Annotated in this window: 41 protein-coding genes and 3 tRNA genes; 17 read left to right on the forward strand and 27 right to left on the reverse strand. The window is 42.1% G+C overall.

Annotation, left to right across the window (positions count from 1 at the left end; all coding sequences use genetic code 11):
* Window positions 1-160: 160 nt before the first annotated feature.
* From HQK88_13535 to HQK88_13605, 15 genes are all read right to left on the reverse strand, one after another.
* Window positions 161-1,249 (reverse strand): aminopeptidase P family protein, encoded by a 1,089-nt coding sequence (locus HQK88_13535; GenBank protein MBF0617825.1) that lies wholly within the window; start codon window positions 1,247-1,249, stop codon window positions 161-163.
* Window positions 1,227-2,960, reverse strand: coding sequence for a hypothetical protein (locus HQK88_13540; GenBank protein MBF0617826.1), 1,734 nt, complete (start codon window positions 2,958-2,960; stop codon window positions 1,227-1,229). The genes HQK88_13535 and HQK88_13540 overlap by 23 nt, the downstream gene beginning before the upstream one ends.
* A complete protein-coding gene (gene coaBC, locus HQK88_13545; protein MBF0617827.1) occupies window positions 2,932-4,197 on the reverse strand; it encodes a bifunctional phosphopantothenoylcysteine decarboxylase/phosphopantothenate--cysteine ligase CoaBC in 1,266 nt (421 codons plus the stop codon). The genes HQK88_13540 and coaBC overlap by 29 nt, the downstream gene beginning before the upstream one ends.
* A complete protein-coding gene (locus HQK88_13550) occupies window positions 4,166-4,576 on the reverse strand; it encodes a DNA-directed RNA polymerase subunit omega (protein MBF0617828.1) in 411 nt (136 codons plus the stop codon). The genes coaBC and HQK88_13550 overlap by 32 nt, the downstream gene beginning before the upstream one ends.
* 23 nt (window positions 4,577-4,599) lie before the next feature.
* Window positions 4,600-5,223 carry a guanylate kinase gene (gmk, locus tag HQK88_13555; GenBank protein MBF0617829.1) on the reverse strand — a complete coding sequence of 208 codons (624 nt, stop codon included), beginning with the start codon at window positions 5,221-5,223 and terminating at the stop codon, window positions 4,600-4,602.
* Window positions 5,224-5,230: 7 nt separating this feature from the next.
* Entirely contained in the window at window positions 5,231-6,082 is an 852-nt protein-coding gene (locus tag HQK88_13560; protein ID MBF0617830.1) for a YicC family protein, read from the reverse strand.
* Window positions 6,079-7,347, reverse strand: a complete 1,269-nt coding sequence (locus HQK88_13565) for a histidine--tRNA ligase (GenBank protein MBF0617831.1) — start codon at window positions 7,345-7,347, stop codon at window positions 6,079-6,081. The genes HQK88_13560 and HQK88_13565 overlap by 4 nt, the downstream gene beginning before the upstream one ends.
* Window positions 7,334-7,849: a DivIVA domain-containing protein gene (locus HQK88_13570; GenBank protein MBF0617832.1), complete on the reverse strand. Its 516-nt coding sequence runs from the start codon at window positions 7,847-7,849 to the stop codon at window positions 7,334-7,336. The genes HQK88_13565 and HQK88_13570 overlap by 14 nt, the downstream gene beginning before the upstream one ends.
* Before the next feature lie 227 nt (window positions 7,850-8,076).
* Window positions 8,077-9,408: a sigma-54-dependent Fis family transcriptional regulator gene (locus tag HQK88_13575; GenBank protein ID MBF0617833.1), complete on the reverse strand. Its 1,332-nt coding sequence runs from the start codon at window positions 9,406-9,408 to the stop codon at window positions 8,077-8,079.
* Window positions 9,398-10,987 carry a hypothetical protein gene (locus tag HQK88_13580; GenBank protein ID MBF0617834.1) on the reverse strand — a complete coding sequence of 530 codons (1,590 nt, stop codon included), beginning with the start codon at window positions 10,985-10,987 and terminating at the stop codon, window positions 9,398-9,400. Before HQK88_13580 ends, HQK88_13575 begins: the two co-directional genes overlap by 11 nt.
* Window positions 10,988-11,045: 58 nt before the next feature.
* On the reverse strand, window positions 11,046-11,456 hold the full coding sequence (locus HQK88_13585; GenBank protein MBF0617835.1) for a DUF5618 family protein: 411 nt from the start codon (window positions 11,454-11,456) through the stop codon (window positions 11,046-11,048).
* Window positions 11,457-11,607: 151 nt separating this feature from the next.
* Window positions 11,608-12,480: a universal stress protein gene (locus HQK88_13590; protein MBF0617836.1), complete on the reverse strand. Its 873-nt coding sequence runs from the start codon at window positions 12,478-12,480 to the stop codon at window positions 11,608-11,610.
* A gap of 23 nt (window positions 12,481-12,503) precedes the next feature.
* Window positions 12,504-13,604, reverse strand: coding sequence for a sulfite exporter TauE/SafE family protein (locus tag HQK88_13595; protein MBF0617837.1), 1,101 nt, complete (start codon window positions 13,602-13,604; stop codon window positions 12,504-12,506).
* A gap of 7 nt (window positions 13,605-13,611) precedes the next feature.
* Window positions 13,612-13,857, reverse strand: coding sequence for a hypothetical protein (locus tag HQK88_13600; GenBank protein ID MBF0617838.1), 246 nt, complete (start codon window positions 13,855-13,857; stop codon window positions 13,612-13,614).
* Between the two features lie 75 nt (window positions 13,858-13,932).
* Complete coding sequence (locus HQK88_13605; GenBank protein ID MBF0617839.1) at window positions 13,933-14,397, reverse strand: hypothetical protein; 465 nt, start codon at window positions 14,395-14,397, stop codon at window positions 13,933-13,935.
* Window positions 14,398-14,801: 404 nt separating this feature from the next.
* On the opposite strand from HQK88_13605, the gene HQK88_13610 reads away from it, so the two are divergent.
* From HQK88_13610 to HQK88_13625, 4 genes are all read left to right on the forward strand, one after another.
* The gene (locus HQK88_13610) at window positions 14,802-16,730 is read left to right on the forward strand and encodes a CZB domain-containing protein (protein MBF0617840.1); all 1,929 of its coding nucleotides are present in this window, start codon (window positions 14,802-14,804) and stop codon (window positions 16,728-16,730) included.
* A gap of 190 nt (window positions 16,731-16,920) precedes the next feature.
* Window positions 16,921-18,678 (forward strand): type IV-A pilus assembly ATPase PilB, encoded by a 1,758-nt coding sequence (gene pilB / locus HQK88_13615; protein ID MBF0617841.1) that lies wholly within the window; start codon window positions 16,921-16,923, stop codon window positions 18,676-18,678.
* A 26-nt stretch (window positions 18,679-18,704) separates the two neighbouring features.
* On the forward strand, window positions 18,705-19,160 hold the full coding sequence (locus HQK88_13620) for a cyclic nucleotide-binding domain-containing protein (GenBank protein ID MBF0617842.1): 456 nt from the start codon (window positions 18,705-18,707) through the stop codon (window positions 19,158-19,160).
* A 10-nt stretch (window positions 19,161-19,170) separates the two neighbouring features.
* A complete protein-coding gene (locus HQK88_13625; GenBank protein ID MBF0617843.1) occupies window positions 19,171-19,758 on the forward strand; it encodes a UbiX family flavin prenyltransferase in 588 nt (195 codons plus the stop codon).
* Window positions 19,759-19,771: 13 nt separating this feature from the next.
* On the opposite strand, the gene HQK88_13630 is transcribed toward HQK88_13625, so the two are convergent.
* The 4 genes from HQK88_13630 to HQK88_13645 all read right to left on the reverse strand — a co-directional run bounded on the left by HQK88_13630 (window position 19,772) and on the right by HQK88_13645 (window position 26,134).
* Complete coding sequence (locus HQK88_13630) at window positions 19,772-21,988, reverse strand: PBP1A family penicillin-binding protein (GenBank protein ID MBF0617844.1); 2,217 nt, start codon at window positions 21,986-21,988, stop codon at window positions 19,772-19,774.
* 6 nt (window positions 21,989-21,994) lie between these two features.
* Window positions 21,995-23,071 carry a hypothetical protein gene (locus HQK88_13635; GenBank protein ID MBF0617845.1) on the reverse strand — a complete coding sequence of 359 codons (1,077 nt, stop codon included), beginning with the start codon at window positions 23,069-23,071 and terminating at the stop codon, window positions 21,995-21,997.
* A 194-nt stretch (window positions 23,072-23,265) separates the two neighbouring features.
* Window positions 23,266-25,050: an aspartate--tRNA ligase gene (aspS, locus tag HQK88_13640; protein MBF0617846.1), complete on the reverse strand. Its 1,785-nt coding sequence runs from the start codon at window positions 25,048-25,050 to the stop codon at window positions 23,266-23,268.
* Window positions 25,043-26,134 carry a pseudouridine synthase gene (locus tag HQK88_13645; protein MBF0617847.1) on the reverse strand — a complete coding sequence of 364 codons (1,092 nt, stop codon included), beginning with the start codon at window positions 26,132-26,134 and terminating at the stop codon, window positions 25,043-25,045. Before HQK88_13645 ends, aspS begins: the two co-directional genes overlap by 8 nt.
* 105 nt (window positions 26,135-26,239) lie before the next feature.
* Here HQK88_13645 and HQK88_13650 point away from each other — a divergent pair, with 105 nt between their 5' ends.
* The 5 genes from HQK88_13650 (at window position 26,240) to HQK88_13670 (ending at window position 29,157) form a co-directional block, all read left to right on the forward strand.
* The gene (locus tag HQK88_13650) at window positions 26,240-26,452 is read left to right on the forward strand and encodes a 2-oxoisovalerate dehydrogenase (GenBank protein MBF0617848.1); all 213 of its coding nucleotides are present in this window, start codon (window positions 26,240-26,242) and stop codon (window positions 26,450-26,452) included.
* Window positions 26,445-26,699, forward strand: a complete 255-nt coding sequence (locus HQK88_13655; GenBank protein ID MBF0617849.1) for a type II toxin-antitoxin system HicA family toxin — start codon at window positions 26,445-26,447, stop codon at window positions 26,697-26,699. The genes HQK88_13650 and HQK88_13655 overlap by 8 nt, the downstream gene beginning before the upstream one ends.
* Window positions 26,699-27,394 (forward strand): DUF1566 domain-containing protein, encoded by a 696-nt coding sequence (locus tag HQK88_13660; protein ID MBF0617850.1) that lies wholly within the window; start codon window positions 26,699-26,701, stop codon window positions 27,392-27,394. Before HQK88_13655 ends, HQK88_13660 begins: the two co-directional genes overlap by 1 nt.
* 119 nt (window positions 27,395-27,513) lie before the next feature.
* The gene (locus HQK88_13665) at window positions 27,514-28,248 is read left to right on the forward strand and encodes an RNA methyltransferase (GenBank protein MBF0617851.1); all 735 of its coding nucleotides are present in this window, start codon (window positions 27,514-27,516) and stop codon (window positions 28,246-28,248) included.
* A 6-nt stretch (window positions 28,249-28,254) separates the two neighbouring features.
* Window positions 28,255-29,157 carry a L,D-transpeptidase family protein gene (locus HQK88_13670; GenBank protein MBF0617852.1) on the forward strand — a complete coding sequence of 301 codons (903 nt, stop codon included), beginning with the start codon at window positions 28,255-28,257 and terminating at the stop codon, window positions 29,155-29,157.
* A 9-nt stretch (window positions 29,158-29,166) separates the two neighbouring features.
* On the opposite strand, the gene HQK88_13675 is transcribed toward HQK88_13670, so the two are convergent.
* From HQK88_13675 to HQK88_13685, 3 genes are all read right to left on the reverse strand, one after another.
* Entirely contained in the window at window positions 29,167-29,442 is a 276-nt protein-coding gene (locus HQK88_13675) for a hypothetical protein (protein MBF0617853.1), read from the reverse strand.
* Between the two features lie 324 nt (window positions 29,443-29,766).
* The gene (locus HQK88_13680) at window positions 29,767-30,891 is read right to left on the reverse strand and encodes a glycosyltransferase family 4 protein (GenBank protein MBF0617854.1); all 1,125 of its coding nucleotides are present in this window, start codon (window positions 30,889-30,891) and stop codon (window positions 29,767-29,769) included.
* Window positions 30,892-30,909: 18 nt separating this feature from the next.
* A complete protein-coding gene (locus HQK88_13685; protein MBF0617855.1) occupies window positions 30,910-31,611 on the reverse strand; it encodes a polysaccharide deacetylase family protein in 702 nt (233 codons plus the stop codon).
* A gap of 153 nt (window positions 31,612-31,764) precedes the next feature.
* Here HQK88_13685 and HQK88_13690 point away from each other — a divergent pair.
* The 4 genes from HQK88_13690 to HQK88_13705 all read left to right on the forward strand — a co-directional run bounded on the left by HQK88_13690 (window position 31,765) and on the right by HQK88_13705 (window position 35,620).
* A tRNA-Asn gene (locus HQK88_13690) sits at window positions 31,765-31,841 on the forward strand.
* 53 nt (window positions 31,842-31,894) lie between these two features.
* Complete coding sequence (locus HQK88_13695; protein MBF0617856.1) at window positions 31,895-32,386, forward strand: hypothetical protein; 492 nt, start codon at window positions 31,895-31,897, stop codon at window positions 32,384-32,386.
* Between the two features lie 9 nt (window positions 32,387-32,395).
* Entirely contained in the window at window positions 32,396-33,226 is an 831-nt protein-coding gene (locus tag HQK88_13700) for a phosphodiester glycosidase family protein (GenBank protein MBF0617857.1), read from the forward strand.
* A gap of 174 nt (window positions 33,227-33,400) precedes the next feature.
* The gene (locus tag HQK88_13705; GenBank protein MBF0617858.1) at window positions 33,401-35,620 is read left to right on the forward strand and encodes a PAS domain-containing protein; all 2,220 of its coding nucleotides are present in this window, start codon (window positions 33,401-33,403) and stop codon (window positions 35,618-35,620) included.
* A gap of 43 nt (window positions 35,621-35,663) precedes the next feature.
* On the opposite strand, the gene HQK88_13710 is transcribed toward HQK88_13705, so the two are convergent.
* The 3 genes from HQK88_13710 to HQK88_13720 all read right to left on the reverse strand — a co-directional run bounded on the left by HQK88_13710 (window position 35,664) and on the right by HQK88_13720 (window position 38,172).
* The gene (locus HQK88_13710) at window positions 35,664-36,071 is read right to left on the reverse strand and encodes an Hpt domain-containing protein (protein MBF0617859.1); all 408 of its coding nucleotides are present in this window, start codon (window positions 36,069-36,071) and stop codon (window positions 35,664-35,666) included.
* A gap of 8 nt (window positions 36,072-36,079) precedes the next feature.
* Window positions 36,080-37,048, reverse strand: a complete 969-nt coding sequence (locus HQK88_13715) for a chemotaxis protein CheV (protein MBF0617860.1) — start codon at window positions 37,046-37,048, stop codon at window positions 36,080-36,082.
* Window positions 37,049-37,116: 68 nt separating this feature from the next.
* Window positions 37,117-38,172 carry a 3-methyl-2-oxobutanoate dehydrogenase subunit VorB gene (locus HQK88_13720; GenBank protein ID MBF0617861.1) on the reverse strand — a complete coding sequence of 352 codons (1,056 nt, stop codon included), beginning with the start codon at window positions 38,170-38,172 and terminating at the stop codon, window positions 37,117-37,119.
* Window positions 38,173-38,393: 221 nt separating this feature from the next.
* Between HQK88_13720 and HQK88_13725 the strand changes: the two genes are divergently transcribed.
* Together HQK88_13725 and HQK88_13730 are read left to right on the forward strand one after the other, a co-directional pair.
* Window positions 38,394-39,263: a glycine--tRNA ligase subunit alpha gene (locus HQK88_13725; protein ID MBF0617862.1), complete on the forward strand. Its 870-nt coding sequence runs from the start codon at window positions 38,394-38,396 to the stop codon at window positions 39,261-39,263.
* A 3-nt stretch (window positions 39,264-39,266) separates the two neighbouring features.
* Window positions 39,267-41,363: a glycine--tRNA ligase subunit beta gene (locus HQK88_13730; protein MBF0617863.1), complete on the forward strand. Its 2,097-nt coding sequence runs from the start codon at window positions 39,267-39,269 to the stop codon at window positions 41,361-41,363.
* A gap of 83 nt (window positions 41,364-41,446) precedes the next feature.
* Here HQK88_13730 and HQK88_13735 read toward each other — a convergent pair.
* Window positions 41,447-41,524 (reverse strand) — tRNA-Glu (locus tag HQK88_13735).
* 9 nt (window positions 41,525-41,533) lie between these two features.
* A tRNA-Lys gene (locus HQK88_13740) sits at window positions 41,534-41,606 on the reverse strand.
* A gap of 219 nt (window positions 41,607-41,825) precedes the next feature.
* Here HQK88_13740 and HQK88_13745 point away from each other — a divergent pair.
* On the forward strand, window positions 41,826-42,917 hold the full coding sequence (locus tag HQK88_13745) for an NADH:flavin oxidoreductase (protein ID MBF0617864.1): 1,092 nt from the start codon (window positions 41,826-41,828) through the stop codon (window positions 42,915-42,917).
* Between the two features lie 572 nt (window positions 42,918-43,489).
* On the forward strand, window positions 43,490-44,001 hold a 512-nt coding region (locus tag HQK88_13750; GenBank protein ID MBF0617865.1), incomplete at its 3' end, for a hypothetical protein.

Here is a 44,001-nt window from a genome sequence, read left to right on the forward strand (position 1 = left end):
GTATAGTGTACTAATTTATCCATTATATATTCCGTTATCTACTCATATTTTATTATTTTTCACTGTAATGCTATATTATACCTTACTCTATCCGCTTTGTCAAGTCTTTTTTCGGGTAATGTCCGCCTTGCTACTCCCCCTTATTATATTCACTAATATATTACAATATTTCCAGATTTCTTGGTAGTGATGTTAGTGTTTTACAGTTATTTTTATTTTCAACCACGACCATATCTTCAATTCTGACGCCGCCAAGGCCGCTTATATAAATGCCTGGCTCTATTGTAAAGACCATTCCCTGCTGAATTGTTGTCTGCGTATTGTAGCTTCTGATATATGGGAGCTCATGGACATCAAGCCCAACGCCATGTCCGGTTGAATGCCCAAAATATTGGCCATATCCAGCCTTTGTTATTATATCTCTGGTGACAGTGTCAATTTCGGCGGCACTTTTGCCGGCAGTGACGGAGGTACGTCCAAGCTCGTTTGCTATCTGAACAAACTCGTAGATTTCACGTTTTTTTGCCAAATTATCGCCTTTTAATAAAAAAGTCCTTGTCATGTCAGAAAAATAACCCTCACACTCTCCGCCCCAGTCTATCAGCACGAAATCACCGGGCTCTAATAGTTTCTCTGTAGGCTTTGCGTGAACTATGGCCGTGTTGACCCCTGAGGCTATAATTGTGTCAAAGGGGAGTTTTCGCACGCCGGTGGTTTTCAAACTCTCATCAAGTCGAAGCGCTATTTCACGCTCTGTGACTCCCGGACGTATGTATGGCTTCACCTCAATTAATGCCCGCTCGGCACGTTCCACAGCTTTGCTTATCATCTGTAGCTCATAGGCATCCTTCAGTTCCCGCAACACTTCTACCACATCTTGTGTGGCGCTCACTTTGAGCTTTTTACCAAATTCCTGAAACTGCCTCAAGGGAATGGTGTCTTCAATGTAAAATTCCTCAAACCCAAGTTTTTCTATCATAAAGTTGGTGATGAAACTAACACTGTCGTTTTCTGTTATTACAATCTCTGCACCAGAGACCTCTGTCTCGCTTTGTTCTTTGTATCTGAAGTCGGTAAAAAAGAAATCCCCATGTTCGCTTATCAGCAAAAACCCGCTTGAGCCGCTAAACCCAGTAAGATACCGGATGTTTGCAAGATTTATAACCAAAAGAGCGCCAACTGTCCGCTCTCTCAGGATTTCCTTTAGCCTTTCGATACGTCCGGCATTAATTGTACGCTGGTCCTGCATAAAGCTCCTGACTTTTTTCCTTAAGGCGATTTTTTAAAAAATCCAGTTTTCTGATTAAAGCGTTTTCATCCTTATCCATGAGTCTTGCCGATTGCCGCAAGTTATCGAGGTTTATCTTAATTACCTGATTTGCCGGAAACCGTTCCTGAAGCCGGGTGTATGCCTTTATCGCCGATAGAAATCTCTCAGTAAGAATATAGTTTTCTATCATTTCAATTTCCTCTTTAACCACAAGCTCCTCATCCTGAAACTTATCATCTGTTGTGGAACTACCCTCAGAGCTGACCTCTTCAATCCCGTTTTCCTCATCAGTATCAGAGATGGTTTCTATAGTATCCGAAATGATTTCTATCTCATCGGTAATAGAGATGCTTTCCATAAGTTCATTCACTTCCAGGTCTAAATTAGCAGCGCCAACTACCTCCTCATCTCCCTCATCATCAATATCAGATGTTTCTAACACAAGAGCATTCATCTCCGAATCCGTGATGATGTCTATGTCTGAAATTTCCTCGGATGGTAGTTTAGTCCCTGTGTCAAGCTCAGTGCCATAAGTTATTAACTCGTTGTCTGGAGTTGAAGCATAATCTTCAAGGGTTAACTCTATAATTTCATCGTTTTCATCGTCAGAATGCAGGAGTGATTTCAAATCGTACCCATTAACGCTACCGGAAAGAGGTGCCGGCGGCTCTGCAAACGGATCCCATGATACATTTTCCCCATCATTCTGTAACTGAAGAGAGTCCAGCCCTGCTTTGGTAATTATAGTTTCAGTGTCCTCATCATCCTCTAAGGTTACTGGCTCATTTGGGCTTATAATAAAACCACCATCGTCTGTATGAGGCGACTGTTCTAAATCCCCTGCATTAAACACTATCGTATCGTCTATGTAGAAAAGATTTTCTGTTTTTCCACCTTCACTACCAGACTCACTTAAAACCTCTGCCATAATATCATCTAAAAAAGTATCCGGCTCCGTTTCAATGGTGTCTGTGTAGTCATCATCGGCAAGGGATGCTGCTATTATGTCCTCTATATCATCGGTTTTTTTTATTTCCGCTCCGGAATCACTTAAAATCTCCTCAGTAATATCATCTGAGATGATAATCTCCTCTGGTGATATATCCGGTTCTGTTGCAATAGTGTCTGCGTAGTCATTATCGGCAAGAGATGCTGCTATTAAGTCTTCTATATCATTGGTTTTTTCTGTCTTTTCTATTTCATCTGTTAAATCAAACTGGTTTTCTTCAGCAGGGACAGGAGGCATTTCATCATTGCCAAATAACGGCTCAAGCTCGGTCTCCGTAGTATTTTCAGAGAGTGACCTTATAGCCTCAAGAGCTTCTCTGTCTCCTGTGTTAAGGGCAAGAATCCTGTTATTAGCCATGATGGCCTTTTCCGCCTGTCCGGTTTGAGCATACAGAACGGCAAGTTTACGATGCGACAGAATATTGCCTGGTATAACTCCGACAACTTGTTCAAACTCCTCAATGGCACTTTCCACGTATCCACTTTCCATGTATATTTTACCAAGGCTTACATGAGCACTCATATAGTTGGGATGCTTCTTTAAACAGTACTTTAAAATCGTTACCGCTTCAGCCATATCGTATTGTTTGAATTCCTCGGCCAGGGGGACAAGGAGTTTGTAATCATCCCCCATGAAGATTTTTTCCTTCTTTTTAAGGAGTTTTTTGTCTATCTTGCCCATTTTCTATGCGTCCGGTTGTAAGTTTATTTAAAACGGCATCGAGGATTTTTTCGGCACAGAGGCTTTTTTTCATCTCAGGATAGTCTATAATCTGATCCTCTGTCACTATGGAGATAATGTTGGTATCAACGTCAAATCCGGCACCATCTGCTGTAACATCGTTAAATACGATTAGGTCTGCACCTTTTTTAATAAGTTTCTCACGTGCCCTTTGCACATTTGCTCCGGTCTCTGCAGCAAAACCAGCTATAAACGGAGTTTTTGTGCCATTATCAGAGACTTTACGCTCTTTAGCAATCTTTGCCAGTATGTCGTCAGTTTTAGAAAGGTTTAAACTAAAACCGTCTTGTCTTGTGATTTTTACAGAGGCATATTTCTCAGGCTTAAAATCAGAAACAGCGGCGGCTTTAACTACAATGTGCGCATCCTTATATTCACTGAGCACGGCTTGTTCCATCTCAGAGGATGTTTCAACATTAATGACTCTGCCAGCGTTAAAAGCAGGCAGTGATACGGGGCCACTTATTAAAGTGACAAGAGCGCCGCGCCTTGCCGCTTCATACGCTATTGCATAGCCCATTTTGCCCGATGACCGGTTAGTCAGAAACCTTACCGGATCAATGTACTCTCGTGTGGGGCCAGCCGTAACAAGCACCCTCATCCCCACCATGTCTTTTTTACCGTTTATATGACTCATAACGGTTGAGACTATCGTTTCAACAGCTGCCATTTTGCCAACACCAACGTCTCCGCAGGCAAGTGAGCCGCACTCCGGAGGTATCTCTATAACTCCCATGCTCTTTAGAAAATCGAGCCGCCGTTTAAATATTGGGTTTTCATACATCTTTGAATTCATAGCCGGAGCTATGGCAGAAGCTCCGCTATAAGCCGTAAACATGGTTGTCAGGAGATTATCGGCAAGCGGCAGAGCGTACTTTGTGATGGTGTTTAAAGAGGCCGGAGCTGTCAAAAAAAAAGCGGCATCCCGAGCTAACTCAATGTGTGATAATGGGTCAGAAAATGAGTCCGTTACAACCGGATTTTCTGAGACAACCTCAAGACTGAGCGGAGATACAAAACGCGTTGCCGCATCGGTCATCACAACACGCACTCCGCAAGAGGCAGCTTTAAAGGCACGCACAAGCTCCGGCGCCTTATATGCCGCAATGCTGCCCGTTACCCCTAAGATAATGTAGAGGCTGTTGCTACACCTCTTCGTCGTATGACTTATCCCCATCTGAAAACAGGCTCTCTATGTCTATAGTGGGAGTCTTGTCTATCTCCTCTTTTTCCGTAAGGTAGAATTTGAGATCTTTTTCCAGTTCCGACAGATCCTCTTGCTCGGTTTCCCTGCGCTTTTCCTCAAGGAACCGTTTGTAATCAAGACGCTTTGCCTCCTCGTTTGCTTGTTTAGCCTCATCTCCGGTTATAAACTCAAGTATGTACTGGAGGGTTTCCTCAAGAGCAATGGTAGTCACGCGCTTAGCCTTAGTTGCTATCTTTGGCTTCCCTCTGTGGGATAATTCTTTTGCCCTTTGAGCCACAATATTAACAAGTCTGAAGCGGCCGTCTATCTTCTCTTCATCAAGCTCAATCGGCAGCGATATTAAATCCATATAAATGTTTCCTCCTCAAAATTTTAATGTATATCAAAATGATTTTCAAGCCATTGATAATCAATGCCATCAGTTCTCAGGCGGTTTGATACGATTATCGACTGTAACTGATTAAGAGCATGGTCTAAGACATCGTTTACGATAATATAATCATAAAAGACACACTCCATCATCTCCTTTTTTGCAACAAGGAGTCTTTTTATAATATCCTCCTCAGAGTCCTTACCTCGTCCCCTTAGGCGCTGCTCAAGGGTTTCCATAGAAGGCGGAAGGATAAATATAAAGACGGCATCAGTGTGTTTGGCCTTAATCTGTCTTACCCCCTGAATGTCTATATCAAGCAGCACATCACCTCCGGATGAAAGTATCTCTTCTATCCTTTTTAAAGATGTGCCGTAGTAGTTACCAAAAACCTCTGCCCACTCTATAAACTGTCCGCCGTTAAGCATGAGTTTAAATTCCTCAACGCTTATAAACGTGTAATCCACGTCCTGTATTTCGCCGACTCTTGGCTTACGTGTTGTGAAAGAGACGGATTCCTTTAAGTTTGGCACCAGATCAAGCAAAGATGTGCACAGTGTGGTTTTGCCGGTTCCTGACGGTGCTGACAATATATAAAGCCTGCCTTTATTATTTCTCTGTAACATGCAACTTTCATTCAATGTTTTGTACCTGCTCACGAAGTTTCTCTATTTCAAGCTTCAGGTTAACCGCCTCAGCCCCTATGTCGTAATGCCCTGCTTTTGAGGAAATCGTGTTAGCCTCCCGATTTAATTCCTGCAATAAGAAATCAAGTCCCTTACCTATATTATCATTATTTTGAAGGATTTTGTTAAATTGTTTGAGATGGCTTCCAACCCGTTCGATTTCCTCTGATATGTCCATCTTATCTGAAAGAATTGCCGCCTCCTGAATCAGACGGTTTTCATCTATTACAAAGTCTTTGAAAAGCTCATTCAGTCTCTCTCGTAATTTTTCAGAGACCACAGACATAGCCGCCTTTTGCCGATGTTCAATTTCTGTGATTATCTCTGAAAGTGTGCGAAGACGGTTTTGCACTATGTCATAGAGATTTTTGCCCTCTTGTTGCCTCATATCTATAAGGCCTCGGAGCGCATCCCTAAAAATCCCCTCAAGAATTTCCTCTGCCGGATTCTCATCCTCCTTTATTACTGCCTCTTTAAAGGACAACACAGTGGCGATGTCCACACTGCCGCTGAGTTTAAACTCCTCCTTAAGAGCATTTAAAGAGTCAACCATAGGGCCCACAAAATCCCTGTTTATCATCACCCGTGTGCCCGGCACCTCTGATGTAGTGCTGATATAAACGTCAACACGCCCGCGGTTTAAGTGTTCCTTAATGATTGCTCTTAACATCGGTTCATGTTTAAGCATAAACACAGGAGCTTTTATAGAAATATCAAGGTATCTGTGGTTAACCGAGCGGATCTCTACTTTCAGAGCATCCTTCTGAGCACAGCCGTAACCTGTCATACTGAAAATCAAGCTGTGCCTCCGGGTTTTTCGGCGGTAAAGGCAATGAGAGCATCTATATCATTGATTCCAATTTCCTTTTGAAACGCATCCGAGAGCCTTTTACATAGAGCACGGGATGTTTTTAGTTCATTTTCTCCAATTATAACAACAAAAGATGCGTTTAATTTATCAGCACTCTTAAGATGGCTTTTAAGTGAATGTCTGCCGTCTCCAAGCTCTGTGACAAAACCCCTTTGGCGCAAGGATTGGCTTAACACAAATGCTTTGTTTTCAGCGGCACTGCCTAGTGGCGCAAGATAAAACACAGGGATGCTCTGATTTTTCGTTTCTCCAACAAGAGCGACAAGCCTCTCCATGCCGATAGCAAACCCAACGGCAGGAGTTGCGGGGCCGTTAAAATCAGAAACAAGATTATCATACCGCCCGCCTGCGGCCACAGCTTTTTGAGCTCCCAGGTGTTCAGTAGTAATCTCAAAAGCCGTCCGGTTGTAGTAATCCAGCCCACGCACAATATAGGGGTTTTCTTTATAATCTATTTCTAAAGCTGTGAGCAGCTCTTTAAGTCTTTCGTGGTGAGTTTTACAATCGTCACAGATGTAATCAAGAATGACCGGTGCGCCTGCTCTTTGCTCAACACAGCGCTCTACTTTACAGTCGAGCATCCGAAGAGGGTTTTTAGCAATACGTACCTGGCAATCGTTACAGAGCACTCCTTTTTTAGAAAAGAACCCAACAATAGCGTCCCTGTAGCTACCCCTGCACTTATTGCACCCAATTGAGTTCAGCTCTATAGTAAGGTTGGTTAAATCTAACCTCTGAAAAAGCGTGTGAGCCATAGTAATTACCTCGGCATCTACAAGCGGACTGGCACTGCCCAAAGCCTCAACGCCAATTTGGTAAAACTGCCTGAGCCGTCCCTTTTGGGGCCGCTCGTACCGGAACATCGGGCCGTAGTAGTAGAATTTCTGAGGAGATGGCAGAAGGTGCAGGTTGTTTTCAACATAGCAGCGCACCATGCCTGCTGTACCCTCAGGACGAAGGGTTATGCTCCTGTCACCTTTGTCCGTAAAGGTGTACATTTCCTTTCCGACAATATCCGTAGTCTCTCCGATGGAGCGGATAAAAAGCTCGCTGTGCTCAATGACGGGAATCTTTATCTCATTGAAACCAAATGAGCTGAAAACCTCCTTTGAGGTTTCCTCTATCCGGTTCCATGTATAAATCTCTGGCGGCAGGACATCACATACGCCCTTAAGGGTACTAAGTTTCGTCACTGTCGTTTCCAAAACTTTGCCGACGGTTTTCGTCCCACTCCTCGCCCTCTCCCTCACGCTCTTTATCAAACTCGATTTCTCTTGTTATTTTTTCCGTCAGCCTGCGGATTTCCTCTTTAAAATGTCTTCTGATTCCTTTTAAGTCAACTATGTCCTCGTGTATTTTAACGACACGCTCCTGGGCGCGTTTTATTATTTCATCGGCTTTAAGCTCAGCCTCACGGGTTATCAACTCTGCCTCTTTCCGTGCATTGCTCTTGTAGGCTTCTATCATCTGTTGAGCCGTTATGAGAGTTTCCCTGAGCGTTGACTCCATATTTTTATGCTCTTTCAGTTGGCTCTCTATTATGTGGAGCTGCTCTTTTAAAGATGTGTTTTCCCTTAACAGCTCCTCCATCTCCTCACGTAGCACCTCTAAAAAAGCATACACCTCCTCCACGTCAAAACCCCTGAATTTGACCGGAAACTGCTTCTGCTGAATATCAAGCGGTGTTATTCTCATCCGTTTCTCCTTATATTTAAGGCTTTACTTTTAAACAATTCTTCTTAATTGCAATAAACAACTATTAAGGCATTGACATTATAGCATTTTATCGGAATGTTTCACCAATTATGTAAAGTATTGCAAAAAATTTTTATCTACATATACGCACAGACAAATTAAATGACCCTAAAACGTGGGGATACAGATGGACGGATGTACTTCAATATCATACCAGGTTGCAGTAGTTATTCCTTAACAATTTTCCATAGACTCGTGCGTGATATGCCAAGCACTTCGGCTGCCTTAGTTTTGTTTCCGCCAAGGCGGTTTAACACGTCAATAGCATAGTCTTTTGTAAAATCATCTATGGATTTTATGGCCTCATCGTGTTTGGTTTCCTCTTTAGCTACACTTAGTGCCTTCCACGGCATATAATCAAGGGTTATCAGGCTGGTCTTTTCAAGAATAATAGCCCGCTCTATGATGTTTTCAAGCTCGCGGACATTGCCAGGATAATCGTATTTAAGAAGTATTGCATCTGCTTTTTCTGTAAAACCTTCAACTGTTTTCCCGTATTTAGGCAGGTTTTTATACAAAAAATAATTTGCAAGCGGCAGGATATCGTCTGCACGTACTCTAAGAGGCGGTATCTGAATTTCCATTACGTTAAGCCTGTAGTAGAGGTCTTTTCGGAATTTGCCGGCCTCGACAAATGCTGTTATATCACGGTTTGTGGCCGCTATAAACCGGACGTCAACCCGTATTGGTTTTAACCCGCCAACTCTATAAAATTCCCCATCCTCGATCACCTTTAATATTTTAGCTTGCACCCCGGGTGAGAGCTCTCCAATCTCATCTAAAAACAAGGTGCCTGTGTCTGCTATTTCCACAAGTCCCTTTTTAACCTTCGTTGCTCCCGTAAAGGCCCCTGCCTCATGGCCAAACAGCTCGCTGTTTAACAGCTCATCCGTAAGGGTCGCACAATTTAGCGAAATAAACGGCATGTTTTGGCGTTTGCTTGAAAAATGCGCTAACCGTGCCACCAAACTCTTTCCCACGCCGCTTTCTCCGGTAATCAGAAACCGGCAGTCAGAGTCCTTAATGCTTTCTACCAAGTCCAGAACATCTTTCATTTTCTGGCTCTCCGCAAGTATAAAAACATCCTTGCCATGGTCAACGATAGCTTTAAGGGCTGTGTTTTCTTTTTTAAGAGATTTTATATGTTCAATTTTTTTAAGCTTTAGAGTCAACTCATCCAAATCAAACGGCTTTACGATGTAATCGTAGGCGCCGTTTCTCATAGCGCTCACTGCCGAGTCGACGCTCCCAAAGGCGGTTATTATTATAACTTCTATATCAATACTATTTTCTTTAATTTTGTGCAAAAGCTCAATACCTGTCATACCCGGCATTTTAATGTCTGTTATCAAAACGTCAAAGTCATGCTCAGCAAGTTTTGCCCATGCCTCAGTGCCGTTTGACACACCGGTAGCCGTATAACCCTCTTTGCCCAGTATGTACAGAAGATGCTCAAGAGTAATCTGTTCATCCTCGGCCACCAAAACTCTAAGCGGCATGATAATCTCCCCGGCTTTCCACAGGCAGCACAATCTTAAAACATGTCCCCCGCCCGGCCTTTGATTCTAATTTAATGTCCCCTCCGTGTTTCTTTATTATGCCATATACTATTGAAAGGCCAAGCCCGGTTCCCCGGTCCTTTGTAGTGAAAAAGGGCTCAAAAATCTTTTCAGCGTTTTCGGCACTTATCCCAGGCCCTGTATCTGATAATTCTATATTTACCATTTCCCCGACTAATTTTACCATAATCTTCAATTGTCCGCCACCTTTAATTACATCAAAGGCATTATTGAAGAGATTTATAAACACACGCTCCATCTGTTCCATATCTAATCTCATGAAAATCTCCTCAGGAACACTCTCGTGAATAAACTCTATTTCCTGAGGAGGCCGGATGTGTACAGTGTGTTGGTAGGCTGAGGTGATAAGGCGGTTGATTTCCACCTCAGCAAGTTGTTTATCTTTACCGCGGGCAAACTCAAGCAAATCGGACACTATCCCCCTCACACGCTTGGTCTGTCCTGATATATCACCGATTATTTTTGTTATAAATTTATTCTCATTGTCTTTCATCTCCCGCAAAAGCACCTGTGCAGACAGATAGATATTATTGAGAGGATTATTTAACTCATGTGCCACACCTGAGGCTAAAGTCCCGATAGCTGCTAATTTCCGGCTCTGAAGAAGTTCTGCGTTTTTTTCCTTTATTTCGATATCACGCTCAAAAAGCTGCTTTTGCATCTCATTAAATTTACTCTTTATAATCCCTAACTCATCCCCGGCTTTAACATCTGTGGTTTCGTTGTAAACAATTCTGAAATTGCCTTTTGCCATGTTTTCCACCTGAGATTTGAAATCATTAAGTTGTCTTACTATGTTTGTGCTTAAAAGAAGCAGGCTGCCTATTCCGATTATCAAAGAAAGAGGAAGAAACAGGGCTATAGCAGTCTGTGACTTATTTATTTCACGGTCAACCTTTTCCCTTCCTTTTTTGTCCAGCTCGTTAGATAAACTTAAAATACTCTCCCCCTCTTTTCTCAAACTGAGAATTTCAGAGTCCAGTCTGTTTAGACGCACCATTAGCTCTGAGTCTGCGGCGAGTTTGTGTCTTTCCAACAGATATGTCTTTACCTTATCAGGGTGGTCTGTGTAAATCAGTTTTAAAAGTTCATAATCGTTCTCGTTCTGATTTTTTATCTTTTCCATACTTACCTTTACAGCATCCACTGTGCTTACTATTGCTTCAAATCTTTTCCCATAAACACCGAGAAGTTTGTCAAGGTCACTGAGTTTCTCTGTTTTAGAAAATTCCGGTGTGTTTTTGATAATATTTCTGAGTTCATTAAAAATTTTAAACAGGAGTTCGGATTCTTTTTGGGTAGCAACAGTTTCGTAGAGGAAATAGTTCTTTTCGTGGCGCCTGAGATCGAAGCACTTGCTCCTGATAGTGTTAGCAACTTCTAAAAATGCGATTTCCTTTTTCATACTAAAGAAATTAGCAAAAATCAACCCGCACATGGCAATCACTAAAAAAGCCGTCACGGAAAAACTCATCATCATTTTCTTTCTGAGTGACATTATCTTGCTGTCGCAAACACGATTAGAATTTAGTTGTTACGGGAGCGCTTTTAAAACTTTAGTTACCGATTAGTTTTTTAATAAACCGCTCTGTGACCTTTAAATAATCCTTAACGGAGTTTGTTTCAGTGATTAACCCTCTGTAGTAGCCAGCAATATGGAGGGCTCCGTAAAGACGCTCAAAGTCTTTTAACAGTTTGCCGTTGTGAACGGATATGTGTTTTTGTAAGGCGGCTCTGTAGCTATCCACAGATTGTGGCAGCTCCTTTACCGACAGGCCATTTTCATGTATCAACACCTCATCTATGGCCTCAAGTATAGCCAGATAAGCAGTACCAAAGGCCTCACGCACAGGTTTAACATCGGCATAAAAGTCACCGTCTATCTCAATTGTTTCCAATATCTCCCGTGCATTGGCTAAATACCTGAGGGCCTCACCTTGCGGGTGTTTTTTAGAACGGCGTATCATTTTTTTGTCCTCGTCATACCTTTATACTAACGGTAAGTGAACACTTCAGTCAATAATAGTTTTTATAAATAAAATTTAAAAGCGGCAAGGCACGCCCACCGAAATGGGCAGTGCCTCTCCCTTAAATTTATAAACATGTGTATCAGATTAGCTACATATAACCGTTTTTAACCACAAGAACAGAACACGGGGCCAGTGCCACAACGCGTTCAGCGACACTTCCCATTAGAAGTTTCTCAATCCCAGTTCTTCCGTGAGAACCCATTATTACCAAATCGGCGCCTGACTCCATCGAGGCGTTAACCACTGCCTTATACGGCTCACCGACAAGAGAAAGTGTTTCAACAGCCACTCCGCGCTTTGCAGCTTTCGTTTTAACTCTTTCCAGATTTCTCAGAGCCTCCGGTGTCTTCTCTTTAGTGGATGCAACGGAAACAGCATGAAAACTCCTGACGAAAGGACATCTGGCAGCCATATTGACGGCTTCATTTTCTGCCGCCTCGCTGTACTTTGAGCCGTCAGTAGCAAGCATGATATGTTCACCCCGTATCTCTGTCTCTTTTGGCACAACCAATACCTTGCACGGAGAATAGGCTAACACTTTTGCTGTAACACTTCCCATAATCATACGCTTAAGGCCTGTCATTCCGCGCCGCCCCATGATTATTATATCACTTGACTTTTCCAAAGCCTCATCCACAATTCCCCTGTATGCGTCCGATGTGCGACGGATGATTATTTCCAACTCTACGTTTTCCTCGGCTGCCCTTTCTCTGACAGTATCAAAGTAATCATCCAAACGTCTGTCCATAGTTTCGACAAATGTCATGCCGCCAGTTTCAAATCCATCGTTCAGCCCCTGGACAAAAAGCATGGTCAATTTTATACTACAGGATTTGGCTAAGAGAATCGCCTCCTCCACCGCTCCCTTACTGTAGTCTGAGCCGTCAACCGCAAGAAGTATTGATTTCAACTCCCCCATTAGCTCTTGTCTGTACATGACCTCCATCTTTGTTGCATCCATATCTTATATATCCTCCATACCAGTTATTCAGCTTTATAAGCCTTTTTCAATTCCTTTCTCACAGAAGAGAGTGTTCTTTCCTCCCGTAACCCACTCCAAAGAGCCTTTAATATAATGAATGCACCTATCAGAAGAGCTAATATCATGATAGCAAAACTTGTATTGCTCATTATTTTAAGAGCACTGTCGCTAAGGCTGTTAATCACCTTTAGTTTTGTCAGATATACAGGAATCATAATAGCCCGGCTTACTAAAACTATCAACATAATGGAGGCCATGACAACCTTTATCATGAAGGGCTTGACGTAGGTGGTACCGATAGCTCCCAGTTGAATACCAAACAGCGAGCCACCTAAAATTATCATGGCAAGCCTTATGTCAACAAGTCCGTGAAGCGCATATTTAAACGACCCGCCCATCCCCATAACAAACGCTATGACCAGTTCCGTTGCCGAGGCTAAAAGGCCGGGAACTCCTAAAACGTACATCATTGCAGGAACCCCTACAAAACCGCCCACTGCTATAGTTGCGGCAAGCATTCCGGTTGCAAATCCAAGAGGAATTGTAAACAGGACAGATACTTTAGCATCCATGCTCTTAAAATACATCATTGTGCCAGGAATATTGACTGTACGTAACCACAGTGCTAATTTAGTTGGTTTTTCCTCTGCGTCCTGAGTGCCGCTTTTCATAGACTTTAGTACGTCTTTTAAAATTATCCCGCCGACAATTCCAAGTACCAGCACAAAAGCAACACTAACGTAGAGGTTTGAGCCGGCATCACCAAAGGAGTCTTTTATCCGTTGCTGAATCGAGGCGCCATAGAGTACCCCGGCTTCTGCGGACACTCCGATAATAACTCCCAGTTTCACATCCACTTGCCCGTATCTGTATCGTTTTATTGCACCCACCAGGGCTTTGGGAAATTTATGGCACATGTTGCTGGCCACAGCCACAAGGGCAGGCACCCCAATACTCATCATACCGGGAGTCAGCACAAACGCCCCTCCTGAGCCTATAAAGCCGCTAACAAGACCACCTATAAATCCCACTACAAACAGATATACTATCTGCATAGTTCCCAGATCAATGAAATTTGCAGATTCATTTATGACTTCATGCATTTAATGTTTACCTCCTTACCTTTTTAGCTTCTATACCGATTACTGTCCAAAACTCGCCTGTAAAGCCACCATGAACAATTGAAAACAAAAACGCTGCCGCCACGGGAAGTAATGCATAAAACCCGCCTTTTGCAAAAAATCCTGTTATTGCCTTTTGTTGAAGAAGTAAAGCAGCATACAACGTACATGAAAGAAGCCCTAATACCATGAACTTCATAAAACTGCCCTTCTTGTGCTCTCCAGATTCACCCATTGTTTTTTCTCCTTTGTTTTTTTAGTTTTTTTTCAAACGTATATTTCAATGCCAATTCCTCGATGATACCTGCTGTCAGATTACAACCAAAGGACAACTAAGGTTTCTAAGCAGTCCTGGAAATTCTTTGGCCGGAGCTTTAAAGTTGTTGGATGAGGCCACTATAACATAAAGAATTTCCCTGTTAGTCTCGGTGTAGTTGATTATTTCTTGTTTAAGCTGGCCGGTTTTGGCTAATAAACGATAGAATACGTTCTCCTCCACAAGTTGAAACAGAAAATCGTCAAGTGAATTTTTCGGTTCACCGGTTGTCTTTACGTATAAAACATCAAGTTCCGCTCCTATCCTTTTACACATGGTTACAGTGTTTGACAGTGTTTTACTGCTTATGCCCTCATCGGTAATTGCAAGGAGCACCCGTCTGTTTTCATTTAACGATTCATTTGACATGCCAGAGCCGATATCTTCAGTTTGTGGAATCTCTGAGAGCAGCTCCGCCACTTTCTTTTTGTTTATCTTTGGTGAATGTTTCTTAGTCACCTTGCCTCCGGATATTTAGTTTTCAAACTAACTTTGTATATCAAAATCTGTGCCAGGTATAAATTATCATTTTAATTCAGTCACTTACTATTAATACACCGACCTAAAATCATAGTTAGTGTTGCAAAATGTAACAGTTGTCACAATTTACCATAAAACAGGAGACAATAGATGATGTTGCATTTTTTAAATCACTATTGCATAATGCAACAATTAAGATTACTGTGATAACCAGATCCGGTTTCACTTGTGCAAAAGCTAAGTTGCAAAAAAACTTTCAGATTAATTATAATTGTCTCATTGTTCGAGATGTACTATACTTTGGAGGGCAGCTTAAAAAAACACAGGTGAATTCCTGAATGGAGTTTAGCCTGTATATTAATTAGTAAGGGAGGGGGTTATAAGTGAAAATCAGTGCTTCAGTAAATGTAATGGTGGTAGTTTTAATCCTATCTGCGCTTATGGGCGGATTTCTTGTGCGCCGTTCTGTGATGGACTTGACTAATGATGGCAGAATCGTAAATTTTGCCGGTAAAATAAGGGGCGGTACCCAAAGACTCATAAAACTTGAACTTGTAAAAAACCATGCAGAATCAGACAAATTAATCAGCTCGACCGAAAAAATCATAGCAGGTATCATAAACGGAGATTCATCATTAGGGATACCTAAGGTAGATAACGAGTTGTTTATCACAGGGATGAAAAAGGTTGAGTCGGAGTGGAAAAAACTGAGGCAAACCATAACAGAATCAAGAGCCAATCCAGCTCTTGTTGACCAATTAGTCAACGAGAGTGAGGTTATCTTCAAATTAGCTGACGATACCACAGCTGTTGCTGAAACTCTCTCCACTCATCATGTAAATCAGGTTCGTGACGTCATGGTATTAACACTTATCTTCAATATGCTTGTATTTGCCACCGTGTGGTTTCTTTCCAGAAGAAAAGTTCTGCATCCGATTAAACAACTCGCAGAACAGGTCAAAAACATTACCGACAAAGACCTCCGGGTTATAATAGGACATAAGAGCAACGACGAAATAGGACATTTGGCAGATGCTATGAACAATCTGATAGACTTTTTCAATGTGATAATAAATAACACCATAACATCTATAAACAACGTTGTAAACACGATGGATATAGTAAGAACAAAAACCGACAAAACAAGTGAGGGAGCAAAGGATCAACTATCACAAACTATGCAGATAGCAACAGCTTCAACTGAGATGAGTCAAACCATAACGGACATAGCAACGAATGCCGCAATGGCAGCGGGGACATCTTCAAACTCAATGACAATAGCAGAAAAGGGTAAAGACATAGCCTTTGGAGCAATAAACACTGTAAGTGTTGTACATGCTACGACCTCAGAGCTGGCTTCTCTCATAGGCACATTAAACAGCCGCGTAAATGAAATAGGCGACATCCTTGGCGTCATAAACGATATAGCTGATCAGACTAACCTTCTGGCCTTAAACGCAGCCATAGAAGCAGCCAGGGCCGGTGAACAGGGCAGAGGGTTTGCTGTGGTGGCAGATGAGGTAAGAAAACTTGCTGAAAGAACCAAGGTGGCAACAACGGAGATTTCCAGCAAAATAAATGCTGTTCAGTCGGAGTCTGACCGTACAACAAAATCCATGGAAAACGCCTCAATAGAAGTCGGCAAAACAACAGCGCTGATGAATCAGGTAGGGGATGTGTTAAACGACATAGTAAATTCTACCAGCGAGGTGCGTGACCAGATTACCACAATAGCTACCGCAATTGACGAGCAGGCGTGCACAACGGATGATGTTGTTCAAAATGTTGAAAAAACCTCTAATATAGCTCAGGAAATGGAAAGGGAATCAGTAGAGGTCATGAAAGAAGTCAATAAAATGATAGCCTCTGCAGAAGATCTCCGTAAAACTACTACCGGTTTTAAAACCAGAGGAGCTGAGCTCTTAGTGCTTGATTTGGCAATGACTGACCATCGTTTATGGGTAAACCGGATATTGTTTTGTCTAAAGGGAGGGGAACACATAGACCCAAACACACTCTTGGACCATACGATGTGCCGTCTTGGAAAGTGGTACTATTCTGATGGTAAGGATCTCTGCGGCCAGATGCAATGCTTTTGCTCTATGGAGCACCCTCATAAAAAATTACATGCCCTGGGCAAAGAGATAGTGACTGTTTATAACTCCGGAAACTCGCAAAAGTCACATGAAATGTTTGTAGAGCTTGAGAATCTTTCAAAAGCGATTATAGCTTCATTAAAAGAAACAAAACAAAACCTTTCAGGGCATTTAGTTGCTGGCGGACACTCAATGGTAAAAGCGATAGCAAACTAAAATTGAGGCAATACGGTTACTTGACTATTCATTCGTGTTGTTGCTACACTTATCATGTGTGTTTGCTCTTAAATGACAAAGGGGTGTTTTGAGAGTAAAGCAGTATGATTTGTTATTTACACTAATTTTAGCTATATAAACGAAATATTGAATTTGCCGGTAACCTTTTAATTTAGGAGAGAGTAAGACTATGGCAGTATCAACTATCCCAATACAAGGACAGCTCCTGGTGCAGGCCGGATTGGTCACAGAAAAGCAGGTGATGGAGGCCTTCGAACTTCAAAAATCAGAGGGCAAACGTCTCGGTTCCATGCTGACAAAATTAGGACATATAAAAGAAGAGGATCTTGCCGGATTTTACAGCAAACAGTACAAAGTGCCTTTGATAGATATAGGTAAATATCAGATAGATATAGCTCTCCTTAAAAAAGTTCCCTTTGAAAAGGCAAAAAAGCATGTAATGATACCAATTACCATGGAGGGAGAGGCCCTTAGACTTGTCATTGCCGACCCTTCAAACAACCCGGCAATTGAAGACGTTAAATTCATAACAAGGATGAAAGTGGCAATCCATGTGGCAACTGAGTCGTCAATCATTCATGCTATTGAACAGAACTATCCTAAGACAGACCAGCAGAAGTTAGTGCCGGAGGGGGTCAGGCCTGGCGCCAAGACAACTCTGGACATGTCGGAAATTAATAAGCTTCTGGGCAAGGTCACTCAGAACATTACCATTGTAGATCAGAAAGAGGATAAGATTTCCCTCACTGAGGCCGGTACAGCGCCTATAATACAACTGGTAAATGGAATTCTGATGAATGCCATAAGCGACAGAGCAAGTGATATCCACATAGAGCCATGGGAGAAGGAATTACGAGTAAGATATCGGATAGATGGAGTGCTAAAGCAGGCGTTTCCTCCATTTCCGGACTCCATAAAGAATCCTCTTATTTCCAGAATAAAAATAATGTCCCGTCTTGATATATCAGAGAGGCGCATTCCACAGGATGGACGTATAAAGCTCAAATACGAGGGGGGTGAGGTTGACTTCAGAGTTTCAACCCTACCGCTACAGTTTGGCGAAAAGGTTGTTATGAGACTTTTGGATAAATCCAATTTGAACCTTGATTTATCTGTTTTGGGCTTTGATGAAACGCAGCTTAATGATTTCATAGAAGCTATTGAGAAACCGTTTGGGATGGTTCTGGTAACAGGACCTACCGGAAGCGGTAAAACAACTTCTCTGTACTCAGGGCTTTCCCATCTTAATAAACCCGGCGTGAACATTATGACGGCCGAGGACCCGGTTGAGTACAATCTTGCCGGCATTAACCAGGTACAAGTCAAGCCCGATATTGGGCTAACCTTTGCAAACGCCCTGAGGGCCTTTTTGCGGCAGGACCCTGACATAATTCTGGTTGGTGAGATAAGAGACCAGGAGACTGCAGAAATTGGAGTTAAGGCAGCTCTTACCGGACATTTAGTGCTAAGCACCCTGCATACAAACGATGCGCCATCCACAGTCACAAGACTTTTAAACATTGGGATAGAGCCTTTTTTGATATCATCGTCTGTGGTTCTCATAGTTGCCCAGAGATTAGCAAGAAGGATTTGTAAAAGCTGTAAGATAGAAGATAAAAACGTCTCTGAAACTCTGCTTTTGAAAGCTGGTGTACCAAAGGCTGAAATCCCTGATTTTAAGTGTTTTGTCGGCAGCGGTTGTCCCGAGTGCGGTGATACCGGTTATAAGGGCAGGCTGGCCTTGCATGAGGTAATGCCGATGCGTGGTGAGCTGAAAGAGGTAATTCTTTCAGGGGGCACCTCTGAGGCCATAAAAAGAGAGGCGATAAAGCAGGGGATGTTGACACTCAGGCAGAGCGGTTTAAAAAAAGTTAAATTAGGGCTTACCACTATTGAAGAGGTCTTTAGAAACACCATTGGTGATTAAAATGATGTTAAAAACGAGGGTTTATAATGGCAAAACTTGTTACACTGCTTGAGGTACTATCCGATGAGGACATACAGTGGCTCTTGTCAACAGGGATTGAGGAAACAATTGGCCCCGATACTGTGGTCATACAAGCAGGTGAATACATCGAATACATATACATAGTTATGGAGGGCTCATTAGGTGTGTTTCTTGCTCAGGGGAACAAGCAGATAAACACAGTTGGACCTGGAGAGATTCTTGGGGAGATGTCCTACATTGAGGACACGCAAACATCCGCCACAGTTATGTCACTTGAGACTACGGTGCTTCTTAAAATATCAAGAGAATTCCTTGACAACAGGATAAGTGATGAGCCTGATTTTGGACGGAGGTTGTACAAAGGAGTCAGCATCGCGGTGTCACAAAGACTTCGGCAAGCCATGTTACGGGTGGACTACATGCTTGATATGATAGAAAAGGCAAAAATATGGCATATATGATTACACGTATATGGAAAGAAAAAAATATATAGTAGCAATTACCGGAGCAAGCGGCTCATTGCTTGCGATAAGGTTTATAGAGGAGCTTTTAAAAACCGCCGAGGTACATTTAGTAATTTCGTTTTCAGCGTTCAGAGTGATTAAAGATGAAACCGGAAATGACTGGGAGCCGGCAACCCACTCAAAGTTAAAAGACTATTTTAAAAGTGAATATTTGCATTATAATGAAGAGGGGGATATGTATGCTCCGCTTCTTAGCGGCACGTTTTTAAATGACGGGATGGTAGTGGTTCCCTGCTCTATGAAGACTCTTTCTGGCATATCAAACGGCTATGGAGAAAGTATAGTTCTAAGGGCGGCAGATGTAACATTAAAGGAGCGCAGACGGTTAATAATAGTCCCCAGAGAGATGCCTTTCAGTGCTATACATCTTGAAAACATGCTGAAACTTTCCCGCCTTGGTGTTACCATAGCACCTCCTGTGATGGCGTTTTATACAAAGCCTCAATCTGTGGATGATATGATAAATTTTATAATAGGAAAACTCCTCGATAATCTCTCTGTGCCTCATAATTTGTTTAAAAGATGGGGAAATTAGCGAAAAGGCCTTTTCATCTTACCACACTTTTCATAAAATCTATCCAAATTGGTAAAGCTGCTTTGCTGCCGGCCTCTCCCTCGCCTATGCTTGTGTGGTCATCTCTGCCTACCCAGACACCTACTGCATACTTGTCATCAAATCCGATAAACCACGCATCAACGTAATCATCCGTAGTGCCGGTTTTACCGTAAACGACTCTGTTTAGTGACTTTGCAGATTGCGCCGTACCCTCTGTCACAACAGCACTCAACACCTCGTGCATCTTTTCAAGCGTAGAGTTATCCAGCACAGGTTTTATAACTGGCGTTATGTTCTCAACAGCTAAACCATATCTGTTCACTATCTGCGTGTAAGATATAGGTTCATGTAAGTTTCCGTCTGAAAAGGCACAGTATGCTGAGACTAGTTCCAGCAGATTGACCTCCGATGCGCCAAGAGCTGAGGGCAACCGCGGGCGTATCACACTCTTTATCCCTACAAGGCGTGCCGATTCCACCACTCGTTCCATGCCGACCTTGTTTGCCAAAGACACTGTGGCCACATTCAGAGACCGTGCAATGGCAGATTTAAGCGTAACAGTGCCATAGTACCTTCTTGTGTAGTTATGCGGAGTCCATGGCTCTCCTTTTTTTTGAAAATACGTCACCTCTCTGTCTTCTACCGTATCTGAGGGTTTATAACCATATCTGAAAGCTGCAAGATATACAAAGGGTTTAAATGATGACCCAGGCTGCCTCATAGCCTGCGTTGCACGGTTAAACTGAGTCTCCCAAAAATCCGTACCACCAACCATGGCTTTTATCTCACCGGTTTTTATCTCAACTGCCAAAAGAGCTGCCTGCACGCCTTTGATATCACGTTTAGCAAATGCTTCAATAGCATTTTCAATAGCCTTTTCCGCCGTATTTTGCATATTCATATCAAGTGTAGTGTAGATTTTAAGCCCTGAGGTATAAAGGCTGTCACCGTACTTTTGCTCAAGAACCCCCTTTATATATTCCACAAAATACGGGGCCTTGTAGCTGGGGGATTCCAGATGTTTGGGAATTGGTTCGGCTAACGACTCCTTGTATTTGTTATCAGAGATGAAGCCGTTTTCGTACATCAGCCGGATAACGGTGTTTCGCCTTGAAAGGGACCTCTGCGGCTCTTTAAAAGGAGAGTACGTTGAGGGAGCTTTGGGAATGGCAGCAAGCAGTGCTGCCTCGGCAATAGTTAACTCCTCTGTCTTTTTACCAAAATAGGTAGAGGATGCCGCCTCTATTCCGTATGTTCTGCTGCCAAAGTATGCCTGATTAAGGTACAGTGACAGGATTTCGTCTTTTGTATAGCGTCCCTCGATTTGAAACGCTATTGCAATCTCTTTAATTTTTCGAGAGAGGCTTTTTTCTGGTTTCAAAAACAGCATTTTAGCTAACTGCTGAGTTATCGTGCTCCCGCCCTGCACAATAGTGCCAGCCCTCATGTTTTCTATAAATGCCTTTACAACCCTCTGAAAATCCACTCCGAAGTGTTTATAAAAACGAACATCCTCAACGGCAATAAATGCTTTTTTCACATGCTCAGGAATCTTATAAGACGGTACAAAACGTCTTCTTTCTATAAACACCTCAGCCAGAAACTCACCGTTTGTGGAAAATATCCTTGAGGACTCAAGCGGAGTGTACTCCTCAAGTAGTTTCACCTTAGGTAAATCCGAAATGCTCCACAGGATAAAACCCCCGGCTCCCCCTATTGTCAGAGAGGCTACAAGCGCAAAAATCAAGAGCACTTTTTTAACAAAACTCAGATATGGATTTTTAGTATCACCTGAAAATAAATTGTATAGAATGCTTAAAAAAGTGGTAAATCTGAGATACAACTTATTTTTAATAAAATAGACCTCGCGTACTTTGGCTAATATCAACTCAGGATCAAGGGGATCAGCCATGCACATATCGGCGCGTATTCCCATATCTGTGAAAATGTGCTCCGTGTATGGTTCACAAAGGACTATTATTGCAGATTTCGGGAGCTTACTTCTGAGAGAGCCAACTATTGTGTAGTTTTTGGAAAAGTGGTACTTTGAATCAAATATAATAATAGAGGGAGCATGCTTTGATACTGTCCTTTCAAGGTCAAACACTGTTTTGATAAGCTTAGCCTTAAGAGCACCGCTTTCAAGTATTTTAAGGAGCAGGTTGCCCCTTGTTTTATCTATGGAAAAGACAACAACAGCAACAGCCATTAAATATCAGGATTCCTCTGAAAGGGCCATGTACAGCGCGCCCTTGGCAGTGGAATTAAGAGGGTCCTCGGCAATTCTTACTGATGATATCTGAACAGGCAGACTGACGTTCTTAAGCGCTCTTTCAAACCGTTCCTTTAAGCCATTAGCCAAAGCGCCGCCTCCACTTATGACAAGAGGCACGGGTTTTGCAAATCTCGGCACTTTATCCGAGGAGGCTAACACCTGCTCCAGACTCTGTGTAAGATGTAATAAGAGATCGTCATAGAATATTTGAAGGGCTGTTTCCACCCTGTTTCTGGGTTCACGCGTAAGACTCAGTTCTTTTTCCTTTATCAATTTTATTTTTGTCTGGGACTCTCCCAACGTTCTGCCAACCATCGAGTCAATGTAATCCCCGCCCTTTTGAATGCTGTAGGAAAGAATCGGCACAGCCATATAAGCAAGACAGACGTTACACATGCCGCCCCCCATGCTGATTCCAATACCGGTGTAGTTGTCGTTTGACAATTCAGCAGTTATGACGGCTAAACCCTCGTTTACAGAAATAGGTAAATATCCCATACCTTCAAGGGTGCGCTTCATGACGGTTTCATGATAGAGCACCGATATTCGTGTATCAACCGGTTCACCGGGCACACTGAACGCTATGACCTCACCGGGTTTTTTAGGCGGCGGGAGCATAGTTTTCATAATAGCTGCTATAACATTTATTCCCTCATCTTCTTTAGGGCTTAAAAGTCCTCCCTCAATGGGACGGCGCGTGCTTGAGTTAAAAGTTGCGGCAAACATATCGGAGGAATTCCCGATTATATAAAACTGTCCGTTCCTTGCAAAATACATGATTTCATTTTTTGCAAACACCTTACCGGTAAACTTAGATCTCGGCACTGCAAAGAAGGCATTAAGTTGTTTAACTGTTTGAACAGCGCCGCTTCTCATCTTTGCAAGCACTATGTTGGATGTTCCTATGTCTAACCCTGCAGGTCCCACCAACTGAGAGTTTTCCGTTTGCCGATCCCGTTCTGAGGCATTCCTTTTACCCGTATCCATTAACTTAACGCTATCGCTTATTTCAGCCATCTCTTATATCCTCTTTATTTTTAAAGTGAGTGGTATAACTCTTGAATTAAAACGCCTCTCTGACACTGTTTCTGTCATAGTCACGGCAGTATTATACCAAAACACAAGAAATGAATTCTATATGGCAAAAAAAAAAATGATGTCATGGGAAAGGGATGAGACACCCCCTCTTGTAAAACATCCTTTCCCTTACTTTACTTTTCCACAACTTTCTCCGGTATGTTGACCTTTATATAGAGATCACGTAGCTGCTTTTTATCAACCTCGGATGGAGCGCCGCTTAGCGGGCAGACTGCTTTTTGAGTCTTTGGGAATGCTATCACGTCTCTGATAGACGTTGCTCCGACCATTATCATTATCAGCCTGTCAAGGCCAAGGGCAAGGCCGCCATGCGGCGGTGCTCCGTGCTTTAGAGCGTCAAGAAGAAATCCAAATCTCTCTGTGGCCTCCTCAGAGCCGATTCCTATCATTTCAAATATCTTTTTCTGAAGCTCCGGACTATGAATACGAATGCTGCCGCCTCCAATTTCCGAACCATTTAACACTATATCGTATGCCTTTGATTTAATGCCTGATAAATCAGTGGCTCCGGTTGTCATTATTGCCTCAATATCGGCATCAGAGGGTGATGTAAACGGATGATGGATTGCTACAAAACGGTTTTCGTCCGTGTTGTATTCAAAAAGCGGAAAGTCCGTTACCCATACAAAGCGATTCTTATTTTCTATTATGTTGGCGCGCTTTGCTGTTTCAAGCCGCAGCCGGCCTAAAACTTCATTTACCGTTTTTCCATTATCTGCCACAAAGAGCATCATATCCCCTGGGGCGGCCTGAAGTTTGTCAGCCATAGCGCGCATGGTGTCCTCTTTAAAAAACTTGGCTATCGGGGACTCAAACCCGTCCTTAACTTTTATCCATGCCAGTCCCTTAGCTCCATAGGACTGCACCTCAGAGGTCAACACATCCACCTCTTTGCGGGAAAGCCCGGCCATTCCTTTTCCCAGTATTGCTTTTACCCTGCCACCTGAGTTTAATACATCAAGAAAGACCTTAAAGTCGCTCTGTAACGCCTCATTAGCCATATCCACAAGCGGCAGCCCAAATCTCAAATCAGGCTTATCACTGCCATATGTTTCCATTGCATAGCCGTAAGTCATACGCACAATTGGCGTTACTATATCCTCGCCGTTTATTTCCTTAAATAACCTCTTTAGCAGGCCCTCAACAAGCCCCATCACGTCATCCGCCTCAACAAATGACATCTCAAGGTCAACCTGTGTGAATTCAGGCTGACGGTCGGCTCTTAAGTCCTCATCCCTGAAACACCTGACAATCTGAAAATACCTGTCTGCTCCAGCTATCATAAGTATCTGTTTAAACAACTGAGGGGACTGAGGGAGAGCAAAAAACGCTCCGGGATTAGTCCTACTTGGCACAAGGTAATCTCGTGCGCCCTCAGGCGTGGATTTTGTTAACACCGGAGTTTCTATCTCAAGAAATCCCTCACCGTCCAGATAATCACGGATTAGTTTACAGGCCTTGTGGCGCGTTATCAGATTTTGCATCATCTCCGGCCTTCTCAGGTCAAGGTATCTGTACCGAAGCCGTAGCGACTCCGAGGCATCTTTGGCCTCCTCAATGGTAAAGGGAAGCGGTTCACACCTGTTTAGGATGGTAAGTGTCTTTACGTAAATTTCCACCATTCCGGTTGGAATGTCAGGATTTTCCGTACCCTCAGGTCTTTTTCTAACCTCGCCGGTTACTGAAATCACATATTCGCCTCTAAGCTGATGCGCCGACTCATGCGTTTCCGCACTTACGTCAGGGCTAAAGACCAACTGCACTATGCCGCTTCTGTCCCGTAAATCAGCAAATATAAGACCTCCGTGGTCACGGCTCCTAAACACCCATCCGCTTAGGTTTACCTCTGTCCCAATGTCCTCCGATGTCAGCCTCCCGCATCCCTTAGTCCTAAACATCTCTGGTTTTCCTCCTAACTCGTCTCTTTCCGGTATCTATGGTGTCTATTTTTACAAAAGTCATTTTTGGTTTTTTAGGTTTTCTTTCTGTATCCGTCCTATGTTTGGTCTCAGATGGTTTAGCAGTACCTGTTTTGTCAAAAGAGAAAGGTCTGTCCTTAGAAAATGGTCTCTCTTTAGATTTACCGGTTTTATCAAAAGAAAATGGTTTTTTCTCAGCCGGTTTCTCTGCTTTCTCAAAATGAGATGCTCTCCTGTCAGTCGGTCTCCATGGCCTTTCAAAGGAAGATGTTTTCTTTTCAGATGGCTTATCTGCTTTCTCAGAAGGCGGCGGCTGTTGTGCTTGTTTGTCGGGATTTCCGGTTTCATCAAACAGTGATTTTAACTCTTTTGGCGTAAGAAGTGACCATTGACCGGGCTTCAGAGAGCCAAGTTTAATGCCGTTTATAGCGACACGTTTTAGTTTTGCCACGGGGTGTTTGAGCTGCTGGAGCATTCTCCTTATCTGCCGCTTTCTGCCCTCAAACAGGGTTATCTCTATCCACGTGTTAGACTCCGTGTCGGTGTCCTTGAGCCTTCTTACCTCAGACGGTGCTGTCATTCCGTCTTCAAGCATAACGCCTTTTCGGAGCTTTTCCATTACAGCATCAGAAAACTCCCCTTTTACTTTAACATGATATCGTTTAGGGATTTTTTTAGACGGGTGAAGCACCCTGTGCGTAAGCTCTCCGTCATTGGTCAGAAGCAATAACCCCTCAGAGTCATAATCAAGCCGCCCTACAGGATACACTCTTGCGCCGATGCCCTCAATAAATTTAAGAATCGTGCGACGGCCTTCAGGGTCCTCAAGAGTTGTCATCACCTGCCGGGGTTTATAAAATTTAGCGTAAACCTTCTCTGCTGCATTGCCAGCGTGTAAGAGTTTGCCGTCAAGTTTTATGTGGTCAGAAGATAAGTCCGCCTTATCTCCCAATTTTACAACCTTGCCGTTTAACGTTACACGGCCCTCTTCAATCATTTCCTCCGCTTTTCTCCGTGAGGTTATGCCAAGCGAGGATATTATTTTTTGAATTCGTTCTTCCATGCTATAATTTTAACATAAAAACGTTTGTTTTTAATGATTTTTTTTAATTTAGAGGGTTTCTTTATTTTCATGGTATAATAACGATATTTTGAAGAGGAGGTGTAAATGAGTGAGATTATCTTTATAGTTGAGAAGAGTATAGAAGGCGGCTTTTGTGCTCATGCACTCAATTACTCTATAATCACAGAGGCCAATGATCTGGCTGAACTGAAAATAAACATTAAGGATGCTATTCAATGCCATTTTGACAACGAAGGGGAGGTACCAAAAGTAATCAGGCTTCATATGGTTATAGAGGAAGTATTTTCTTATGCCTAAAATACCAAGAGACTTGTCTGGCAGAGACCTTGCAACGCTTCTGAGTAAGTACGGATATGAGATAACCAGACAAAGCGGCAGCCACATCCGATTGACCTCAACTTATGGAAATGTAAAACATCATATAACCATTCCTGATCACTCACCATTAAAAATCGGCACTCTTGGCAATATCCTTCGAGACCTCGCACAAGGACTTAATCGTGATAGAGAATCGTTGATAGCGGAATTGTTCAAGGACTACTGATGTCCGAAATGGACAAAGACATGAAGATATCCAAAACAGTGTTTGCTGTGTTAATTCTTTCCTTGCCGTTATTATTAAACTTTGGATGCGGAAAGAAATCGCGCCTTGAGGGCAAGGTGGTGGATGGCAAAAACAGACCGATTGCCGGCGTGAAGGTAATAGCCAGGCAAAACGAGCCTGTTGAAGGATATGAGCAATTTGAGTCAACCACAGGCTCAGACGGCAAATTCACTTTTAAGAAGTTATACCCTACCGCATCCTACACACTGTCAATCTGGCATAAGGACTGGAAAACCGATACAACTATGACCACAGAGGCCGCACCTGAGGGGGAGACAACCCTCTTACAAGAGCCTCTGAAGGTACTGATGACAGTTGACAACGAGGGCATAATTACTGACACTGCCACAAGACTTCAGTGGTACGTTGGCTCTGATAATGATACAAATTGGGATGAGGCAAACTTGTGGGTAAAGAGCCTCTCAGTTGGTGGAGGGGGTGGCTGGCGTATGCCTGCCAGAGCAGAACTGAGAGGTTTTTATGATGCTGGCATGGAGTTTGACCATTGGGTATGGTCAGGCGAGATTTATAGCCCGTCTGAGGCGTGGGCCTTCTTATTTTACAATGGCTATGATGTTTACAATGACCGCAGCGACTCCGCCGGAGGCAGGGCTTTTGCGGTACGTAACCGATGACTGTCATGACTATGGCTTTTTTTATATTTTTTGCAACCTATACCACTGGATGATTTGGGAGAGAACCTGTTAAAATAACTTCAGGAATTTTAGATTCGTGTTTTACATACAGGTTTTATGTGAATAAGGCTTCAGAGAATATATATTTTGTTTTGATTGAGCCCAAAGAGCCCGGCAATATAGGGGCATCTGCCCGGGCTATAAAAAACATGGGATTTTCTAATCTAATTTTGGTAAACCCAGAAGGGCACCTGACTATAGATGCCTACCTGTTTGCCCACGGCGCTGAGGATGTCCTGGAGCAGGCTGTTGTCTGCACGAGCTTTGAAGAGGCGGTGGGACAGATGCACCTTGTCATAGGATTGTCAAGGCGTTTTGGTAAAACACGCGGTGTTTTTAAGCCTGTTAACGAGGCCGCTAAGACCATACTCTCCAGTGCTTTAGAGGGCAAGGTAGCATTTCTCTTTGGACGTGAGAACAATGGACTTAACAACAAGGAGGTGGAATCCTGCGCCTTTATTGCTTTTATTCCGACCTCCAACGCTCAACCCTCGCTTAACCTGTCTCAGGCAGTCCTTCTTACGGCATATGAGCTTTCAAATATTTTTGTATTAGATTCCACTTTTAAGGTAAAACCAAAGGCCACCACTTATCAGTTGACTCAACTGTATGGTAGAATCGAGGATACTCTTAATGCGGCAGGGTACGGTAACCGCGGCAGCCATGATCTAAAGTCAGAGGTTATGCGAAACATAAAACACCTGCTTGGCCGTTGTGGTATGATGGTGTGGGAGGTTGATATGATTCACGGAATACTTAGTTATATAAACAATAAAATCTCAGAGGAGGGTTAGCTTCAGATGTACAACTTGACAGGTGCTGTATTAAGCATATTTCTTTTGTTAGCAGGTGGAAATACTTTTGCTGCAGGGACTTTCTCACTTAATGATCCCTCAAGGCAAATCATAGGAGTTGAACAGTCATACAAGGTGACTGATAAAGAAGATACACTTCATGATATTGCACTTGCTTATGGAATAGGTTATAACGCCATAGTTTCCGCAAACAGTAGCGTGGATCCGTGGCTTCCTGATGTCGGCTCAACCATCAGAATCCCCACACGATGGATTATCCCGGAATTCCTAAACGAGGGAATTCTCATAAATCTGGCAGAGATGAGGCTTTACTTCTTTTTTAAATTCAAAGATCACAAGTTTGTCAAGACCTTTCCCATAGGAGTAGGCGATGAGGGATATTCAACCCCAGTTGGTACACTCCATGTAGCGGGCAAGGTAGTTAACCCAGTGTGGAAAGTGCCTCAGCACATACGCGATGAGTATCCCCATCTGCCAGCCTTAGTACAGCCGGGACCTGACAATCCTCTTGGCAAATACTGGCTACAGCTTTCAATAAGAGGCTATGGCATTCACGGCAACAACATAGCTTATAGTGTTGGCCACAGGGCAAGCAGCGGCTGCATAAGAATGTACAACGATCAGGTAGAGAATTTGTTTGAATATGTTAAGGTTAATGATATAGTGAAAATCATTTATGAGCCGGTAAAAGTAGCAAAACAGGACAATAAAGTATATATTGAAGTTCACAACAACTACAACGAGGACAACATAACCAAAGGAGAAGTACTATCTGAGTTAGCCTTTAAGAAACTTAGTGGGAAAGGCCTGCTTAAATACGTTGATACCGGCTTACTAAACAGTGCAATTAAGGAAGCAACAGGCCTTCCCACCGTAATTTCTAAATAAAAGAGTTTTTTAGTGCTTTTTTAAGCCCTTTTTGAAACCCTTTTCGCATTTCTCAGCGGCTCTTTCAGCCTTTCTTGCTGACTCTTCAGCGCTTGTAGCTGCTGCTGATGCTTTCTTAGCTGCTGAATCTGCTCTGTCTGCTGCCATTTTGGCCTCATCGGCTGATTTCTGAGCACTAGCCTTTACGCCATCAAGATAAGCCTTATCATCTTTGCTTAACTCATAGGTACAGCCAAACGTTACGAGCGTAAATCCTAACAACAGTAATAACGTGATGTGTTTCATACGTTACCCTCCCTTTTAAAGGTTTTTTCATGATAACCGCCTGAACGTGCGGTTTTTAGCAAGCCGTTGTACAGCATAATATGGAGTTATCTTAAAACAACTGATTAAAATAAATCAAGTGTTTTTTTTATAATTTGTGTTAACACCTGCCTTACTGAGCACTCTTTAACTCAGCGTAAACCTCTTCAACGTCAGTTTGCAGTGCTATAGTCCTTGAAATTGAAGTCAGTAATATAACATTACTAACCATTGCAACTCAGATACAGCACCTTTTCCTGATGCTTCAAGTGTTCTGATTTTGCCTTCCTCACTCAGGCAAATCCTTTATTGAGTTTCGTTAAGAAATTGAGTTTCGTTAAGAAATTGGGTTTCGTTAAGAAATCTGGCAAATTTATCAGAAAATGATTGTGCCGAGAAATGTTGTTCAACCGTGGAACGTCCGTTTTTAGCAATATTAGATGTAGTTGAGGATGAATTCTCTAACAGTCTGGCAATGGAATCAGCTAAAGCTGCCGGATCATTTTGATTAACTAAAAGCCCATTATGGTTATTCGTAATAATCTCGGGAATTCCCCCGACATTAGACGCTATCACAGGAATTTCCATAGCCATCGCTTCTATCAGAGAAAATCCAAATGATTCAAGCCCTGACGTCGGTAAGACAAAAATATCTATGGCGCTGTATAGAAATGGCATATCGGTTCTGAACCCTGTAATAGTCACCATCTGTGAAATGTCATTGCTTGCCGCCTCACGTTCAATAACTTCTTTAAGAGGCCCATCGCCTATAAAAAGCAAATGAAGATGTGGAAACTTTTTTAGCAGAATGACAAATGAATTAAACAGAACTAACCCTCCTTTGTCTGCAGACAACCTGCCGGAGGTCCCTATGACTACCCTGTCGGGAGTTATCGAAAGGGATTTTTTTGTTTCTAAGCTATTGAACTTTGACCTGTCAAAAACAGACAAATCCACACCGGAATAGATAACCGTTACTTTTTCAGGTTTTACACCGCATTCGGTAAGCGCTGCTTTAACGGCGCCACTGACTGCGATAACATGGTCACAAAGCCATGTTATCAACAAATTAGTAACATATTTCAACTTGTTTGCCTGATGCCGGACTATTATAAACTTAGTCCTTAGCAAAATAGAAACAAATGCAACATGCCAATACTCTTTACCAAGATTTGAGACTATAACATCTACCCCATGCTTATATACAATGTAAATAAGCCTGAACAGTGCAACAATATCCATGAAATTTTTTAATTTAAGATGATACACAGGTACGCCTGCTATAGCGCAATTTTCATAAATCGGGCTTTCCTTTGGGCACCCCACAATTACATTTATTCCTGAATGAATAAGCGCTCTGGCAAGAACTGTTCCGTGAGAAGCGATGCCGCTCCACTTAGTGTTTGTATATAAAAAAAGGACTTTCTTCATCAGTGTTTTAGCTTTCCATCATAAGAGTAATTTGTATGAAAATGCAATCGGGCCTGTATTAAGTTTAATTGACATACGGTTAAACTCATAAGGGTTGTCGCCTGCTCTGATATAACCTTTTTTAGTGGTAAATGAGGCTTTAAAACCCGCCCGTTTCACACTTGCCGTAACCCTGTCATCGTAGCCTCCATACGGATAACAAAAAAAATCTATAGGAGTAGCCAATTTTGACTCAATATCGTCTTTTGAACCCCTGATTTCTGCCTCAAGTTCGGAGTCGGATAGTTTAGGCAAGTCCGGATGTGTCCTTGAGTGGGCGCCAAAGTCAATTGCATTTTCTTTTAAGAAGTTAATATCATTCCAATCCATCAGTTCCCGTCTTTCGTTTACATAGCCGCTGTCCCACGCATTATGCTTACCAGCCAGGGATGACACAAGAAAAACGGTAGCCGGAAACTTGTATTTATCTAAAATGGGAAAAGCAAACTCCAAAAAACTCTTAAATCCGTCATCGAAAGTTATGGCTACTAACTTTGAGTTAGAGGGTTGCCCCAGTGAAAAAGCCAAAATATCGTTCAGTCTTACTACGTTATACCCAAAAGTTTTCAAGTAATACATTTGAAAAGCAAACATTTTAGGCGTAACGTAAAGACCCGGCAGCCTGACACTCTTTTTGGGCATACCAATACAATGATAAGTTAAAACAATAGCTCTCTTCATAATTTAAGTTAAAACAACAGCTCTTTACTTAATCCTGTGTATATATATTATAACATTATTAACAAAATAAAATGTTGAAAAAAAAATTTTTAGGTACAAATTGACAATTGAAATTCTCCGCTGTTATAATCATACAGGCTTTAGGCAAGGAGATCCTGGGTAGCTCAGTTAGGCAGAGCGGGTGGCTGTTAACCACCTTGTCGGGGGTTCGAATCCCTCCCCAGGAGCCAGATAACCGCTGTTACAACTACATTAGAGACGGCAAGAAGGAGCGGCTTATAAAATGAAAAATCCACTGATAGAAGGCATGATAATACCGCTTCTGACTTCTGTGCATGTAGTGAGTGTTTTAATATGGATAGGCGGTGTTGTTTTTGTTACGACAATCGTATTTCCAATGATATTGCGCATGGAGGATTCCATGGAAAAAGTCATGTTTTTTCAGGGGACTGAGCACAGATTTGCAAAAATAGCAAAAGTATGCGTTCTAATTGTTGGTTTAACGGGCGGGCTTCTTGTATATTTAAAAGGCTTTTTAAACGCTTTTTTTCACAAAGAAGGTTTATATCTGACATTAATGTTGTTTCTATGGATAGTGTATTTGATAGTGCTTACCTTTGAGAAAAGGCTTTTTAAAATAATATTTAAAGGGCAGGCTCAGCACGATACAAAAAAAATGTTTGTCCGTCTTACTTTGTTTCACTGGATAGTTATGTTAGTCAGTCTGTTTGTAGTATTGTTCAGTGTTTATCAGGGTCACGGAGGTAATTTTTAGCGGGAAAATATGCCGATTTTATTATTTAGAATATTTTTCGTTTTTTTTTATTTAGCGATTACTGCTAACATAGCTCATAGCTTTGATAGTAATTGGATTAAGTTAGATGCGGGAATGGAATTTGCCGAATTTGAAGCATTGGCAGACTCAACTGGCGATAATGTAAAAATATCTGCTTTAAGAGTAAATCCCACAAATTATGAGTTAAAATTATTTACCATCGCTGACTTAGGGGGCATGAGCATGAGTGCCAAAGAATGGGCTAAAAAGTATAAACTTTTAGCGGTAACTAATGCCGGAATGTATCAGGAGGATGGTAAGACAAATGTTGGCTTTATGAAAAGTAAGGGACATGTTCTTAACTCTCGTATTTCTAAAGCGTATAAGACAATGCTGGTGCTTGAGCCAAAAGATAAAAATGACCGTGAGTTTCAGATTATTGACATGGAATGTGAAAAAGATGACAAAAAAATAGACAGATACATGACTGTGATACAAAACATCAGAATGATAAACTGCAATCAGGAAAACGTATGGACGCCGCAAAGTAACTCATGGAGCGTTGCAGCTTTAGGAATGGATAAATCAGGAAACATTCTTTTTTTAATGTCAGTGACTCCTCTTAGCGTGCATGACTTCATTAAGATATTATTGCAGCTTCCTTTAAAAATTCATGTTGCGATGTATTTGGAGGGAGGCAAGCAGGCGTCATTGTATATAAACGCCGGTGGCAGAGAAATTGAACGGGCTGGTAACGTGGGCGTAAATCTAAGCAGTAAAAACACCGGCGATCCCTTTTGGCCAATTCCAAACGTGCTCGGACTGGTTAAAAAGAAATGATTGCCAGACAGCTACATTTGGAAAGTATATAAGCTTATATGAGGTTTTTTATTATTTCTGCGATGATTTTCAACTGTTTTTTTTATGTTTGCCGAAACTAACCTCCGTTATGAAAAAATAATCTTTGAGGATGCTGTGCAGAGGGGAGGTTTATAATTTAATGGCGGATAATACATGAAAAGTTCGACATCAAAAGCTATGGTTTCAAGGCTGCCGAAATCAACTGCATCTTTATCCTCTGTTTTCAAGATGGTAGTGTTGTGTGTTTTGTTTATTGACCTCTTTGTTGCCACATCGGGGGTGGTATATTTGCGCTATAGCAAACATCAGGCAGAGCAACGCGCGGCTCCGGCCTCTCAAAACATATCACTGGTGCTTGAGCGGTACTTAAATGGATTTATTGGCAAAATAGACATTATTTTAATTGATATTTCGGATGAGATAAGTAATATGCTCCGTAACGGCGCCATTGATAGCAAAGAGCTAACCTCATTTTTGACTCAATACCAAAGATATCTGCCTGAGATTGAAACTCTGACAATAGCAGATGCACATGGAATTGTAACCGGTAAACCACAAGAGGCCAAAATAAACATCTCAGACCGTGATTTTTTCATTGCAGCACAGAGCAGTCCTAAAGGCACACTAATAATATCAAAACCGATGTTTGTACCCTTCAGCAAGAAATGGATACTCACACTTGCCAGACATATAAATAATCCCGATGGCACCTTTGGCGGTATCGTTTATGCAAACATTGCACTGGAACACTTAATTAAAGTTTTCGCCACTATCGATATCGGACCACACAGTGGGATAAGTTTACGTGATAATGAGATGGCAATCATTGCCAGATATCCTCAATCCAAAGTGGCAGGCAGTGATATTGGAAATAAGATTTTATCTCCTGAATTTAAAAGACTCTTAGAGACAGGTCAAACAAGCGGAACATTTTTTACTCCAACCAGCTTTGATAATATATCTAAATATGTTTCTTACAAAAAAATAGCCGGCTATCCACTTTATATCACTATTGGTATTGCATCTGAGGATTACCTTAAAGAGTGGAAACATGAATGCATCGTTACACCGGCACTAATTATTATACTTATTCTTGGAACTCTCATATTTTTGTATTTTGTCCACAGATATATCATATACAGTAAAAAAATAGAGAATGCTCTGACAGAAAGCCATAATCAATTGCAGGAGATAATTGACAATACAATTGCCGTTATTTTCCTTAAAGACGTACAAGGCCGTTATATACTCATTAACAGCCGGTATGAGATGCTTTTTCATATAACCAAAGATGCCGTCATCGGTAAAACCGATTACGATATTTTTCCAAAAGAGGCGGCAGATAGTTTCAGGGCAAACGACAGTGAGGTTATAGAAAAGAACATGCCCTTAAGTTTTGAAGAGATAGTTCCACATGAAGACGGCATACATATTTATATATCCATAAAGTTTCCCCTGTATGATGTCGGCGGCAAAATATATGCCGTATGCGGCATAGCTACTGATATTACACGGCGAAAACGCATGGAGGATGACCTTAATACAAAGACAGAACAACTGCAATCGATGGCTAAAGAGCTGGAAAAAATGGTTGCTGATGAGATAAAGCTAAGACATCAAAAAGAACAACTGCTGGTTCAACAATCTAAGATGGCAACCATGGGTGAGATGATAAGTATGATAACTCATCAGTGGAAGCAGCCCTTAAACGCTTTATCCATTAATATATTCGACATAAAGGATGCATTTGAATTTGGTGAACTCAATAACGAATATATAGATAAAATGGTAAAGACATCAAAAGAACAAATCAACTTTATGGCAAAAACGATTGATGGTTTTAGAAATTTCCTGTTACCCAATAAAGAGAAGACCACCTTTAACATTTTAGATACAATTAATGATTTGTTATATATGTTCGGGAACTTATACAGGAAGGATAATATAGAAATATCAACAGAGGTATTGTGTGCAGAATCTAATCTAATCTTTACGGGTTATTCAAATGAATTAATGCAGGTGGTTCTTAATATTTTAAATAACGCAAAAGATGCGATACTAAGCAGACGTAAAAAAGACAGCCCTGACTTTAAGGGCCAGATAAAAATAGTTATCTCTGAGTCGGGGGGTAACGGTGTTGTCTCAATAACAGACAATGGCGGAGGAATCTCAGAAGAGACTATAAATAAAATCTACGAACCGTATTTCTCTACCAAAAAACAAGAGGGAGGAACAGGGCTTGGGCTTTACATGTCAAAAACAATAGTTGAGACAAATATGGGAGGTACGCTATCAGTTAGAAATATTAATGGAGGCGCTGAGTTTTTGATAAGTTTGAATATAAAACAGACACAAACAGGTGATATGTTATAATTTCACATGACTTGAAAATTATTATTGTTTTTTCAGATTTACCTCAATTACGCTGGTTTTGGAGTGATACCGCAAGCCCGTTAAGTCTCTTAACGATTGATTCAATATCAGCGTGATTACTGAGCTTAATCATATAGATGAGTTGTCTGATAAAGTCTGTAGCTTCTATAATTATTTTGATTGATTGTTTGTCAGGAATGATTTTTCGTTCCCTCAGGACATGCAAAACATCCTCAACAGCATGTGCAAGCTGCTCTATCTTACTAAGTTTTAAAAGGTTAGCTCCGGACTTGATAGAATGGGCGTCTCTGAATATTTGGTTAATACTGCTTTCAAAAGAGGTGCTACCTTCTTTAAGCTTAAGAAGTAAAGAATCTACCTCATGGAGCCGGTTTATCGTTTCCATCCCAAATGTTACTAATAAATCTGCATCATTTTCAACGCTTACCATAATTTTGCCTAAACTAAAGCTAACTTTTCTTCTATGAGTTTTATAGCCCTTGCCGCCATTTCATCTAAATCCGGCTTTGACACCTGATCATCTGCCCCCACCGATTCCCCCTTGTGGCGCAACTCGGTTGTGATAAGGGATGAATACAGAATTACAGGGATTTTTTGCAAATAAGGGTCTTGCTTTATGTGTTTAGTCAGGGTATAGCCATCAAGAAGCGGCATCTCTATATCGGAGATTACAATGTCTATATATTCAAAAATGCCTTTACCCTCGGCTGCTCCGGTTTTTCCAAGCTCCTTTAGATAGTCAAGGGCCTGCTGGCCGTTGTCTAACAATTTTGTTTTAAAATTGGCTGCCTCCATGTTTCTTCTGATTATCTCCCGAATTGTTTCTGAGTCATCCACAATAAGTGCCCGGTACTGCGTCTGTGCCCTGACTGTGGTCCTCCATGTATCCATCGAGGAGTGGGGGTCTAAATCCGAGATGATATGCTCAAGATCAAGGAGTTGTATGAAATGGTCTTTGGCATACACCATGCCTACGATTGCCTTTGAACCCAGATGCGATATAAACCGCCCTGGTGGCACTACCTCTTTCCACTGGAAACGAGTTATCTCCGTAACCCCTGAAACCAAAAACCCCTGAACTGATTTGCTGAACTCCGTTATTATGATTATGTCTCCTGCATCAGTCTTTCTCTGGACGCCAAGCCAGATGCTCAGATCTATTATAGGCACTATGTGGTCACGAAGCCCAATTGTGCCTAAAAAACACGGGTTTTGGGCATAATCCCTTGGTTTAAGATTTGGGTTTTCTATGACCTGCATGACTTTTGCGACATTCATACCAAAATATAAGCGGCTCTCCTGCCCATGTCTGCTCTCTTCATCTATGTAAAACTCAAGTATTTCCAGCTCATTTGTACCTGTCTCAAGAAGTATCTCTGACTTTATCTGGTCTATTATATTTGTCATTACATCCTCCCCCTATGTTTTCTGCGCCATAGTTTATTATATACCATTATCTAAATAAATGCGCTAATTTATTCCGGATAAATCTTAGATACAAAGTCATAGACTTCATTTGGTTTCATTATAGCTCCGCCGGGCCGGCCATAAAAAAGCACCTCTGACCTGCCGTTTACGGATAGCCTGACATCCTCAACCATCTGGCCAGAGTTTAACTCTACCACAACGAATTTTCTGCCTGCTCCTGTTAAAGCTAAAATTGCATCGGATGGGAATGGAAACAGAGTTATAGGCCTGAGTAGCCCCACTTTCCTTCCAGCTTTTCGTAACGCTGCCATGGCTGAATATGATATCCTTGCCGCTATTCCAAAGGCAACAAGCACAATGTCAGCGTCATCCACATTTATGGCCTCAAAGCGTACCTCTTTCTCTCTTATTGTCTTGTACTTTTCCATAAGAGTAATGTTTAAGCGCTCGAGCTCTTCATCTCCCATGTACAGGGTTTTTATCACATTAGGCGCCCTGCCCTTACAACCGGTAAGAGCCCACGTCTTTTCCGGTAATTGAGGCTTAACATAACGCGTTGGTATGAGAGGTTCCATCATCTGGCCTAAAATCCCATCGGTAAGTATCATCACTGGGTTTCTGTAGAGATCGGCTTTATCAAAGGCAAGCATGGTTAAATCCCACATCTCCTGAACATTGTACGGGGCATAGACCAGAAGTTTATAATCGCCATGTCCGCCGCCCTTTACTGCCTGAAAATAATCAGCCTGTGAGCCTGATATGTTACCAAGTCCGGGGCCGCCTCTCTGCACATTTATAATTACCGCTGGAAGCTCTGCTCCTGCTAAAAAAGACAGCCCCTCCTGCTTAAGGCTAATTCCAGGTGAACTTGACGAGGTCATCGCCCGCACTCCGGCTGCCGACGCCCCATAGACCATGTTTATTGCCGCTATCTCACTCTCCGCCTGAATAAACACCCCGCCCGATTCCGGCATGGCATAGGACATGTACTCCGGTATCTCATTTTGAGGCGTTATTGGGTAACCAGCGTAAAACCGGCACCCTGCCTCTATGGCAGCCTTAGCTATTGCCTCGTTGCCTTTTATCAGAGTCTTATCGGCCAACCGTACTGCCTTTTAATGGCTTGCAATGACTTCACGCATAGATTATAACATATTTGACAAAACAAGTTAGTATTCTTTATGCTTTATACCAAGTAGCCTTCAATTGCCTAACTTTGTTGGCATTGTCGCCTCGTTATGCTTCTGAATGCAACTCGGTATTAGTCAGCCAGTGTGTTGGTGTTTTGATTTAATAAAAAAGGAAAACGGTGTATTTAAAAAGCATGTACTTTCAGGATATTTATTTAAAATTACAGGAATTTTGGGCTAAAAAAGGATGTGTACTGCTTCAGCCTTATGATCTTGAGGTTGGAGCCGGAACGTTTCATCCGGCTACTTTTTTCAGAGTGCTGGGACCAAAACCCTGGAGCACAGCTTACGTACAGCCCTCGCGCCGCCCCACTGACGGCAGGTACGGACAAAACCCCAACAGGCTTCAACACTACTACCAGTACCAGGTAATCCTTAAGCCCTCACCACAAAACTCTCAGGAGCTTTACCTGCAAAGCCTCACCGCTCTTGGCATAGACCCCGCAAAGCATGACATACGGTTTGTCGAGGACGATTGGGAATCCCCCACGCTGGGTGCATGGGGACTTGGCTGGGAGGTGTGGCTGGACGGAATGGAGGTCACTCAGTTTACTTATTTTCAGCAAGTCGGAGGGTTTGACCTAAAGCCCATCAGTGTTGAACTAACTTACGGCCTTGAACGGATTGCAATGTATTTGCAGGGTGTCAATAACGTCTATGACCTTAGATGGAATGAAACCTTTTCCTACGGAGACATCCACCATGAGGATGAGGTATTGTTTTCAAAGTTTAATTTTGATTACGCCTCTGTTGATATGCACAGGCGGCTGTTTGACGATTTTGAGAAGCAATCGCAGGAATTAGCCAATGCTGAACTGGTATATCCGGCCTATGAGTTCTGCTTAAAATGTTCACATGTGTTTAATATTTTGGACGCACGGGGAGCAATTTCCGTCTCTGAGCGTACCTCATACATTGGGCGTGTCAGAGCACTTGCCAAGCACTGTGCGCAGCTTTATGTTAATAATTTACCGCAGCAATCTGGTGAGAAGGAAACACCATAATTTATGGAAACATTGGACTTATTGCTTGAGACAGGAGTAGAGGAGGTTCCGGCAGGTTTTTTGCCTGTTGCACTTAACTTATTAAAAACACTTGCCGAAAAATTTCTGACAGAAGCTGCCGTAGCATTTTCCGATATAAATACTTTTGCCACACCAAGACGCCTTGCACTTATTGTAACGGGAGTAAATCCACATCAGGAGGGACGCACACGCGAGCTACTAGGGCCACCCGTAAAGGTAGCCTATGACGAAACTGGCGCCCCCACTAAGGCTGCCATCGCTTTTGCCGCATCTAATGGCATACCGGTTGAAAAACTTGAAATGCGCACCAAAGGTAAAGGACAGTATGTGTGTGCCGTTATTGAGGAGCCTGGTGTGGCAGTAAAAGAGATTATCGGCACAATTTTTATAAAAATCATCTCTGCTCTAACATTTCCTAAAATGATGCGATGGAGTGACCTTGATACCCGCTTTGTAAGGCCAATTCAGTGGCTTACGGCTCTTTACGGTAATGAACCGGTTGTGTTTGATTTTGCAGGAGTTAGGAGCTCTGATAAGACTTACGGCCACAGGTTTTTATCCCTTGGTGAGATTCCCTGTAACGGTGTATCCGGCTACAAGGAGCTTTTACGGAAACATTACGTGATAGTTGATCAAAATGAACGCAAAGCAATGATAAAAGCGCAGCTTACCGATATAGCCGCTCAAAACAGCGCCTTTTTGCATGAGGATCAATCCCTGCTTGACACTGTTACGTACCTTGTTGAGTACCCAGTTGCTGTTATTGCTGCGTTTTCGGCTGAGAGATTTTTAACCTTACCCCCTGAGCTTTTGGTGAGCGTCATGCGGGACCATCAGAAGTACTTTGCGCTTACTGACAAAGCCGGAAAACTTATCAATAAGTTTGTTGTCATAAGTAACACAACTAATGACAATGCCGCTGTGGTAAGAGCCGGGGCAGAAAGGGTGATAAAGGCACGCCTTGATGACGCTAAGTTTTACTACGAGACAGATTTAAAAACTCCGCTCATTGATCTGTCAAATAAACTCATCGGTATAGTACATCACGAATCTATCGGCACTATGCTTGACAAGATAAACCGGATGTATCCTTTCGCCACATCACTTGCCGATAAATTAGCCAATAATAAACCGCCGGGGGTCGCTGACCCCTTTCCTGACAATGCCGTTATTGAAAGAGCGGTGAAACTTTCCAAGGCCGATCTCCTAACCGGTATGGTAAGAGAATTCCCGGAGCTTCAGGGTATAACCGGAACCCGCCTTGCCGCCCTTAACGGAGAGCTCGCTGAGGTAAGCAAAGCGCTTTCAGAACAGTATCTACCCCGATTTTACGGTGATGAGATACCACAAACCGTAACTGGCACGATTTTAAGCCTAAGTGATAAAATTGATAACATTGTATCGTTTTTTTCGGCAAAGCTTATTCCGTCAGGCTCTGAGGACCCGTATGCACTTAGAAGGCAGGGGCTTGGAATTATAGCTATACTGTTAAAAACAGGATACAGAATCAGTCTTAATGAGATTTTTGCTGATGCCATCAGGCTTAACAACTTTGATGCTTCTTTGGTTACAGTAATAGAGGGTTTTTTCCGGCAGCGCATAGAAGCCCTGCTTACAACAACGATAGGTTACAGTTACGATATAGTTTCTGCGGCTGTAGAGGACTTTTTTTCAATCCCTGTAATCTACCTGATAAACAAACTGGATGCCTTAAAAGACTTTAGAACCCTGGATGGATACGAGGAGTTTTTACACGCAATAAAACGAGTGTATAACATAATTCCTGTGGGATTTGAGGGTTTGACCGACTCATTAAGGTTTGGGCTTGATGAGGAGAAGTCATTATATAGCGCTCTTAATGAAACAAAGGACTTAATCGAAGAGTCGGTATCAGCCGGCAACTACAAGAGGGCCGTAGAGGAGATAAAGAAACTTAAGGGGCCGATAAACCAGTTTTTTGAAAAAGTACTGGTCATGGATAATGATGAAAACAAAAAGAACAACAGGTTGTCACTCCTAATGGATATAAGGAACTTGTTTCTAAAAATAGCGGATTTTACAAAACTCCAAAACGTGTAGTTGTTTTTATCAATGATTTTTGCACTTCTTGCTGTACAATGTCTAAACCCACGAGTGCCTTAAGATTCTGATTTTGATAATATTGGCGTCCCCAACGGGATTCGAACCCGTGTTACCGACGTGAAAGGCCGATGTCCTAGGCCGAGCTAGACGATGGGGACGTCGTGTTATGAGTCGCCTGGGATTCGAACCCAGGACGCCCGCCTTAAAAGGGCGGTGCTCTACCAACTGAGCTAGCGACTCAAGCAGAGTAATTTAACACTCTTACATTTATTTTGTCAATCTCAAATAAAAAATTGTCAGGGCAAAGTAGAAATGTCCTGTTTTTAGCAAAATGAAAGTGTTCCCCCAAAAAACAGTTTGTTGTATTGAATTCCAACGTAAATTTGACAGAGAACCATTTTTTCTGTATTATAAAATCGTTTATGTTGCTAACTTTGTATAACATTAAGGAGGTTTAATATGCTGTTAGAAAAATATAACCTTAAGACGATAGAATTAAGAAACCGGATGGTTAGATCGGCCTGTTATGAAAGAATGGCAGATAATGACGGCTTTGTGACAGACAGAATATTTAAACTTTACGGTGATTTAGCTAAAGGCGGAGTGGGACTCATCATAAGCGGCAATACGTTAGTGCACCGCACAGGATTTACTGTGGATAAGATTCTGTGTGCTTATGATGATAAATATATAGCCGGACTTTCAGAAATAGCCTCTGTAGTACACAAAGAGGGGGGTAAAATTGCCCTTCAGTTAACACACGGAGGCAGACAGAGTGTTCCGGCACTTCTGGATAGTAAAGAAACTATTGCCCCATCTGCCGTGTATGAGCCGTTTATGAGGGCAATGCCCAGGGAGATGACAGAAGAGGAGATATGGGAGATTATAGGGGCTTTTGCACTTACCGCTAAAAGGGCTCAAAAGGCTGGCTTTGACGGCGTTCAGATTCACGGCGCACACGGATATCTTGTCAGTCAGTTTCTCTCCGGGTACACAAACAGGCGCGATGACGCATGGGGCGGGGATGAGGAGCGCAGATTCACTTTTGTCGGGGAAATATTAAAAGCCATACGAAAAGAGGTCGGAGACAGCTACCCTGTGTTTATTAAAATGAACTATGACGATTTTATGCCGGGAGGAGTTACCCTTCCTGAGGCACTAAGAACAGCCAAACGCCTTCAAAACGCCTCAATAGATGCCATAGAGGTCAGCACCAGCATGTACGAATCTAAAATTAAAACGGCAAGGCCTAAAATACTTGATACCGCTGATGAGGCATATAATCGTGTTGCCGCTATGGAGTTCAAAAGAGCGGTCTCAGTACCCATAATGCTTGTCGGAGGAGTTCGTTCAAAGTCTGTAGCCGATAATATTTTGAAAGAGGGGTATGCCGATCTGATATCATTTGGCAGACCTCTTATCAGACAACCCAACCTTCCGAATCTTTTTCAGCAGGGTACAGAACGGGCCGCCTGCATCTCCTGTAACGGCTGCATGAATTTCGGAAAGCTTGATTACGTTATGTGCGTGCAATTAAATAAACATCCGTAATTGCGTTTGGCATCCAGAGAAGAATAATTGTCTCAAGACATTTTCACGTTGCCACATCCCATATTATTAATGTCATATCATTTGACCCTAAGATTATGTATTTGCCATTAGTTGAAAAATCACAAATGTTGACTGCTTACTTATGTCCGGTGAAAAAAAAAGCAATTGTCGTAGTCGCCTTAAAAATAGTAGCTTTAAGGTTAACAAAAAATGTTAAAATTTCCTTCAGAAAACAGCCTCATTGCGTTACGCCCTTTCAAGTAACATTTTTAACCTTTCAGCCGTTGGAAAATTAGGCGACGGGGGAGTCAGGCACCTCTTCAGCTCTGTGAAAAGCAGGTTTTTAAAAGATTAATGTGGTCCAAATTCATTTAATTCGTGCAGTGATGCCTGATTCCATGATTTTTTTTAATCATTTTACAAAATATGGCTATTGTGCCATAGTATGTGCTACAATTGTTATATCAAAATTGAAAGAGGGCTATGATGCAACTCGAAAATTTCGAAAGGCGATTTGATAAACTTAAAATTGTTGCTTTAGTTAAACCACAGAATAGGATAGGATGTTTGTAATGATGGCCAAAACAAGATTGTTTTTTAATATATTATCAGCTACAATCGGGCTGACCATCTTATATAGTGGAAATTTATATGCTCAATCCACAGGTGATTTATCAAACTACATTAGAATGCTATCAGAAAAAAAATCAACATCTGAAGAGTTGGTTAAACTTTTAAAAGAGTTACCTCCAGAAATTGGTACAAATAATCAAACTTTAATACAATACTTAGAAGCAAAATCAGCAGTTGACGGATGTATTGACCAGATAAAATTTGATCTTAGTTTAAAAAACAATATTAATAATTCCAAAAAATATGAAATAGCACTTAATGCAGCCCTGGACAATGCTAAGGCATTCTCAGATAATGCTACTATGCTTATTGAAACTAATTCTCACTTGAGACCGTTGCAAAAATATTATAACACCAAAGTTGAGTTCAAAAATATAACAAAATGTTATAGAAAAAGGATGAGATTGCCACACCCCCTGCGGGGGTTCGCAATGACGGCGTGGGCTGTGCG

Source organism: Nitrospirota bacterium, assembly GCA_015233895.1.
GTDB lineage: Bacteria > Nitrospirota > Thermodesulfovibrionia > Thermodesulfovibrionales > Magnetobacteriaceae > Magnetomonas.

Bases quoted from the DNA above. Each gene is read 5' to 3' on its own strand.
- aspS (MBF0617846.1), bottom strand. From the start codon at position 25,050: ATGTTTAGGACTAAGGGATGCGGGAGGCTGACATCGGAGGACATTGGG.
- HQK88_13710 (MBF0617859.1), bottom strand. From the start codon at position 36,071: ATGGTAAGCGTTGAAAATGATGCAGATTTATTAGTAACATTTGGGATG.
- HQK88_13635 (MBF0617845.1), bottom strand. From the start codon at position 23,071: ATGGCTGAAATAAGCGATAGCGTTAAGTTAATGGATACGGGTAAAAGG.
- HQK88_13575 (MBF0617833.1), bottom strand. From the start codon at position 9,408: ATGCCGCTTAGAGTTTTGGTGGCCGAGGATGAACAGATTACTCTTGAG.
- HQK88_13660 (MBF0617850.1), top strand. From the start codon at position 26,699: ATGTCCGAAATGGACAAAGACATGAAGATATCCAAAACAGTGTTTGCT.
- HQK88_13625 (MBF0617843.1), top strand. From the start codon at position 19,171: ATGGAAAGAAAAAAATATATAGTAGCAATTACCGGAGCAAGCGGCTCA.
- HQK88_13670 (MBF0617852.1), top strand. From the start codon at position 28,255: ATGTACAACTTGACAGGTGCTGTATTAAGCATATTTCTTTTGTTAGCA.
- pilB (MBF0617841.1), top strand. From the start codon at position 16,921: ATGGCAGTATCAACTATCCCAATACAAGGACAGCTCCTGGTGCAGGCC.
- HQK88_13645 (MBF0617847.1), bottom strand. From the start codon at position 26,134: ATGGAAGAACGAATTCAAAAAATAATATCCTCGCTTGGCATAACCTCA.
- HQK88_13580 (MBF0617834.1), bottom strand. From the start codon at position 10,987: ATGTCACTCAGAAAGAAAATGATGATGAGTTTTTCCGTGACGGCTTTT.
- HQK88_13655 (MBF0617849.1), top strand. From the start codon at position 26,445: ATGCCTAAAATACCAAGAGACTTGTCTGGCAGAGACCTTGCAACGCTT.
- HQK88_13685 (MBF0617855.1), bottom strand. From the start codon at position 31,611: ATGAAGAGAGCTATTGTTTTAACTTATCATTGTATTGGTATGCCCAAA.
- HQK88_13695 (MBF0617856.1), top strand. From the start codon at position 31,895: ATGAAAAATCCACTGATAGAAGGCATGATAATACCGCTTCTGACTTCT.
- HQK88_13620 (MBF0617842.1), top strand. From the start codon at position 18,705: ATGGCAAAACTTGTTACACTGCTTGAGGTACTATCCGATGAGGACATA.
- HQK88_13705 (MBF0617858.1), top strand. From the start codon at position 33,401: ATGAAAAGTTCGACATCAAAAGCTATGGTTTCAAGGCTGCCGAAATCA.
- HQK88_13650 (MBF0617848.1), top strand. From the start codon at position 26,240: ATGAGTGAGATTATCTTTATAGTTGAGAAGAGTATAGAAGGCGGCTTT.
- HQK88_13590 (MBF0617836.1), bottom strand. From the start codon at position 12,480: ATGGATGCAACAAAGATGGAGGTCATGTACAGACAAGAGCTAATGGGG.
- HQK88_13535 (MBF0617825.1), bottom strand. From the start codon at position 1,249: ATGCAGGACCAGCGTACAATTAATGCCGGACGTATCGAAAGGCTAAAG.
- HQK88_13595 (MBF0617837.1), bottom strand. From the start codon at position 13,604: ATGCATGAAGTCATAAATGAATCTGCAAATTTCATTGATCTGGGAACT.
- HQK88_13570 (MBF0617832.1), bottom strand. From the start codon at position 7,849: ATGAGAATAACACCGCTTGATATTCAGCAGAAGCAGTTTCCGGTCAAA.
- HQK88_13585 (MBF0617835.1), bottom strand. From the start codon at position 11,456: ATGATACGCCGTTCTAAAAAACACCCGCAAGGTGAGGCCCTCAGGTAT.
- coaBC (MBF0617827.1), bottom strand. From the start codon at position 4,197: ATGGGGATAAGTCATACGACGAAGAGGTGTAGCAACAGCCTCTACATT.
- gmk (MBF0617829.1), bottom strand. From the start codon at position 5,223: ATGTTACAGAGAAATAATAAAGGCAGGCTTTATATATTGTCAGCACCG.
- HQK88_13725 (MBF0617862.1), top strand. From the start codon at position 38,394: ATGTACTTTCAGGATATTTATTTAAAATTACAGGAATTTTGGGCTAAA.
- HQK88_13675 (MBF0617853.1), bottom strand. From the start codon at position 29,442: ATGAAACACATCACGTTATTACTGTTGTTAGGATTTACGCTCGTAACG.
- HQK88_13680 (MBF0617854.1), bottom strand. From the start codon at position 30,891: ATGAAGAAAGTCCTTTTTTTATATACAAACACTAAGTGGAGCGGCATC.
- HQK88_13630 (MBF0617844.1), bottom strand. From the start codon at position 21,988: ATGGCTGTTGCTGTTGTTGTCTTTTCCATAGATAAAACAAGGGGCAAC.
- HQK88_13550 (MBF0617828.1), bottom strand. From the start codon at position 4,576: ATGGATTTAATATCGCTGCCGATTGAGCTTGATGAAGAGAAGATAGAC.
- HQK88_13745 (MBF0617864.1), top strand. From the start codon at position 41,826: ATGCTGTTAGAAAAATATAACCTTAAGACGATAGAATTAAGAAACCGG.
- HQK88_13730 (MBF0617863.1), top strand. From the start codon at position 39,267: ATGGAAACATTGGACTTATTGCTTGAGACAGGAGTAGAGGAGGTTCCG.
- HQK88_13600 (MBF0617838.1), bottom strand. From the start codon at position 13,857: ATGGGTGAATCTGGAGAGCACAAGAAGGGCAGTTTTATGAAGTTCATG.
- HQK88_13715 (MBF0617860.1), bottom strand. From the start codon at position 37,048: ATGACAAATATAATAGACCAGATAAAGTCAGAGATACTTCTTGAGACA.
- HQK88_13540 (MBF0617826.1), bottom strand. From the start codon at position 2,960: ATGGGCAAGATAGACAAAAAACTCCTTAAAAAGAAGGAAAAAATCTTC.
- HQK88_13700 (MBF0617857.1), top strand. From the start codon at position 32,396: ATGCCGATTTTATTATTTAGAATATTTTTCGTTTTTTTTTATTTAGCG.